The following is a 56,026-nucleotide window of genomic DNA, read 5'->3' as shown; positions in this document are numbered from 1 at the left end:
TCCCTGCCGAAGAGCAGGGCACCAAGGCTCGGCTGCGCCCGGAAAGTTTTGCCGACCACTACAGCCAGGCCCGGCAGTTCTTCGTCAGCCAGACACCGCCGGAGCAACGTCACATCGCAGCCGCCCTCACCTTCGAGCTCAGCAAGGTCGAAACACCGGCGATTCGAGAGCGAATGGTGTCGCACCTCCTGAACATAGACGAGACGCTCGCGACGACCGTAGCACAAAAGCTCGGCCTGCAGTCCATGCCGAAGCCGGCCGATGCGGCTGTTGCGACGCGCCAGGATCTCGACCCCTCGCCCGCGCTTAGCATCGTCGAGAACGGGCCGAAGCGTTTTGAGGGTCGCAAGCTCGGCATCCTCGTCACCGATGGCGTCGACGCCAAGCTGCTGAACGGGCTGATCAAGGCGGTTAACAAGGAAAAAGCCGTTTGCGAACTGATCGCGCCCAAGGTCGGCGGCGTCACCGCTTCGGACGGATCGTTGGTCAAAGCCCATCATATGGTTGACGGCGGACCGTCGGTCCTTTTCGACGCGGTCGCATTGTTGACCTCTGCCGAGGCCATCGACGACTTGGTGACAGAGGCGGCCGCGCGCGACTTCGTGGCGGACGCCTTCCAGCACTGCAAATTCATCGGTTACGACCAGTCGGCGATGCCGTTGCTGGCCAAGGCCGGGATCGCCGATGCGCTTGATGAGGGGATACTTGCCCTTCCAGGCGAGGGTGGACTTTCCCGTTTCGTCTCGGAACTGGGAAGGTTGCGCGTATGGAGCCGAGAGCCATCGGTAAAATTCGGCAAGGCATCGCCTCCCACCAAGTAACCCCGTGAGGAGCCTCGCCGCTGGCGAGAGAGACGGCGCCCCTCCCGGCTTCTGAATTTCAGATAGGGGCGCCAACGTAATGACGTGATGCTCAGAAACATCTCTATCTCCTTTTGCAGACGTTCAAGGGCCGAGCCAGGCAACCATGAACGCCCGCGATCTGGATGAGCCGCGTGGCCGGAAGCAATTGGACCGTGCGTGGAACCTTTCCCCGTCTTCGTCGTTTGCTCTCGCCGGCTTTTTGGGGAAAAGACATGAACGGGGACGAGGTATCGGCGCTGGCTGGAGATGACCGGTATAAAGTGTTGGTCGATGCGATTACCGACTATGCCATCTATATGCTGGACACGCAGGGTAACATTGTTAGCTGGAATGCCGGAGCGAGCCGTTTCAAGGGATATGAGGCTGCCGAAGTTCTCGGAACGCATTTTTCCCGTTTCTATCGTGTGGCCGACCGCGACAAGGGCCTGCCCTGTGTTGCCCTGACGCACGCTGCCGAGAAGGGCCGCTTCGAGGGCGAAGGTTGGCGGGTGCGCAAGGACGGATCTGAATTCTGGGCACACGTCATCATCGATCCCATACGGGACAATGCCGGCAGCTTAATCGGCTTTGCCAAAATCACGCGCGACCTTACCGAGAGGCGGCTGGCGGAGCAACAGCTTCGCCAATCGGAGCAGCAGTTCCGCCTTCTTGTGCAGGGCGTCACGGATTACGCGATCTACATGATGGATATCGACGGCCGGGTTTCGAGCTGGAATGCCGGCGCCACGCGCATCAAGGGCTATCGCGCCGACGAGATCATCGGGCAGCATTTCTCCCACTTCTTTCCAGAGCAGGACAGGCTTGCCGGGGTTCCGGACCGTGCGCTGGAAATCGCCCGGCAAGAGGGCCGCTACGAGTCGGAAGGCTGGCGGTTGCGGAAGGACGGCACGCATTTCTGGGCGAATGCCATCATCGACGCGATCCGCGACGACGACGGGATGTTGATCGGCTTTGCCAAGATTACGCGTGACATAACGGAAAAGCGTGACGCACAGGCAGCGCTCGAACTGGCCCGGGAGGAACTCTTCCAGGCGCAGAAGATGGAAGCCCTTGGCCAGCTAACCGGCGGTGTCGCGCACGACTTCAACAATCTCCTCATGGCCGTGCAGGCGAGCCTCGACCTTCTGAAGCGCCGCATCTCCCCGACGGCCGAGGCGCAATCCCTGATCGACAACGCCCTGGAGGCGACGCGACGTGGTGCCTCTCTGACCCAACGACTTCTCGCCTTCTCTCGCCGACAGGAGTTGGATTTCAAGCCTGTCGATCTCTGGAGCCTCATCCGCGGCATGACGGATATGCTACAACGGTCTATCGGCCCATTGGTATTGGTCGAAACACACTTGCCACTGAATTTGCCTTCGGTCCGTACGGACCCCAACCAGATGGTGAATGCGCTGCTCAATCTGGCTATAAATGCGCGGGACGCGATGCCGGATGGCGGCCGTCTTCTGATTGGCGCGCGGCTGGAGGCCGAGGCGGCCGCAACACATCCCGACCTGCAGAAAGGCGCCTATCTTTGCCTCTATATCCAAGATGAGGGACACGGCATGGATTCCGACACGCTCAGGAATGCAGTGTCACCCTTTTTCACGACCAAGGGCATCGGCAAGGGCACGGGGCTCGGCCTTTCCATGGTGCAGGGCCTAATGGCGCAATCCGGCGGAAAACTCGTACTCAAGTCCAAGCCGACCGCAGGCACCACCGCGGAACTATGGCTTCCGGTCGTTGAAGCTGGCGTCAAAGCCAATGGATGGGCACAGAAGGACGAGCCAAGCGTGCCTCGTCTGCCGGAGAGAGTTCAACCGCTCTGCGTTCTCGCCGTCGACGACGATCCCCTCGTGCTGATGAACACCGTCATGATGCTGGAAGACATGGGCCACACCGTCTGCGAGGCCGGCTCCGGCACGAAAGCGCTGGCGTTCCTCGCCGAGCGGCCTATCGATCTCGTCGTCACCGATCAGGCCATGCCACAGATGACCGGTTCCCAGCTTGCCGAAATCGTGCGCGAACGCTGGCCGGGCATACCCATCGTCATCGCCACGGGATACTCGGAACTGCCACCGGAGGCGCGGGCTGATCTGCTTCGCCTGTCGAAGCCGTTCAGTGAACGCCAGCTCCAGGACATCATACGCAGAGCCATGTCCGGAGAGACGCCGCTGCTCCGCCCTGAATACGATCGATGACCGGCCTGTCCCGCTTGACGAAAAGCAGGGACATGTTTCAACCTTCCCGTTAAAATCGTTCGACGCACTCGGGGGACATTAGTGCTGCGCGGGCTGAACATTGATTTCACGCTGGCAAGAGCGGCTGCGATGATCATCCTTGCGATGTTCGTCTCGCTTCTCCTCATGCTCGGCCTATGGGTCACCACGAGCTACCGGGATGCGGTCCGTCGCACCGAGGAGCGGGCCATAGCCGCCTCCAAGATTGTCGCCAGCAACGTGTCCCTGCTCAATTCGCTCGCTCGCCAGGCCCTTCAGCGCATCGACGAGACGCTCGGAGAGAATATCGTGCCGCCCGCCTCCGCGAAGGTGCGTAACATCAACGAGGCGGTCGCGGACTTGCCCGGCCAGGTCAAGGCCTATGTCGTGGATGAATCGGGGCTGACGCTTTATTCAACCGATCCGATGGTGAAGCCTATCAGCATTGTCGACCGGCCGTATTTTTCGGAACTGGCAAAGGGCGCCAGGCAGCATGTTTCGAGCCTTCTGATCAGCCGCCTGAATGGCGAGCAGATCTTTGCCTTCAGCCGCAGGCTGGAACGGAACGGCCGTTTCGCCGGGGCCGCCGTCGTTTCCTTCGAGGTCAAGGTTCTCGCTGATGTCTGGGAGGCCGTCGATCTCGGCCCGAACTCCACCGTCAGCTTCGCCCGTGCCGACGGCCAGCTCGTCGCGCGCTATCCGCTGGCCGACGGGCCGCTCGACATGAGCAAATACGTGCTGTTCACGGAGTACATACCCAAGGCGGACGCCGGCACCTACGAAGCCATATCGCCTCTCGACAGCGCCCACCGCATCGTCGCCTATCGGACCGTCGGAGGGACCGGGCTGATCGCGCTCGCCTCGGCGGATTACGATTTCGGCATCCAGCGGTTCTGGCGCGATGTGACGGTAGCGATCTCGGTACTGATCCTGGCGAGCGTCAGCCTTCTTGCCGCCGGTCAGTGGATTCGTTACCTTCGGCAACGCGAGGCCGCGCAGGCTCAGCTGCTCCGCAATGCCCTTGCGGACAACCAGCTGCTGCTTCGCGAAATCCATCACCGCGTCAAGAACAACCTGCAAGCCGTCCAGAGCATCATCCAGATGCAACGACTGGCCCCGGAGATCCAGCAATCGCTGACTAACCGCATCTCCTCCATGGTCGCCGTGCATGAGCAGATCTACCGGCGCGACGAATTTTCCCGCCTTTGCGCGCGAGACCTGATGACATCGGTGGCGGAGAAGCTGATCTTCGCGTATGGCGCGCCGGTGACCGTAGACTACGATATCGACGACCTTGCGGTTTCGACCGACAATGCCACCCCACTTGCTCTGCTGACCAGCGAGCTTCTCACCAACATCCTGAAATACGCCTTTCCGGACGGCCGCGCGGGTCGAATCTCCATCGCGCTTAAAGGCGCTGGAGAGCGGCGTGCCCGGCTGGTCGTGCATGACGATGGCATCGGCTTTGATCCGCAGGCTATAAAACAGGGAATGGGCAGCCGTCTGATCCGAGGCGTCGTCAGCCAGCTGAACGGCACTCACAGCTTTGACGGGAGCAATGGAACAACCTTCACCGCCGATCTGGAGATCGTCGAGCCGTAAACGCCGCCGCAGGTCAGATCGGTCTGCTCAGGGAGGGAGACCCCTTCACGGCGAAACGCCAGGGGCGTTCGGCGGCCTTGCTGATCCCGATGCGGACACCGCTTGCCAAAACGGGCGCGACGGATGGCGGGTATAAGCAAAATGGAGCCTCGAGAACCGAGAGCCCGTTCATTCCCCCGGTGACGCCGAGCGCCTTGCACAGATTGCCCGGACCGGCACAAAGCTTGCGCGCTTCGGTTACGCCGCGCCGCACTGTCATCGTCTCAAGCCCGTGCGTCGGCTCCAAAGCGCGGATGAGCACCGCACTGCCCTGCTCACAGACGATGTTGAAGCACCAGTGCAAGCGCCATAGGAGCGATAGACATAGGCGCGGCCTGGCGCCCCGAACATCGCCGCCTTCGCCGCCGTCTGTCCGCGGAAACTGTGGGACGCTTCGTCGTCTTGGCGGTAGGCCTCCGTTTCCACGACGAGACCGCCCACCCCATCGATCAGCAAGCAGGCTCCCAGGAGATCGACCGCGACGGCAAGCACGTCACGTGCGAAAAAACGTTCATCCATCGTCAACCCGCCGTCCGATTCTGTGACCGCGCATCCTCAGCGCGGTTTCGACGGTGGAACCCGAGGCCGTGTTGTCGAAAACACACCAGCTTCCGGCAGCGAGACATGTGCCGAAACCCGCGATCTCCGCCTCGCTGTAGCTGGAGTAGTAGATTTTCGGTGCGCCATGCAATCGGACATAGTCTGCCACTCCGGCACAAGATGCTCCAAATCACCTGCGCTCATCCGACTTAGGCGGTTGAGCAGGGGAAATTCGAGGCAGCCTCCGCTGTCGAGAATCTCCCCATCATCGATGATCCTGAAATCAAGGCAAGGAGCCAGCCCCGTCACCTTGAACGGCGCCGAGAACTTCCTAGCTTTTCGGAGAACAGCCACCGGGGGCGGGAATGGGCACGTCTTTCTCGAAAAGCGCATTCAAGCCGGATGAGCTCGGCACTCTAAAGCAGATATTCGATGAACTGACATCGCAGGCGTAATTCGATCCGTCGCTGAGGCTAAGGAGAGCTTCGCGAAATATCTACTCGAGACATTTCCGGCCGGCGCGTTCGATGCACGCGAGCACCGCTCGATGGTCGAGGCGTCCGCCCGAATGTTCTACACCAAAAAAGGTGCTGTATAGAACGGCACGCGCCTTCGGAGGAAAATCGTTTCATCCGAAGGCGCGTCGTTAACGGCAACACGCTAGCGACCTATCGCCTCGCAGTTTGCCCGTCGCGATATTCGTCATCCAAGGCCTCCTCCATCCAGGTCACTGCGCTGCCGTTGAGCGCCTCTGCCACTGCGAAATGCGTCACCGCTTCGGTCTCGCTGGCCCCGTGCAAGTGACCCAGATGCGGCGGGATTCAGATGATATCGCCGAAACCGACCTCTTCGATTGGCCCGTCCTCCTTCTGAACCCGGTGGCCGGGGGGATGGATATGCCAGGCCGTGCGGGCACCCGTGGTCGCACCACCGATAAGCGCTGGTGCATCCGCCTGGTAGAGCGTGGCGACGTTGACCTGGAGCCATGAATCTCATGACCGCGCGTAACGCAGGCCAAAACCCTTGCAACAGATGCACGCGCGGAAGACCAATCGATCGCACTCATCAACTTTCATCAGCCGGAACGCTCAGAAGGTCTGCGCGACAGGATGGCCGAGCGCCATGGCCCCCGCATACTGCGCCTGCGGTCCGGTCTGGAGCGGATGAAAGCGGGCGCCTTGTACATCGCGAAAGCAGCGCTCGAGCCCATTGCGCCTGTAGAACCCCGCACCGCCACTTAGTTCCAATGCTAGCTCGACGGCGCGTATCGCGTTGTCGGCGACCAAGGAGCGGCCAATCATCACCTCGTTGACCGTCTCAGCCGAAGGGGCATTCAGCTCCACGGTGTCCAGCATCCATCGGTGCGCCAGGCGTGCGGCGCGAAGTGACGTCTCCATTCGACCGGCCAGGTCGAGGCTGTGTGGCGTCGGCGTCTTGCGTTTCGCCAGATCCACCGCAAGATCGCGAGCATGCTCTGCGACGCCAAGATAAACGGCATAGATCAGCGGGAATGCAATCGTCGCAATGATCTGGAACAGCGGATGCCACTCTCCAGCTTTGCGCGAAAAGCTGACGCCCGTCTCGGGAATGAAGAGGTTGTCGATGACCACGTCATTCGAGCCGGTAGCGCGCATTCCGAGCACTTTCCACGTTTGCTCGATACGCACTTCCGGAGCCTTCATCGGGGCCGCGAAGTGGATTACCTCATTTTTCCCTTCAACCAATGCGCCGGTCATCAAAAGATCGCCTACCTCGGCTCCGGAGGTGAAGACCTTGCGGGCCGATATGCGATAGCCGCCAGCAACCCTGGTCGCATTACCGCTCCCGCCGATCCAGTCGGAGCCGCCGCTCGAGAGTAGTATCAGTCGCTCAGCTGCGACCCGCCTCAAAAGGGGCTCCGCCGCGGCTGCTTTCTGGTGGCGCCAACGCCAGGCCGGAATGGCAACTTGATGGGTATGCATCGAAAACGCGAGAGCGGTGGAGGCGCACGACTTGGCAAGCGTACGCAGCATGTTGGCGAGCTCGGATATTTCGGCGCCTCTGCCCCCTAGCTCGCGGGGAACACCGGCTTCCACGAGGCCTGCTTCCTTCAGAAGGGCGTAATTTTCGATGACGAAGCGGTCATCCTCGTCAAATTCGGCGGCGCTGGCGGCGAGCCTGGATGAAAGGCCGTGCGCGGTCGCTACGACGCCTCCTGCCTCATTGGTTGTATCGGCCGACAGTGAACCTGCCGGAGTGCTTGGCATGGCATTCGGTGACATGGGGTTTCCTCCTATAGTCGGGAGGATAAGATCGCCGGTGAAGGCGCGTCATTCTAGTTCAGCATCTGTACTGCCGCTATTTCCGGCGGCGTGGATGTGCTACGATACGTCGAGTGGCCGGGTTTGCGAGGTGGCCAGTGGAAGAGCGCGGAAGTTACGGCCAATTCTGTCCCGTATCAATGGCATCGGAAATACTGTGCAGTCGCTGGACCACATTAGTGGTACGCGAACTTCTATGCGGCAGCACACGGTTCAACGATTTGAGGCGCGGACTACCCAAGATGTCCCCGGCGCTGCTCTCCAAGCGCCTAAAAGAGTTACAGGCCGCCGGTGTTGTTGTCGCCTTGCCAAGGGCCACAGGTACAGTTGAGTATCGGCTCTCGGAGGCCGGCGAAGAATTGCGCCCTCTGATCATGGGGCTCGGCACGTGGGCGCAGCGCTGGATGGAATCGCGCATTACACTGAAAAACCTCGACCCGTCTCTGCTCATGTGGGACATGCGTCGCAGTCTCAATCTAAAGCTGCTGCCCGCGCGGCGGTGTACGATACAGTTTCTGTACTCCGAACTTCCTCCCTCACAAAAGAGCTGGTGGCTCGTGACCGAAAGAGGAACAGTTGACCTGTGCAACTTCGATCCTGGCCATGAGCTGGATCTTCTCGTGATGAGTTCGCTCCGCTCCATGACAGCAATCTGGATGGGATTGACAACGATCAAGCAGGAAGCCGACAGCGGTCAGTTGACGATCGAAGGTGACCCCGGGCTCGCGCGATCAATGCAGCAATGGCTTGGGCTGAGCCCATTCGCTTCCCTGCCTCGGCGAGTACAATAGCGCGTCACGTGGCGGGCGTTGTCTAAGCATAAGCCAAGCTAGACCACGTGTCCCGACAGGAACGCACCCTTGCCGGTCTGAAAAAGCGGGCCATATCGCTTCAGAAGATCCAAGCGGAGCCGAAGCAATTTCCCGTCGCGCCCTACCCATTCTGGTGATGCCGTTGAGCGGCTGTACCGGCGTCCAGTCGGCGCTCGATCCCGCAGGCGAGGAAGCGGCCGCGATCTACCGTCTCCTCCTTGTCATGGTGGTGGGCGGGACGTTGATCTGGTGTGCCGTCGTGGGGTTGCTTCTTCACGCGTCGCAAAGACGGAATGCACCCTGGAGCGAGAGGACGGCCGGGCGCCTGATTGTCTGGGGCGGCGTTGCCTTTCCGCTCGTCGTGTTGCTGGCGCTTCTCGCCTATGCGGTCTGGCTCATGCCCAGCATTCGGCCATGGCTTGCACGCCACGCACCGGCGCCAGAGACGATTGAGGTGACTGGCGAACAGTTCTGGTGGCGCATCCGCTATCCGGCCAGGGACGGCCTGCCCGCGTTCGAGACGGCGAACGAGCTGCGTCTTCTGGTGGGCGAGCGCGTTGCCTTCTCGCTGAAGGCGGCGGACGTTATCCATTCCTTCTGGATCCCGGTACTCGGCGGCAAGATGGATATGATTCCCGGTCGCACCAATACACTCTCGCTGTCGCCGACGAAGACAGGCATCTTTCGCGCGCCCTGCACCGAGTTCTGCGGCACGTCGCACACGCTGATGGCATTCTCCGTCATTGTCATGGAGCCCGCGGACTATATTGCGTGGCGGCGCGCGCAGGCGGCAGGCGACGTTCCTGGCGGCGGCGAGGGCGAGCAGCTCTTCGCCCGGCACGGCTGCGCGGGTTGTCATGGCGTGCGCGGCGTGACGGGGCCGGCAACGCTCGGCCCGGACCTCACCTTCTTCGGACAGCGCCAGACGGTCGGCGCCGGCACACTTGCCAACACGAAGGAAAACGTCGCTCGTTTCATCCGCGATCCGGCCGCATGGAAACCGGGTGCAAAAATGCCGGCCTTCGACATGCTTCCAAGCAAGGACATAGCCGCTATCTCAGACTATCTTGTGGGGCTCAAATGACCGGCACTGTCGAAACGGAGCTTTCGGCGGACGCGCGCAAGGCGCAGGAGGCCGAGCTGCGCGAGGTATGGCGCACACCATCCGGCTGGTGCTACTGGACCTCCGTCAACAATACCGAGATTGGCCTGTGGTATGGCGCGGCGGCGTTCATTTTCATGCTATTTGCCGGTGTTTTGGCCCTGCTCGTGCGCGTCCAGCTCGCCGTGCCGGGAAACGATTTTCTCTCCGCCGACATGTTCAACCAGGCCTTCACCCTGCACGGCACGGTGATGATGTTCCTCTTCGCCGTACCGATCTTCGAGGCGGTGGCGATCTTCCTTCTGCCCTCCATGCTCGGCGCGCGGGAACTGCCCTTCCCCCGGCTTTCAGCCTTCGGCTTCTGGAGTTTCGCGCTCGGCGGCGTCTTCGTCTGCGGCTCGATCTTTTTTGGCGCGGCGCCGAACACCGGGTGGTTCATGTATCCGCCGCTCGCCACCGACAAGGAATATTCCGGCATCGGCGCGGATATCTGGCTGCTCGGTCTCTCCTTCATCGAGGTCGCGTCGATCGCCGCCGCGGTGGAGCTGATCGTCGGTATCATGAAGTGCCGCGCTCCCGGCATGCGTATCAATATGATGCCGCTCTTCGCCTGGTATCTGCTGATCGTCGCCGGCATGATCCTCTTCGCCTTCCCGCCGCTGATTGCCGGCGACATCCTGTTCGAGATGGAACGGATGTTCGACTGGCCGTTCTTCGACGCGGCGCGCGGCGGCGATCCTCTGCTCTGGCAGCACCTCTTCTGGATCTTCGGCCACCCGGAAGTCTACATCATCTTCCTGCCGGCCATCGCGCTTATGGCGATGATCGTGCCGACCTTTTCGCAGCGTCCCATCGTCGGTTACTCCTGGATCGTGCTGGCTGCTGTCGGGACAGGTTTCCTGAGTTTCGGCCTGTGGGTCCACCACATGTTCACCACAGGCCTGCCGCAGATCTCGCTCGCCTTCTTCTCCGCCGCCTCCGAGGCGGTCGCGATCCCGACCGGCGTGCAGATCTTCGTCTTCATCGCCACTATGCTCGCCGGCCGCGTCATCTTTTCCGTTCCGATGCTGTTTGGCGCAGGCGGGCTCGCAATCTTCATCATCGGCGGGCTGACCGGCGTGATGGTGGCGCTGGTGCCCTTCGACTGGCAGGCGCACGACACCTATTTCATCGTCGCTCACCTGCATTATGTGCTGATCGGCGGCATGCTCTTTCCGATCGTCGCCGGCATCTACTACTATTACCCGCTGCTGGATGCGCGAAAACTCTCCGACAGGCTTGGAAAGATCGCCTTCTGGCTGATGTTCGTCGGCTTCAACGTCGCCTTTTTCCCCATGCATCTCGCGGGCCTGCGCGGCATGCCGCGGCGCGTCTTCACCTATCCCGCCGATATCGGCTGGGACTGGTTCAACCTGATCTCCACCATCGGCGCCTTCATCTTCGCCTCCGGCGTCGCCCTCGTGGTAATCGACGTGCTGCGCCCAAAGCACCGCCAGCCGAAGGGCGAGCAGAACCCCTGGAATTCCGGCACGCTGGAATGGATCAGCGAGCCGGAGGAAAAGTGGGGCGTGCGCTCCATCCCCATCATCAGGAGCCGCTACCCCATCTGGGACCAGCGCGGCCTGATCGAGGACATCAAAGCCGGCCGCTTCTACCTCCCCGATGCCAAGGACGGTGCACGCGAAACGCTGGTCACGTCCGTGCTCGATGCCGAGCCCATTCAATGTTTGCGCGTCGGCGGCACCTCGCTCCTCACCATCCTCGCCGCCTTCTCGCTCGGCGGCGTCTTCATCGCGCTGACCTTCCATTGGTGGATCACGACGATCGTCTGCGCATCGGCTACACTTGCCGCAATCGTGGCCTGGCTCTGGACCGGAACCGCTGTGATCCCACGCGAGGAGATGCGTGATGTGGGTCTCGGCAAGACCCTGCCGCTCTATACATCCGGACCGGGATCGGTTGGGTGGTGGGCGATGTTCATCACCATGGCCGGCGACGGTACGGCCTATGCCAGCCTGATGTTCGGCTACTTCTTCTACTGGACGATCCACGAGGATTTCACCGCGGGCCATGCCGGCCCTGGCGTGCTCTGGCCGTTTACCGCCGCCGGCCTCTTCACGCTCGCCTGGGCTGCCATGCTTGTCGCGCAATGGGTCAATGAGGCCGACTGGCGCGGCCTCACCCGTCTCGCGCTCGCCGTTGCCGTGCTCCTGACGCTCGCCGCCTGTTGCGCGGGGCTTGCCGGGCCCTATCTCACCGGCATGGACCCGACCGTGCATGTTTATCCGGCGATCGTCTGGGTGGTCGCCCTCTGGACCGTCGTACATGGCGGCGTCGGCATCATCATGCAGCTCTACTGCCTCGCCAGGAACCTTGCCGGGCGGATGAGCGCGCGCCACGACATGGATCTTCGCAATGTCGTGCTCTACTGGCATTTCCTCGTCATCACGGCGATCACGTCCTTCGGCGTGCTCGGCCTCTTTCCGGGATTGAGGTGACACAATGCGCCTCATCCCCAAGGACGTCGAAAGCCTCTGGACGCTTTTCACCGCACCGACCATCTGGGCGCTGCATTTCCTCGTCTGTTATGTCACGGCCGCCGTCTTCTGTGCCAAGGCGGGTGCGCCCCCCTTTTCCTTCGAGGCGATGCGGTTGGCCCTCTGTGCTGTCACACTGGTTGCCCTGTCGGGCATCGTGCTCTCGGCCTATCTCGCCTGGCGGCAATGGGGCTTCGGCTCGGGCGACCCGCCGCATGACGAGCCGACCCGCAAAGACCGCCTGCTTTTCCAGGGCTTCGCGACCCTGCTTCTCGCCGGCCTCAGCTTCGTGGCCGTGATCTTCGTCGCCGTGCCCCTTGCCTTCATAGAGGCGTGCCAGCCATGACATATATCGCACGCCTCCTGGGACTCGTGCTGCTCTCCGTGATGGTTGCGCTATTTTTTGCCAGCTTCGGTAGCGGCTCGTTTACGGCCCACATGGTGATCCACATGGGGATCGTCGCAGTGGCCGCGCCGCTCATCGCTTACGGCTTTCGTGACACGCGGTTCGATCCACTTCCGGGAATGCTCAGGGTGAGCCCCATGCTCGCGTCGTTCATCGAGCTCGTTGTCGTCTGGTTCTGGCATTTTCCCACTTTCCGGACGAGCGCCGATGCCAGCCTCATCCTGTCCCTTGTCGAACAGGCAAGCTTTCTGGTGGCCGGCGTCCTACTCTGGCATGCCTGTTTTCGACCGAAAGACGGGCGCCTTGCCGGCACGGCCGGGCTGTTGTTCACCTCCTTGCACATGACCCTACTCGGGGTGCTGCTCGCACTCGCTCCGCGTCCGCTTTATGGCGATGGCGATATCACCTGTTTCGGCATTCCATTGTCTGCTGCCGCCGACCAGCAGATCGGCGGCGTCGTTATGCTGATGGTCGGGGCGCTGGCCTACCTCCTGGGCGGCATCCTGCTTCTTGCCGGCGTCTTGCGAGATGGCGAGACGCTGCGGGAGAGACCACGATGGTGATCAGGTGGAGACATGTCGTCGGCGTCCTAGTTGCCTGCATATTGGGGGCGTTCCTCGTCACCTGGTCCGGACTGATCAGCATCAAGGCGAGCACAGGCCATTGGAGGATCACGGACATCGTCCTGCACTGGGTGATGCGATCGTCGGTCCGCTCCGCCGCGATCGGCACGAAGGTTCCAGCCTTCACGAAGGGCATGTTGCCGATGGCGGCCGGGCACTTCGAAGCCGGGTGCGCTGTCTGCCACGGCTCGCCCGCCATGCCGAGGCCGGATAGCGTCGCCAAAATGCTGCCACCACCGCCCGATCTCAAGGACAAGATCGTAACCTGGAGCGACGCGGAGCTGTTCCTGATCGTCCAGCATGGCGTTCGCTATACGGGCATGCCCGCCTGGCCAGTCGCAGATCGCGAAGATGAGGCGTGGGCGATGGTTGCTTTCCTGCGCCGGTATCCGGAGCTCGATGGCGATCAATACCGCGCACTAACGGGCTTCACCGCCATCGCGTCGCAGGGGATGGACCGGCTCATCGCGACCTGCAATGGCTGTCATGCACCAGACCGTCTCAGGCCCGAAAGCCTCATTCCTCGGCTTGCGGGGCAGTCCTCCACCTACCTCGAACAGGCTCTCATCGCCTATGCCAACGAAACGCGCCGTAGCGGAGTCATGGCCGTAGCCATCGAGAAACTCACCGAGGCAGAGCTAAAGGACCTTGCCCATCATTTCGCGGGCGAAGGCGCCGATCCAATGCCCCTATTGGCTGGCGATCTATTCGAGCGGGGCCAGACGCTCGCATTAAAAGGCGATCCGAGCCGTGGTGTTCCCGCATGCCTGTCCTGTCACGACAAAGCCGAAGCAAACCCCAGCTACCCCCGCCTGTCCGGCCAACCCGCCGCCTATCTCGCAAACCAGCTTCGGCTCTTCGTCGAGAAAAAGCGCGGCGGGGGACCGTTCAAAGAAGTGATGACCCGCGCCGCCGCCAAGCTGGAAGCGAACGACATCTCGGCGTTGGCCGCCTACTTCTCTGCTCGCGATATTGCGGATCAAAACGCGCCGAATTGATCGGAACATCGCACGCGGGAGCCTGTTTATCGATGCGGGAAGCCTTGGAGAGGCTGTGTTCGCGCGCACCCCCGTCGCCCTCTATGCGCAGCACCCTGTCCGGGAGGTGCCACTCTTGGCATCAAAACGAAACGAAAGTGGGTTTGAGGAGACTTCGAATGGATACGCTCGTTCGGCATCGTCGTGTTTCGGTCGGAGGGACCGACACTTTCTATCGCGAGACTGGCCCACGGGATGCCCCGGTCATCCTGCTGCCACACGGCTATCCCTGCTCCTCCTATGAGTTCCGCAATCTCATGCCTTGCCTTGCGGATCGCTGGCGTCTGGTCGCGCCGGATTTCCCGGGCGCAGGCTACAGCGCAACCCCTGACGATTTCGACTATAGCTTCGATGGATATGCTGCCTTCCTGGAGACCTTCGTCGGAACCCTCGGGATCGACCGTTTCGTGCTCTACCTTCACGATTTCGGATCGCCAATCGGGGCACGGCTGGCGATCCGGCAACCGGACCGCATCGTTGCTCTCATCATCCAGAATGGAGACATTCCATATGAGGACGCGCTGGGTCCGAAATATGCGGATATCGAGAAGACATGGACGCTTCCGACTGCCGAGATGAAGAAGGCCCTGGCGGGGGCGGTGACGGAAGAGGCGTTCAGGGAGGAGTTCCTCAACGACCTGAAACCGGAGTTGGCAGCAGCGATCCCGCCTGATCTGTGGAAGCTCCATTGGTCGCTGGTCACGCCAAGACGCAAGGAAATCGCCATCGACCTGATCGCGTGGCTAAAGCAGAACCGGGCCTGGTTTCCGGACCATCGCAAATACCTGCGCGAACACCAGCCACCGACACTCATCGTATGGGGTCGCAACGATCACTATATGCCGGAACGCTCGGCGCGTGCCTATCTGCGAGATCTTCCGGAGGCTGAACTGCATCTTCTCGATGGTGGACACTGGCTGCTCGAAACCCACCTCGAGGATGTGGTTCATCTTGCCCGCGACTTTCTCGGAAGGGTTCATCCCGGTTGATCGCCCGTATGATCGATGAACGAACGTTTTAGTCCGGCAGTCGGTTTGGTGGAGCACCTTGCTCTCTACAATTTTCGTAACGTGCTCAACAGCACAAGTCCCTCCGCGTACTTCGCGCCATCCTCCCCCAGCATCTGAACCTGTGCGACGTTGTCCTCGAGATCGGCCGGTTTGACAGGCCGAGCCAAGGTGTTTTGCAGCCGCACGGCGAACGAAATCCTCCCAGGCCTCTTCGTCGCGGCGTGACATCGCATTGACGGCCGCTAGGATCTCGGGAGAGAAGCCCTCCTCCCCGTAGACGGTCGAGGGTCCATCCACTCCCCTTGGCCCTCGCTCCAGCCGACTACTGACCGTCCTCTGGTGAAACCGCCGGTGAAATGTCGGTTTGAGAGTCGCTTCGTTCCTCGGCGCCATCCCCCGTCGAACCGTGATCCTCGTTTATCACGGCAGAGGTCGCTACCCGGTCGCTCGGTATTGGCTGCGCTGTCACTGACCCATCGGCCGCGGCGACGCGCCAGACGGTGTTTCCGGCATCGTCCGCGATCAACAACGCCCCCGTGCCATCGATTCCAAGTCCGACCGGACGCCCATGGACCTGGTCGTTTTCAAGAAAACCGGTAACAACATCCTGTGCCTTGCCAGAAGGTTTTCCATCGACAAACGGCACATAGATGACCTTGTAGCCGTTGAAAGCATTGCGGTTCCAGCTACCGCGGTTTCCGACAAAAGCTCCGTTGCGAAACACCTCGGGCAAAGCAGAGTCCTTGGTGAAGGCAAGACCAAGGGCCGCGACGTGGCTCGACAGCGCATAGTCGGGCGAGATCGCCTTTTCGACGAGATCAGGGCGTTCCGGACGGACCCGCGGATCGACGTGCTGGCCGTAATAGCTCCAGGGCCACCCGTAAAAGCCGCCTTCCTTCACGGAAGTCATGTAATCCGGAACGAGATTCGGGCCGAGCTCGTCACGTTCGTTCACCACAGTCCAGAGTGCGCCCGTCTGGGGATGGAAGTTGAGCCCGTTGGGATTGCGAATACCCGACGCAAAAACCTTTGCGGCACCCGTCTGGCGATCGACCTGCCAGATTGCAGCACGCCCCTTCTCCGCCTCGATCCCCCTCTCGCCGGCATTGGAGTTGGATCCGACCGAAGCGTACAGGAAGCGTCCGTCGGGGCTGAGGGCGAGATCCTTGGTCCAATGGTGGTTGATGGGCCCGCCAGGCAACGGCGTGAGGATCCGGGCCTGCGCTGTGATGGCGCCACTGCCAAGCTTGTAGGGATAGGCGAGTATCGCATCGGCAGCAGCGACGTAGAGGGTGTCCTCGTACCAGGCGACACCGAACGGCGAATTCAGGCCGGCCAGAAGGTCGACGCGCTCGTCAACCGTGCCGTTCCGATCGCTGTCCCGCAGAAGGGTGATGCGGTTTGTTTCACCGCCACCGCCCGCATCACCTGCGGCCATGGACATGATCCAGCCGCGGATGATGTCCTTCGGTCGTTCGAGCGGTTTGCCGGCGGGCGCCTTCGATTGAACCACAAGGATGTCACCATTTGGAAGCGTATGAACGGTGCGCGGATTGGCAAGATCTTTCGCATAGACGGTGATCGTCAATCCATCCGGAACTTTCGGAAGTTGGCCATCCTTCCAGCCGACGACCGGCGCGACGTTGAGGTCCGGGAGGAGACTTTGCGAGGGCTCCGGCAGAACCGGATCGGGTCCAATTTGCTGCGCCGTTTCGAACTCACCTTCACTACCGCTGCAGCCGACGAGAACAACACCGGCGAAGAAGGTCACAAGTGAGAAGGTCACAAGTGAAATGCGGGCCTTAGACATTTGCACCTCCTCTGCGACCGGCAAGACCTGCAACGGCCATGACGAGCACTGTGGCGATGGAAACCGTGAGCCCATAAGGCATGACCGCCGTCCAGCCGTCTGCAGTGTGGATAAAACTGTTGAGGACCGCGAGCGCAAACGCAGTGCCCTGACCCAGCAACCCGAACCAAGTTGGGCCGTACCATCGCGCAACGAGCGCGATGAGCGCGACGATGATGGCGACCGCGCCGAACACGAGACCGGCAAGGAGCAGCCATTCCGAGAAGTGAAGCCAGATCAGGTTGGTCGTTTGCCAAAACGCAACATCCGTCAAGAGGGCCAGAAAGAAGCAGGCAATCGGGAACGACGAGAAGAAGCGATAGACAGCGTAGGATAGAGGATGGGAGACCAGCATGGTGTAAAGAGTCATTGCGTCAGCCTGCCATTTCAGGGTGAAGATGTGGAAATACGCACGTGGGCAGAGAATGTTCCCAGCCTCCTCTGAGCTAGAATTGACGCGAACAAAATCGAACTCGCGAGCGTCTACGAAACTCAGGCTGTTCAACCCTCTTGTTGCGCACTGCGAAAGACCTATATTGCAGCGCAACAACAGGAGACGCGCATGACGATAAATGTTTCAAATCCGATTGCCGAGTTACGGAAGTCGACCGGCTACAGCGTGGAACAGCTTTCGCTCGTGTCCGGGCTAACCGAATTGGAAATCACGAAACTGGAGACTGGCGCGCTCGTGGATCCCGCGAAGTTAGCCAGGCTGATGTCTGCAGCAGGAATTCGGAGAGCATAGGGTCTGAGGACTGCGTACTTGCCAAGGCTGGTCCGTACCATATTTCATCTCGGAAGAGCTTCGAGACAGGGTTGGTTAAAATAGGGATTGGCAATGAAGATCTTCACCTCGATCAAGGAAAAGCTTTTCGGCAAGGCGCTGGAGACGCCCGCGCTTGAAACAGCGACAACGAACACGATTCTTCCGGGCGATGTCGAAACGGCGCAGACAGACACAGCATCAACGCCAAGCATCGAGAGCGAAGTCGCAGCAACACTCGGCGGAGCTAACGCTGAACCCGCATCCATGCGGCGGCCTGACCCCGTTGACGTTGCTGTCATTCTTGATGAGGCAGCGAAACAGAATGGCCAGAAGCTCAACTGGCGCCACTCGATCGTGGACATGATGAAGGCGCTTGGCATGGACGCAAGCCTGCAGGAACGTCAGGAACTTGCCGAGGAATTGGGCTATACCGGCGACAAGAACGACTCCGCCCGCATGAATATCTGGCTGCACAAAGCCCTCTTGAAGGAGCTCGCTGCCAATGGCGGCAAAGTTCCCCCTGAGCTGCTGGATTGAGCATCGGGCCGCCACATCACCAGTCGCCTGTTAGACGGTAGAGCGGCTCGCTACTCCTGCTCGACAGGCTGACCGCTCTTCGCATCAATGTTGATCTCGACGCGGGCCTTGTCCTTCGTTCGGTACTCGATTTCGTAATACCCGCGGTCGTTCCACGACATCTCGTGAAGTCGGGTAAAATCTGGGCGCCCTTCGACCGCAGAAAGTATCTCGGACGGTTTCCTACCGTCTTCCGGACGAATCTTTGCATCCTCGGCCACCGCAGGCAGAGCCGACAATGCGAAAACTGTAAACAGCGCGACGAGTCTCTTGGACATTTCTACCTCCATCACATCGGTCAAGCGGTGAACGGCGCGCATTATTTTTAGTTCCGAAGCGAGAACCGCGCGCAATCATATGGCGCGCACCGGCGCCCATATTTCTACGGAATGTTCCCCAGCCCCCGCATACCGCTCGCCTGCATCTCCCGTAAACCGCGTGCCATCCGCGTCTGGAAAAGGCTCCTTGTGACTGGGGACAAACGAAATTTTACCTGGAAAGAATGTCCGGGACCTCAGCTGGCAATGTGCCACTAAAGACCTCCGCCAAGTGGTCAATAAATACCCCGACTTTACGTGGGATGCGACTTCGCTGAGCATGGAAGGCGAAGATCGGCTGCTCGATGGGTTCGTAGTCCGGCAGGAGCCGCACAAGGCGGTTTTCTGATATATCCCGGGCGACCATGAAATCTCCCATGAGGGAATAGCCCCCTCCCGCTAGGCAAGCATTTCCAACCGCGCGCGGCGAGTTCATGGTCAGATGCTGCGGCACTTCGAAATCAGTGATGTTTCCTTGATGCAAAAATCATCTGTGAACGCGTCCCCATTCCCCGCTGAGCTGTGTAACGGATGGGCACGTTCTTATCTCGTCCAAGGTTCTGGGTGTTCCATATTGCTCGCAAAACTGAGGAGTAGCGACGAACACGATCCTCTGTGTGAAAATCCCTTGCGCAATCAGGGATTAATCGTTCAACGGCCTTACCCGGATGGCGACATCGAAACACTCTCCAATGAGATCGACCAACCGATGCCAAGTTCAATTGAGACGTCGAGCTGCGGGAACCGTCTCGCGAACTTGGGAACCGCTGGAGCCAAGCACTCATTGCCAAAGGCAGTTACGCATGAGAGGTGGAGCCGACCGTGAGGTGTTTCGTGGCGTTCGTGCACTGAGCTCCGCATTACATCAAGCTCCTACAGAAAGCTGGCGCTCTTCTGCCGAACTCCGCCCCAACTGCGTTTTTTTTGCACACGACACTCAACCGGAAAGTACCAAGGCGGCAGTTCATTGAGCCAGTTCCGCTTGTGGCCGTTGACGATGGTGGTCAACGACGCAAACTCATCAACGCGATTAGTCCCGGACCATCTCTCGGCAAACACAATGGGCGAAGGCCTGGCCTCCGCCCAGGACAGCAGCTTGAACTTGTTGACGGCGAGACGTTAGCGCACTTTTACTTTTCGCTGCGGCCCGCGCGATCAGCACTTAGCCATCCGCGCTTGGCACATTCCTCCATGGCGGCCGCCATCGCCTCGGTGCGGCTTGCGAATGGTCCCTCTAGAGTCACCAGATCGCGATCAAACATCACTGCGACGGACTTCGTAACTACGTCGAAAATAATCTGCGGTGCCAGAGGCATGGCGTTGTCCTTGCAAGTTGAGTTTTGCGTGAACGCCAAAACTCATGGTTTGTTCAGAGCAACCTTGTAAGAGGTCAGCGCGCTGTCAGGTGTCACCTTGGTTACTGGCACGTGTACGCTCCAGGGGATGCACTCCACGATGGGGCGAGCCGCGAAACTGCAGGAGATGGAATAGCGGGCGGCCATCGGAACAAGAGGCAAAAACCGTCGGTTAATAGGTCCGGCAATTGCTGTGGATCCACGCTTGTTCCCGACCCCGTGGTTGGTCTTTCGGCGTGTTGTTTGACCCCACCATCGGCGCCGGCAGCTGACCACAGTCACATCGGAGAAACAACAAATTGCTCAGCATGTTAATCTAACAAGGCAGGGGTAATTCTTCTGCGCCGAAGGGGGTCAACCCTCGACGCTTAATCACAAGTGGGCGTGTCACGCTGCTCAGCCCGGCTCGCACTAGGGCCGTAATGGTGTGGTCCTCAAACGGCCAGACCGCTCGATCGCGGCTTTTCTTGTCTTCGCAACAGTGCTGAGCCTACCTCATCGATCTCTCCTTCAGCGAACTCAAGCGTTTCTGTGACGTCGCCACCCGTTTCGAAAAGCACAGCGAAAACTACCTTGCTTTCGTCAAACTCGCTTCAGCCAAAATCTGGATGCGCTTTACGAGCCGGAAAGCTAAAAAGGCCCCTCGAACGCTCGGAGAGGCGTTCAGGCAGAGGAGCACGACCATGATCAAGATGAGCGTCTACTATCCGGCCGATGGCGGTTCGAAGTTCGATCACGACTACTACCGCATCAGCCATATGCCACTGATCCAAGAACGGCTCGGCGATGCCTGCCTGCGCTACGAGATCGATAAGGGCCTTGCGGGGCGCGAACCTGGAAGCGCGCCGGAGTTCGTCGCCGTGTGCCACGTCTACTCGCCGACCCTGGCGGCATTCCAGGAGGCGTTGGGCCCCCACCGCGCGGAGATCTCCGCGGACGTCGCCAACTACACGGACATCGCCCCCATCGTGCAGATCAGCGAAGTCGTTGAAGGGTAGAGGCATTGGCGCAGGCGAAGCGGAGAACCTTCCGGGATCGCGTAGTGCAAGCCCATCTGATCCATGGTGACGTAGCCGGTGCCGAACCGGTCGACGATCGGTAACGTGTCGTTACCGTCGACGCGAAAACGACCCTGCTGCCGTGAAACTCGCTTCAGCCAAATCTGAACGCTCCTTATGAGTCGGCGACCCCGACGACAAATAGCAGAATCTGAAGTGCATCGATTCACTGTTCTTTTCCAGCTATACTGAGGCCAATCCCGGTCAGTGGAACTCGTCGCGCAGTCGATAATAAGCGACCTTCTTGGGGACCAGCTAACTGATGCCGTAACTGTCCTGAAAGGATCGGACCCACTCGTCGCCTAATTCTTCAGCGATATCTCGTGTAGCGGTGATGTCAGGTTACCTTGAGCAAGTCCATTATCTGCGTGCTGGTTGGCTTATACCGCTATCCCGGTGACTGCCTTCCAATGTGCCATCGCTCCGAGACGATGGAGATAGGCGGCGATGGCTGAGTGTTTGGAGCGAGCGGGGACGAAGAGATTTCGGACTGCCGAAAAGACGCTTACGAAACGTCGCAGCGTGCCTGGGGAGCGAAACCGTTGCATCATACGCTCCCGTTTGCGCCGCGGTAGGTGCGAGTTTGGCGCGGTTGTTTAAGCCTTTGTGTGATCTATGATCACTGCAGGCATGATCTGACGCCGTGTTGCGGCGGGTCTGATCGATCTCGTCGAGAACGTATCCGTCCTGATCCACGGCGCTTCAGAGCCAGTGTCTCCGTCCGCCTATGATCATGACCACTCAGGCCGGATGCCAAATATCATCCGGGTTTCACGGCTTCCGACGCAAGCGCGGCATAGTCCAAGCCGGGGCCTGCGCTGGCATCGGTCGCTCTTTGAGCTTCACGCTATGCCGACGTTCATCCCCTGAGCGCCAGACGAAAACGTTGTCGCGCCACGCGCGGTTAACTGATTTAGGTACCGAGGAAATCCGCCATTTCGGCATTAAAAAAGGTTTTGGTCCGCGGGCCTGCGAGGATCGGGTCGATCCGGCGTACACATTCCTGATAGTGCGGGGTCTTGCGGTGCTCATCGACGGCTTCCGGCGAGGTGAACACTTCGTAGATCGTGAAGCTGTTTTCGTCTTCGGGATTGCGAAGCACGTCGAAGCGCACATTGCCCGGCTCCTGCCGGGTGCCCTCGTAATTGATGCGGAACGCCTCGAGGAACTCCGCGGCATGGCCCGGCTTGACGTTGATGCTGACCATCTGGATGAGCATGTCTTATTCCCTGCTATATGTTGAAGTCCTGGATGAAAGGGTCAAAGGCCCGGCGCTTTCCACATGGCGGTGGTGACGCCCTCGTCGACGAGCTGGCGCTGCAGCGCGTAGGCCCGTGCCCAGCGCTCGCCTGCCTCGTCATAGATGGCCTTGTGCCTGAAATCCGGCTCGAAGTGCCTGTCCTAGCGCACCCAGCCGTCCGCCACCTCGACGAAATTTTGGCGCAAGCCGATGCCGATGGCCGCGGCGGCCGCGCAGCCGAGCGCCGTCGCTTCCTTCACGACGGGGGTGACGACCGGAAGGCCGGTGGCGCTCGACAGGATCTGCGACCAATGGGCGGATTTCGATGCGCCGGCGGCAAAGACAATCTTGTCCGGCGTTTTGCCCGACAGCTTGAAGATGGCCGCGAGATTGCGCGCCGCGACGATTGCCGCGTTCTCCTGCAGTGCGCGGAAGATTGCCGTCTTGCCGGATTTTTCCGGATCGATAGACAGGTTCAGCAGCGAGGGGGCCGCGTGGTACCAGTTGCCGTATTGCATGACGTCGGAAAAGACCGGGATGATGCCGTGCGCGCCGACGGGCACGTTCGCCGCCTTTTCCTCCAGCAGCCGGTAGGCATCGCCGCCGGGCCCGGCCGCCGCCACTTCCTCGGCGCCGAAACTGTCACGGAACCAGCGCATGACGATGCCGACGAAGAAGCTGATCGCCTCGGCCTGGTTGAGGCCGGTCACGACATGCGGATTGATGCGCAGGTCCATGGACGGGTCGGAGACATCAGGGCCGACATTCACCACCTGTTGCCAGAAGGTGCCGCCGAGCACGGCGCAGTCGCCGTCGTGTACGACGCCGATGGCCGCAGCGCCGCTCTGGCAGTCACCGCCGCCCATGACGACGGGCGTGCCCGGGGCAAGGCCGGTCTCGTTCGCGGCCTTTTCCGTGACGCGGCCGATGACCGTACCGGGCTCGACGCTTTCGGGGAAGATATCGTCGCGCATACCGGCCCTGGCCATCGCTTCCGGCAGCCAGTCGCGTTTCACAAGGCTGTAGAGGCCGGTCGTTCCGGCGTTGGACGGATCGCTGGCGATGACGCCGGACAGGCGCGCCAGGACCCAGTCGGACAGCATGCTGATCCTGTCGATGCGGGCATAGACGTCTGGCAGGTTGCGCTTCAGCCAGAAGAGTCGGGGCAGCGCGCCGAGCGCGAAAGTCTGGCCGGTTTCGGCGTAGAGGTCACGCTCAAGGCCCGGAAACTCGCGCTTGAGGTCACGCACTTCACTGACGGCGCGGCTGTCGACATTCGCGCAGGCCCAGATTTCCCGCCCGCTTCTATCATAGGCCACGAAAGCCTCGCGCATGCTGGTGGCACTAACGGCTCGGATGTCGGCAGCCGCAATACCGGCCTCGGCGATGGCCTGGCGGATGGCGCGCGACAGCAGCGCCCAGTTGCCCTCCACGTCGAAATCCATCGAGCCGGGGAATCTGGGATCGGTCTTGTGCCACCATTCGTGCTGTGCGCTGGCGATCTGATTGCCGTTTTCATCGAAGATCACGGCCCGGCCGCTGCCAGTGCCGGCGTCGACCGCCAGCAGATATGTCGTCGTCATGGACTCAGTCCTTGATATCGATGAGGCCGGCGGCCGTCGTTTCGTCCGTGATGAGGATTCCGACGAACTTTCCGCGCAGCGCCGCGTGGATGGCTCCGACCTTGTGGATGCCGCCCGCCGCCGCCACGACCTTTTCGGCGCGCGACAAGGCCGCGAGCTTTACGCCGATCACCCGGTCGTGCAACGGCAGGTCGAGCGGTTCGCCGCGTTCGTTGTAGAACTGGCAGAGGATATCGCCGACCGCGCCCTTGCGGCGCAGCGGCTCCACCTCGTCCGGGCTGACATAGCCGGAGCGCACGACGGTGGAGGCGGCGGAAAGCTCGCCGATGCCTACGAGCTGGTAGGTGGCGTTGAGCGCCATGTCGAGGAGGTTGGCGACGGCCGGCTCCGAGGACAGGTTGCGTGCAACGTCCGGATCGCGCACGACGAGCGGCGCGGGCACTAGGTGCACGCCACTGCCCCAGTTGGCCGTGCGCATGCCGTCGACATAGGTGCCGACGCCGCCGGTGAGGCTGACGAGGCCAATATTGCGCTCGTTGGCGAGATGGCCGAGCCTCTGGATGGTGTTGGATACCGTGGCGCCCCAGCCGACAGCCAGAAGGTCGTCGGTCTGCAGCCGCTGCATGAGGAACTGCGCGGCCGCCTGCCCGAGCCGGTCGCTGGGGTCCTGATCGGGAAGCTGCGGCACGACATAGGCCTCGAGCAGCCCGTAGCGCTCCTTGATCTGCCGCTCCAGCGCAAGGCAGCCCTGGTAGCGCGAATTGATGCGCACCTGGATGATCCCGGAGCGACGGCCGCTTTCCAACAGGCGCGAGACCTTGATGCGCGACATGTTAAGCTTTTCGCCGATCTCGTTCTGCGTCAGCCCGTCGTTGTAGTAATACCAGGCGATGCGGGTGAGGATCTCCTCGTCCGTATCGGCGTAGCTCCATTCCCCGTTATCCGACGCCATGCAAGCGGCCCTTTCGGTCGATTTACGATCATCTGAATAACAAAAAAACTTTTGATACGTCAACGTATCCGCGCGCCAAAATATTCTTTGCCATCGCAATTCCTTGATTTCGGCTGATAATTCATATTTTGCAGCGGAATATCGGCTTCGCGTGGCCTATCTGCGCGATTTGAGCATATTGACGACCCTGCACCACTATGATCATATGATTGACAAGAATTACATATGAACAGGTGCAGAATGACGGATAGCCCGGCGACCGGGAGGGTCGCGAAGCTGACGGACATCTGGAAGTCCTACGGCGCGGTTCCGGTGCTGAAGGGCGTCTCGCTCGCCCTGCGGGCCGGAGAGGTGCATGCGCTTCTCGGTGGCAACGGCGCCGGCAAGTCGAGCCTTATGAAGATTATGTCGGGCATCATCCCGGCCAATTCCGGCGCGATCGAGATCAACGGCCGGGGGCTTGCCCATGCCTCGCCGGCCCATGCCCAGGAGCTCGGCCTCTACCTCGTGCCGCAGGAAGCCCATATCCTGCCCAACCAGAGCGTTCTCGAAAACATCTGCCTCGGCCTCGCCGCATCGCCCAAGGCACTGCGCCCGCGCGTGGAGCAGCTCGTCACCGAGCTCTCGGTCTCGCTCGACCTCGACGCCCAGGCTGCCGCCCTCGAAATCGCCGAGCGGCAGATCGTCGAGATCCTGCGCGGCCTCGTGCGCGATGCGCGCGTGCTGATCCTCGACGAACCCACCTCCGCCCTCACCCCCTTCGAGACGAGCGCGCTTTTCCAGCGCGTGCGCAAATTGCAGGCGCAGGGCGTCGGCATCTTCTTCATCTCGCACAAGCTGCGCGAGATCCGCGAGATCTGCGGCACGATCAGCGTGCTGCGCGACGGCGTCATCGTGCTCTCGGGCCCGCTCGACGACTACAGCGACGCCGAGATCATCGACGCGATGAGCCGCGTGCAGATCACGGAGGCTTCGGGCAAGGACCGCACCGGCCGCAAGGTCTCGCAGATCGGCCAACCGCGCCTCAGCGTGCGCGGTCTCAGCGGCGAGGGTTTCCGTAATATCAGCCTCGACGTGCGGGCCGGTGAAATCCTCGGCCTTGCCGGCGTCGTCGGCGCGGGGCGCACGGAATTCGCCGAAACGCTCTTTGGCCTGCGCCCCCAGGCGGCGGGCAGCGTCGTCTTCGACGGCATGGAATTGAAGAAGCGCTCGCCGCGCATTTGCATCGACCGCGGCCTCGTCTACCTGCCGGAAGATCGCCAGCAGCATGGCCTCTTCCTCGAAGCACCACTCTTCTGGAACGTCTCCTCCTATCTCGTACACCGCCTGCCCTTCTTCCTGCGCCCCGGCGCGGAACGGAAGGCTTTCGACGAATTCCGCGCCAGCATGGGCATCAAATGCACCGGCCCTGGCCAGGAGGCGCGCGGCCTTTCGGGCGGCAACCAGCAGAAGGTTCTACTGGCCAAGTGCCTGTCCGCCCGGCCGAAAGTGCTAATCCTCGACGAGCCGACGCGCGGCGTCGACATGGCGGCCCGCAACGACATCTACGATCTCATCCGCGAGCTCGCCGCCGATGGCGTCGCCATCGTCCTCATCTCCTCGGATTTCGACGAGATATTACAACTCGCCGACCGCGTCGAGGTCATGGCTTTCGGCCAGTCCGGCGGGGAGCTGACGGACAATATCTCGGTGGACACTATCGCCCGCCTCGCCTTCGGCGCCGCGGAGGCCCGCCATGCTTGACCTTTTCGCGCGCAACCGCGTCGCGACGCTCATCGTCGTGCTCGCCGTCGCCTATGCCGCCATCGGCGCGGCCGCGCCCGGCTACCTCTCCCGTACGACGGCCTCGGTTGTCGTCTCCAACAGCCTCGTGCTGATGCTGATCTCGCTCGGCACGATGATCGTCATCCTGACGCGAAACATCGACGTCTCCAGCGGCTCGGTGCTCGGCCTCAGCGCCGCTGTGCTCGGCCTGTCGCTCAATGCCGGCGTCGGCCTGCCGCTCGCCATCGTCTTCTGCCTTGCGACGGGGGCCGCCGCCGGCGCCTTCAACGGGCTGATGGTCGCCTATCTCGGCATCCCTTCCATCGTCGCCACGCTGGGCACGCTCGGCCTCTATCGCGGCACCATGCTCGTGCTGACCGGCGGACGCTGGATCGAGGACCTGCCGCAGGGCCTGAAGGCGCTCGCCGCCAATCTCGGCCCCGGCTTCTCGGCGCTGACCGTCGTCGTGCTGGCGCTCGTCGTCGTCGCCTGGCTCGTGCTTCGCAAGACACGCTTCGGCCGCTATTTCTACGCCGTCGGCGACAACCGCGCCGCCGCGCACCATCTCGGCGTACCAGTGAAACGCGTGCAGTTCACCGCCTTCGTCGCGACAGGCCTGTGCGCCGCGCTCGCCGGCCTCGTCTTCGCCGCGCAGATCGGCTTCATCCCCAACCAGGCCGGCAACGGCATCGAGCTGAAGGCCATCGCCGTCAACGTGCTGGGCGGGGTGAGCCTGCTTGGCGGTACCGGCTCGGTCGCGGGCGTCTTTTCCGCCGTCATCTTCATCACCTCCATCGACAGCGCGCTCGTCTTCCTGAAGATCCCCGCCTACTGGAACGACTTCATCGCCGGCGCGATCCTGCTCTCGGTCCTGCTGCTCGACGGGCGCATCCGCCAGATCATCGACCGCCGCATCCGCGCCCGCCGTTATGCGCTGCACGAACGCGGCCCCGCCCAATCCGCTGAAACGACAACGGCGCGCACCGTGGAGGCCGGCCGATGAAGAAACTCATCTTCCGCTGGGAAACCGCGCTCCTTGCCATGCTGGTCGCCGAACTCGTCATCTTCGGCATCATCAATCCACGCTTTCTCAATGTCGCGAACCTGATCTACGGCACCTCGGACTTCGTGCAGATCGGCATCGTCGCCCTGTCGCTGACCCTCGTCATCATCGCCGGCGGCATCGACGTCTCCTTCGCCTCGGTGATCGGCCTTGCCGCCATCGTCTTCGGCGTCGCCACCTTCTACGGCGTACCGCTGCCACTTTCGATTGCGCTGGCGCTCGTCTCCGGCGCGCTCTGCGGTCTCCTCAACGCCACCGTCATCCACCTGTCGAAGATCCAGCCGCTCGTCGTCACACTCGGCAGCCTCTATCTCTTCCAGGGCACGGCGACGGTCGCCTCCGGCCTCGTCGGCGCGGGCGGCTACGAGGGGATCGGCAATTTCCCGGAAGCCTTCAACGCCTTCGGCTATGCGGAAGTCCTCGGCCTGCCGGCCCCGCTCGCGCTGTTTCTCGCGCTCGCCTTCGTGCTGGTCGTGCTCCTGCACTTCACCCGCTTCGGCCGCGCCGTGTTCCTCTCGGGCCAGTCGGAAAGCGCGGCGCGCTTTGCCGGCATCCCGGTCGGCCGCGTGCAGACCATCACCTATGTCATCACGGGCGTTTCGGCTGCCATCGCCGGCCTCGTCATGTCGGCCTATTTCGGCTCCGCGCGCGTCGACCTCGGTTCGGCGACGCTGCTGCCCGCCGTCACGGCGGCCGTGCTCGGCGGCGCCTCCATCTATGGCGGCCAGGGATCCATCCTCGGCACCCTGATCGCCACATTCGTCATCGGCTACCTGCAGCAGGGCCTGCAGGCGGCCGGCGTCCCCAGCCAGATTTCCAGCGCACTTTCGGGAGGGTTGCTGGTTGTCGCGGTGGCACTGCGCCATGGAAGCGCAATGCTGGCCGATTTCATCGCCGTCGCCCGGCAAAAAAGACAGACCCGGGCGGCAGTCACTTCAGGAGGAGAATGAGAATGATCAAGTCCATTGTGAAATCCGGCGCCATCGCCGCAGCACTTCTTGCCAGCACCATGCTCGCCGCCGGCACGGCGCGCGCCGAAAACCAGATCGCCTTCATCCCCAAGCTGGTGGGCGTCGGTTTCTTCACCTCCGGCGGCGCCGGCGCGACGAAGGCCGGCGAAGAGCTCGGTGCAAAGGTCACCTATGACGGCCCGACGGAACCCAGCGTTTCCGGTCAGGTGCAGTTCATCAACAACTTCGTCAACCAGGGTTACAACGCGCTCGTCGTCTCTTCGGTCTCTCCGGACGGCCTCTGCCCGGCCCTCAAGCGCGCCATGGAGCGCGGCGTGCTCGTCATGACCTGGGACAGTGACGTCAATCCGGATTGCCGCAGCTATTACATCAACCAGGGCACGCCCGAGCAGCTCGGGGGCCTGCTGGTCGACATGGCCGCTGAAGGCGTGACGAAGGAGAAGGCCAAGGTCGCCTTCTTCTATTCCAGCCCGACCGTGACCGACCAGAACGCCTGGGCGGAAGCCGCCAAGGCGAGGATCGCGAAGGAACATCCCGGCTGGGAGATCGTCACCACCCAGTACGGCTACAACGACGCGCAGAAGTCGCTGCAGACCGCCGAAAGCATCCTTCAGACCTATCCGGACCTCGACGCGATCATCGCGCCCGACGCCAACGCGCTGCCGGCCGCCGCGCAGGCAGCGGAGAACCTGAAGCGCGCCGAAGGCGTCACCATCGTCGGCTTCTCCACGCCAAACGTCATGCGCCCCTATATCGAGCGCGGCACGATCCAGCGCTTCGGCCTGTGGGACGTCACGCAGCAGGGCAAGATCTCGGTCTATGTTGCCGATCACGTGCTGAAGAACGGTCCGATGAAGGTCGGCGACAAGCTGGAAATTCCGGGCGTCGGCACCGTCGAAGTCTCGGCCAACAAGGTGCAGGGCTACGACTACGAAGGCGACGGCAACGGTATCATCCTGCTGCCGGAGCGCACCGTCTTCACCAAGGACAACATCGCCAACTTCGACTTCTGATCACACATGGACGGCGGGCGGCTCCGGCTGCCCGCCGAACTTTCTTCAAGGACAGGACGACACGCATGAAAAGCCGTTGGAACGACGAGGATGCAGCCCGTTATGTTGAGGCCGCGCGCGCGGCGGGACAAAGCGAGGCCCTCGGCCTTCGCATCTACACCTCCCGCATCATCGGTGGCGATCCCGACCTCGTGCTGCATGGCGGCGGCAATACGTCCGTCAAGGTGACGTCCGCTGGCGGCGAAACGCTCATGCACATCAAGGGCAGCGGCTGGGATCTCGACACGATCGAAGCACCGGGCCTGCCGGCGGTGCGTCTCGAACCGCTCCTGGAAACCCGCAACGGCCCCAAGCTGTCGGATCCCGACATGGTATCGCTGCTGCGGGCCAGCCTGATCGATGCGGATGCGCCCAATCCTTCCGTCGAGGCGCTGCTGCACGCCTTTCTGCCCTTCGCCTTCGTCGACCATACCCATGCAACGGCGATCCTGGCGCTGGCCGACCAGCCGGACATGCGCGAGACGGTGCGGCGCATCTATGGCGAGCGGCTCGCCTATGTGCCCTATGTCATGCCGGGCTTCGACCTTTCCATCGTCGCAGATCGCATCTACCGCGAGCATCCGGGCTGCGAGGGTCTCTGGCTGGAGAACCATGGCCTCTTCAGCTTCGCCGATAATGCCCGGACTTCCTATGAATTGATGGTTGAATTCGTCACTATGGCCGAGAAGGAACTTGCGCGTGCCGGTGTGATGCTCTCCGGCCCGCAGCCGAGCGACGGCGAAGAGGATCCCGCGTTGAGGGCGAGGCTGGAAAAGGCCCTTGCTCGCGGGGGCTCACCCTTCGGCGAGGGCGTCTTTCTCGACTACCGCTCCACCGTCGCGATCCGCGAGCACACATCGATTGAGGACGTGGAGGCTATTGGCCTGCGCGGAACCATCACGCCGGACCATGTCATCCGCATCAAACCTTGGCCGATGATTGTCGCCCCTGACGCGAGCGAGGACGCTATCAATACTTCGCTTGACGCTTATGCCGAGCGCTACCGGGCCTATTTCGCACGCAACGCAACTCGCACCAGCGAGCCCAAACATATGTTGGACGCCTATCCTCGTGTGGTGTTGGTGCGTGGAAAAGGCATGTACGCCCTCGGCGCCAACGCTAGGGCCGCAAAGATCGGCGGTGACCTTTGCGAGCAGGCAGCGCGCGCAATCAACGCCGCCGAAGCCTATGGGCGCTTCAAACCCGTCGGCGAGGCCGACCTGTTCGACATGGAGTACTGGTCTTTGGAGCAGGCAAAACTGCAGGTCGCGAGCAAGTAACGCCGACGCGCACCATATCTCATGTCGTGCTTGGTGGTTCGAAAGGTGGAAAACCTCCTCTCTCCTTGGCGCCTTGAACGGACTCGAACCGCGTACCATTCTGTATCCATCGACCCGCCGGCAGCACCAGAGAGCGTCGTATCGACGCATCAGTGCGTGCAGGCAACTGACGCAGAAGCGCCGTGCCGTCTCGCCCTGGCGATACGGAGGCCTTCCATGCCATCTATGTCCGCCAGGGCGGTCCCCTGCTGGCGCGCGTGCAGGTCCTGCTGGATTTTCTCACCGCACGCGCTTGCGTGAACTAGAGGCTCGCACGAACTGGAAACACCGCCAAGACAAAGTGGTCATGCGCGTCGCTACTTCCGTAAGATTGGAGGGAAAACCAGCGGGTGGATTGACGTGCTAGCTGCTTCTTCCGGTGAAAAAATATCCAGTGATGGCGGCGGGCACTAGGCCTTTAAAGAGAGTTCATTTCTGAGCCACTCGAAATAGTCGCTGATATTAGCCTCATCCCTTTTGCAATACGACCATTTCAGGTGCTTCCGCACTGTCAGGAAGCCCGCCTGCCTCAGAATATCCAGATGTCGGCTGGCCGTGGGTTGCGACACTGCCAGCGCATCGGCGATCAGCGTCATGCACACACCGAACTCTTCCGGGTCAGCTGACCACTGGTGGCCAAAGTGTTCGGCGGGATCGATGAGCAGCTTGAGAACTTTCAAGCGCTGCTCGCTCGCCATCGCCTTCATTTGGGTTGATCTCTCCATGGCCTTCAATCATATTGTCACTTAGCGAACGTGCTATATGGAACTATCGTCATGCTGAACGTTCCCTATACAACGACTATCGAAGGAAATGCCATTCGATGGGGTAGGGTGGGGAATGGCCCGCCTCTGGTGGCGATACATGGAACACCTTTCTCATCACAGGTCTGGCGCAGGATCGTGCCGCAGTTAACCGACTGGAGGACCGTCTATTATTTCGATCTCATTGGCTACGGACTATCCGAGATGCGGGACGGCCAGGACGTGTCTTTGGCGGTGCACAACAAGGTGCTGGCACGCCTTTTCGCGGAGTGGGGCCTGGACCGTCCAGACGTGTTGGCGCACGACTTTGGCGGCGCCACAGCGCTGCGCGGATACTATTTGAACGGCCTGCGTTACCGCTCGCTCACAATATTCGATGCCGTTGCCTTGGCGCCCTGGGGATCGGCCTTCGTCCAGCACGTCCGAAAGCACGAGACCGCCTTTTCGGGAATGCCGGACTACATGCACCGGGCGCTGCTGCGGGCCTATCTGCAGACGGCAGCCTATAATCCCCTATCCGAGCAAGCGTTGGAGATTTACATCGCGCCCTGGCTTGGGCCGGTGGGTCAGCCGGCATTCTACAGGCAGATAGCGCAGATGGACCAGCGGTTCACCGATGAAGTCGAAGTCCTGTATGACCGGCTGGATTGCCCTGTCACCGTGCTTTGGGGACGGGAAGATGGTTGGATTCCCTGCGAGAGGGGCGAGGCCCTTGCAGCGATGATATCAGATCGCCCATTGGTCTCTGTTCCCCAAGCTGGACATCTGCTTCAGGAGGATCGCCCGGAAGCCTTGGTGGCGGAGATCTTGAAAAACCTCTGCTGAAGCAGGCTAACGATAAAGCCGATGGTGATGTCAACCGCGTAATGTTCACACGCTCACCGCGAGAACTCGTGCATCACCTCGAAACCGAACCGACGATCCGCGATCTGAAGCTTAACGTCAATGCAAACTCCTACTCTATATTGAGACCGTCGACGCCGAGCGAGCGAGCGGGCTGGTACAAGTGCGCCGAGCCTCTCCTGCCTAGCCTGCCCAGCAGGGCTCACAGCGCTGCGCAGGACGACAGCCGGGAGTACGAGGCGCCGTTGAGAGCTTGTGTCAGCAGTTCGCCCGATCTGCGAGCGGCATCTTTCTCCAATTCTTATCTCCTCTTCCCCCCTCATTGAATTCCGCGAATTCTGACGCTATATTGCGTCATAATCCATGGTGCATCGAACGGAGGTTTTTGAGATGGACCTCGCCCAATATGCCGATGGCGGGCTTTTCTCGCCGCGTAAGATCGCCAGTGCCCTGCGCACCACGAGCGAAGAGATCGCTCGGACCGCAGGGCTCGGGAAGGACGCGATCCAGCGGCAGGATCGCATTCGCTCGGACAAGACGCAGCGGCGTCTTCGGGAAATGACCGAGATCGTCAATAAGGTCGAGCCTCGGTTTGGCTCCGCCCTGATGGCCTATGCCTGGTATCGCTCCGAACCGTTGCCCGGCTTTTCAGGCTTCACGGCGATGCAGCTCGTACGCGACGGCCGTGCCGACGAGGTTCTCGACTATATCGACGCCATCGATGCCGGCGTTCACGCCTGACGGTGCCGACGGAGCTTCGAGGAACACTCTACCGGGCGCTCAACCCGATCTATGCGCGCGAGCCGATGTCGGGACGCGGCGCCGAACTCTATGGAGGTCGGTTCAACCGAAAGGGGACGCCGGCACTCTATACGTCGCTGTCAATCGTCACGGCGTTGCGTGAAGCCAATCAGGCCGGCTCCCTGCAACCCACGACGCTCGTCTCCTATGGTGCGGTCTTCGAACGCATATTCGATACGCGGGACGATATCGCCCTGCGCGCTGAAGGCATGGACGATGCGGATTTGGCGGATCGCACTTGGCGCGATCAGATGAAAACGGCCGGAGAGGCGAAGACGCAAGCCTTCGCCGGTCGGCTTGCCGCTGCCGGCTATCATGGATTGATCGTGAGGAGCTTTGCACCCGGCGCGGCCCGAGACGATGCCAATTTAGTCCTTTGGACGTGGAGCGATGCGGCGCCTTGCCGGCTGACGCTAATCGACGACGAAGGTCGCCTGTCGCGATAAGATCGGTGTCGACCGACCACTACATATCGACACGAAGCTGGCCAGTTGGAGACCGCCGCTCATTTGGTTTTTCACCTATCGTCATTCAAGAAATCTTGTTTCTTAGCTGTTGATTTACGCTGAGAGCTGATGGAGTGGATGCCCCATCCCGACGGCATCGCAATGTGCCAGAGTGATGTTCGCCAGAACGTCACTTAGAGGAGAGAGCATCCATGAAGGAAGTTAGCATCGTCGGCCTGGACCTTGCAAAGCGGGTGTTTCAGGTTCATGCCGCGGGAAGCGATGGAAGTGTGGTCTTGCGCAGGAAACTGTCTTGCAGCCAACTGGTCACCTTCTTTACGGAACTGCCCAAATGCACGGTCGCGATGGAGGCCTGTGCCACAGCGCATTACTGGGCGCGTGAGATCGGCAAACTTGGCCACGATGTTCGCTTAATCCCGCCGGCTTACGTGAAGCCTTTTGTCAAACGGCAGAAGAATGATGCGGCCGACGCAGAAGCGATCGTTGAAGCAGAGACCCGGCCGTCAATGCGGTTTGTGGTTCCGAAGACTAAATCCCAACAGGCCTGCTCCATGCTATTCCGGACGCGAGACTTGTTCGTCCGTCAGCGAACGCAGCTTATCAATGCCCTTAGAGCACATCTGGCCGAGCATGGTGTCATTGCACCTCAAGGCATCGCGAATCTGGCCTTGCTGGCGGAGATTATTGAAGATAGCGAGGCCGGCCTCGAGCTCATCGTTGTAGAGACCGGCCGACTGTATCTGGATCAAATAGACGCGCTCTCCTCTCGGATCGCATCCCTGGAAAAGGCGCTCAGATCGGAAGCGAAGCGTTCGAAGAGCACCGCTCGCCTCCTGTCCATGCCCGGCATGGGACCGATTACCGCAATGGCAGTCGAGGCTTTCGCGCCCACCATGGTGACCTTCCGAAGGGGGCGAGATTTTGCGGCCTGGCTCGGCTTGGTGCCAAAACAGCATTCGAGCGGAGGGAAGCAGGTTCTCGGCCGAACATCGAAGATGGGACAACGCGACATCCGCAGGCTTCTTGTCATTAGCGCGATGACCGTCATTCGATGGGCATGCCGGAAAGCCCCACCCGAGAACTCGTGGCTGGCACGGATACTGGCGCGCAAACCTCGCATGCTCGTCGCGATCGCCCTCGCCGACAAAATGGCTCGATCCATCTGGGCAATGATCACCAGGAACGAAGATTATAAGGATTCCGTTCTGCCTGCAGTGTAGCAAGTGCTGAGCTAAAGTCAGGACGGATCGTCGGCGTGACAGCGGCGGTATCGCCAGCTTGGCTACGCTGACGTGACTGTTTCCGCTCGCTACGACCAACCCGAACGCTCGCGGCGGAAACCTTTGCTGGCGGCTAGCAAGCCGCGTGTATAATCCTGCGTCACTTTGCCGGCGGCGAGGTCGGCGGACGCGAGTTCTTCCACAGGGCGACCGTTCTGCATGACCATCAACCGATCGCACAAATGGGTGACGACGGCTAGATCATGACTGACCATCACGAAGGTGAGTTGCCGCGCGGCACGCAACTGCTCGAGCAGGTTCAGCACCTCAGCCTGAACGGATGCATCGAGCGCCGATGTCGGCTCGTCGAGCAACAGGATGGACGGCTCGAGGATCAACGCGCGCGCGATCGCCACGCGCTGGCGCTGGCCACCGGACAGTTGGTGCGAATAGCGGAAGCGGAAGCTTGACCCGAGCCCGACCTCGTCGAGCGCGTGCACGATACGGCCTTCGGTATCGTCGAAGCCATGGATGGCAAGGGGCTCAAGGAGCAGTCGATCGACCGTCTGGCGCGGATGGAGTGAACCATAGGGGTCCTGGAACACCATTTGGACCTTGCGGTAGGAGGCTTTGTCGCGCCGTTTTCCGAGTATCATACCGTCGACTGCAATCGCGCCTGTAGAAACCGGAGTAACGCCAGCCACGGCACGCAAAAGCGTGGACTTGCCGGAGCCGGATTCGCCGACAAGACCGAAGGACTCGCCAGGCGCCACCGAAAGGCTGACATCTTCGAGCGCCACGAAATCGTCGAAAGCGACGCCGAGGCCTTCTATGGCGAGAGCCGGTGTCATGTCTTCCACTCCGGCTTCCGGTCGAGCACCGGCAACGGGTGCCGCTCAGTGCCGATCTCGGGCATGCAGTTTAGCAGGCCACGGGTGTAGGGATGCTGTGCGTCCGAGAGCCTCGCCGCTGGCAGTTCCTCCACGATGCGGCCGGCATACATGACGATGACCCGGTCGCAGAACGAGGAGACGAGTCGCAGGTCGTGCGAGATGAAGATCAGCCCCATGCCGCGCTCGGCGACAAGATGATTGAGGATGCCGAGAACGTCGAGCTGCACGGTAACATCGAGCGCCGAGGTCGGTTCGTCGGCAATCAAAAGTTCCGGGCCGGCAATCAGCATCATGGCGATCATCGCGCGCTGGCCCATGCCGCCGGAAACCTCGTGAGGATAGAGGCCGAAGACGCGTTCGGGATCGCGGATCTGCACGGCGGCCAACATGTCGAGCGCGCGCCTCTTCGCCTCTGCTCTGCCAACAGGCTCGTGCGTGCGCAGCGTCTCGACGATTTGCCGGCCGATGGTCATAACCGGGTTAAGCGAATATTTCGGATCCTGCAGGACCATCGCGATGCGTTTTCCCCGCAGCGCGCGTCGCTCTGCCTTCGAGGCCTTGAGGAGATCAGTGCCGTTGAAATCAAGCTTGCCGGCCGCGATCACGCCGTGTTCGGCGGTCAGCCCCATGATAGCGCGGCCGGTCTGGGACTTGCCGGAACCGCTCTCACCGACAATGCCGAGCCGCTCGCGGCCAAGTGTGAAGGAGACGCCGCGCACGGCTTCGATGACGCCGGTGCGCGTTGGGAAAGACACGCGAAGGTCCTCGACATCAAGCAGCGCCCTCATTGGCCGCTCCCACGCGGATCGAGCGCATCTCGAAGGCCGTCACCCAGCAGGTTGAAGCCGAGACTGACGATGAGGATCGCGAAGCCCGGAGCCGCGGCTACCCACCATTGATCGAGGATGAAGCGCCGGCCGGAAGCGATCATCGCGCCCCACTCGGGCAGCGGCGGCTGTGCGCCGAGGCCAAGAAAGCCAAGGCCGGCTGCCGTCAAGATGATACCCGCCATGTCGAGCGTCACACGCACGATGAGGGAGGAGATGCAGAGCGGCATGATATGGCGCAGCACGATGCGCCAGGGCGAGGCTCCCATCAGTTGCACTGCCAGGATATAGTCGGAATTGCGTACCGTCAGCGTCTCGGCGCGCGCGATGCGCGCATAGGGCGGCCAGGAGGTGATGGCGATGGCGATGATGGCGTTGCCGATGCCTGGCCCGAGAGCAGCGACGAAGGCGAGCGCCAGCACGAGTTTCGGGAAGGCGAGGAAGATATCGGTGATGCGCATCAGTACCGCATCCACCCAGCCACCCGCATAACCGGCGACCGTGCCGACGAGAAGGCCGATGGGTGCGGCAATGACCGCAACCAGCAGCACAACCTGCAAGGTCAGCCGTGAGCCGTAGATGAGGCGCGACAGGATATCGCGGCCTTGATCATCCGTGCCAAGCCAATGCCCCGGCCCTGGCGACAGCAGGCGCGCCTTGGCAAGATCGCCGATATAAGGCGAATGGGGTGCCAGCAACGGGGCAAAAGCGGCGAGGACGACGAGGCCGAGAATGATGACAAGGCCGATGACGGCGAGACGGTTGGCGGTAAACCGCCGCCAGGCGACATAGGCACGGCCGAGCCGGGCCTGCATGCGCGATTGCGGCCTGTCGGTCAGGAGCCATTCGCGGCGGGTCATGGTGACGTCCCTCATCGTGTCCTCGTTCGGGGATCGAGCATGCGGTAGAGCACGTCGGAGAGAAGATTGATGGCGATGAAGACGGAACCGATGACGATGGTGCCGCCGAGCACCGCGTTCATGTCGGCGTTTTGTAGGGAATTGGTAATGTAGAGACCAAGCCCCGGCCAGGCAAAAACGGTCTCCGTCAGCACCGAGCCTTCGAGCAGGCCGGCATAGGAGAGCGCGATCACAGTGATGAGCGGCACCGCGGCATTGCGCAATGCATGACCCCAAATGATGCGCGCCTCTGACAGGCCTTTGGCGCGCGCTGCGACGATGTATTCCTGGCCAAGCTCGTTCAGCATGAAAGAGCGTGTCATGCGGCTGATGTAGGCCATGGAGAAATAGCCGAGCAGCGAGGCGGGCAGGATGATGTGCGAGAGGATGTCGCGGAATGCTGCCCAGTCGCGATTGATGATTGCATCCAACAGGAAGAAGCCAGTAACCGGCGTGAACGTGTACTCGAACACGACATCGATGCGGCCGGGGCCAGAGACCCACCCGAGGCGTGCATAGAAAACGAGCAAGGCGAGCAGGCCGAGCCAGAAGATCGGCACCGAATAGCCGACGAGGCCGACGATGCGCACCACCTGGTCGCTCATGCTGCCGCGCCTGACGGCCGCGAGCACACCAAGCGGAATACCGAGAAGCGCGCCGATGATCGTCCCGACGGTGGCCAGCTCCATCGTCGCGGGGAAGACGCGGCGAATGTCGGTCATTACAGGGTTTGTCGTCAGCACCGATGTGCCGAAATCACCGCTGAGCACGCCTTTCATATAGAGCCAGAACTGCTGGTAATAGGGCAGGTTCAACCCCATTTCCAGCCGCACGCGCTCCACCACATGGGCAGGCGCCCGATCGCCGACGATCGCCAGAACCGGATCGATCGGCACGACGCGGCCGATGAAGAAGGTGACGGCGAGCAGGCCGAGATAGGTGGTGGCAACGACCACGAGGAAGCCCGCCACCGATTTCAACCGCCCATAGGCGCGCCGTCTGGCGCGCCCTGCCGGCTTGCGCGTTTCCATCATGCTCAAGGAAGACTATTCCTTGGAGACGGGTGCGAGCGGGTTGGAATCGAAGCTCGGGCCGAGCGTGTAGCCCTTGACATTGCCACGAACGCCCGCGACCTCGATCTGCTGGAAGATCATGACGAAGGGGCTGGTCTCCAGTGCCTGCTGCTGCAGCTTTTCATACATCGCCGCACGCTTGGCGTTGTCACGCTCCAGGAGGGCAGCCTTGGACTCGGCCGTAAGTTCCGGAATATCCCAGGCATTGCGCCAAGCGAGCGTCTTGACGGAGGCATCGTCTCCATTATCGGGATTGGAGGTGAAGGCCTCGCCGTTCGAGTTCGGGTCCCAGTAGTCCATGCCCCACTGGCCAATATAGAGATCGTGGTTGCGGGCACGGTACTTGGTCAGCGTCTGCTTGCCGTCGCCGGGAATGATCTCGATTTTCACGCCGGCTTGGCCGGCGGTTTGCTGGAAGGATTCGGCGATGCCCGTTACCGGCTGCGTGTTGCGCACGTCGAAGGTCACGGAAAAGCCATCCTTCAGACCTGCTTTCTCAAGCAATTCCTTGGCCTTCGCCACGTCCAACTTGTAGGGGCTTGCCTCCAGCGCGCCGAGCACGCCCTTGGCCTGATAGGTCTGGCGGATCTCGCCGATGCCCTTGATCAGGGTCGAGCCGATCGCGTCGTAGTCGACGAGATACTTGAAGGCCTCACGCACCTCGGGCTTGGCGAGATTCTCGTTCTTTTGGTTGAGGCTGATGTAATAGACTGTGCCCTTCGGCGCGCTTGTCGTCGTCAAATCCGCATTCTTCGAAACGGCGTCGAGATCGCCCGGCTCCAGGTTGCGGGCGACATCGACGTCGCCGGCTTCCAGCATCAGGCGCTGCGTCGCACTTTCCTTGACGTGACGGTAGATGACACGGGCGAGCGCCGGCTTTTCGCCGTAGTAATTATCGTTACGCTCGAGAACGAGGATTTCGTTGGCGCGCCAATCGCGGATCTTGAACGGGCCGGAGCCGGCATAGTTGGTCTTCAGCCAGCCATAGCCAAAATCGGTGTCGTATTTGTAATCATCGCTCGGCGTCTTGGCTTCGGCGTGCTCCATCACCAGCTTCTTGTCGAGCACGGCGCCGACGGTGGCGGTGAGGCAGTTCAGCACGAAGCTCGGCGCATAGGCCTTATCGACGGTGAAGACGAAAGTGCTTTCGTCAACGGCCTTGGCCTTTTCAGCGACATTTTCGCCGGTCAGGCCGAACTGGGTGAGTATGAAGGCGGGGCTCTTGTCGAGCTTGACGACGCGCTCAAAGGACCAGGCGACATCCTCCGCCGTCACGGGGTTGCCGGAGGCGAACTTGATGCCGGGCTTCAGCTTGAACGTGTAGGTGAGGCCGTCGTCAGACACGGTCCAACTGTCGGCAACGCCACCCTTGACTTTGGTCGTGTCGGCGATGTCGAGGCGAACAAGCATGTCATAGGCATTGCCGATGAACTCGGCCGGCGATAGCTCGAATGATTCGGCGGGGTCGAGCGTAATCGTATCGTCGATTGCCCAAGCCTGCACGAGCGTATCGGCCGGGGTTTCCGCAAAGGCTGGCGTCATGCCACCCGAAATAAGTAGCAGCGATAAAGCTGCACCGGCAAGCAGCGGGCGTATATGGTTCGTAAGCGTTTCCCTGTTCATTCCCGTTCCCCATGTCAAATGATTGTTCTTTCGTATCCGACGGCCGGACGCCATTTTGGTAAGTAAATCATACTATTGTCCAGCGTGACAATCCCCAGATCGTGTTTGGCTATCAGGCAAAAGTGCGAACGCCATCGCCAAGCCCATCCATCCCAAGGCAATGCCGGTTATCCTGACAACCGGGGAGGAACGCTACGTGTGGATGCACGCGCCCTAAGAAGAGGCGAAGGCGCTGCAACAGCCCCTGCCCGATGACGGAACATTCTCGGGTTGACCACAGTTGGTCAAGCTGAAAGGAATTCAACATGACCGATGATCCGAAAGACCCGAAAAGGCCCCAGGAAATCCCGCCTGGTGAGACACCGGACTCTTTGCCGGATATCCCTGAGCGTCCGATTGAAGAGCCCGAACCGGATGCAGTTCCGGAGGAGGCTCCTGACGTCACACCCCTCCCGGGCGAGGATGTTCCAACGAAGATGGGCGGATAGGTCGGAACACCTCAGCAATTGTGCACAAATTTTATCGATCTGACACGGAACCAGCTCGCCTAACCGGCATTTATGGGCCCGAGAAGATTGGGAAAATGAAATGCTTTCTGTAATTTGGGACAACGCGCTCGCCATCCTCCTCCCAGGCATGCCGCGCGCAATGGAGATCAAGGACCCGCGGAACGCTATGTTCGTCCTGGCCGAGAAGTGGCCGGTCACCTATGGGCGCGCATTTCAACGAGCGCTCGCGTTTTGCGCCAAGGCAATTGAGGGCAAATGCTCGCCATCCAAGGCAAGATTGGCGTTCCTCGCCGCGGCGCGAGAAGCAAACGTCGTGGTGGTTCGCTAGGGTTTGTCACCGTCACCTCTTTCCCTACATGTCTAAGAGTGCGGAACGAATCCATCGTTCTCGGTGTTTCCCCGGACGAAAATGTTGGTTCTCCGCCCTGCTACCGAAGCAGAAAACCTTTTTGAGCCGCTGCAGGAGACGCTTTATGAACGGCAGAATCCCGCCACGGCAACACCCAACCATCGACCCCTATTTTACGTTTGAATGCGAGCGGGCCATTGACGGCGCAGTGCGCGAACTGGTCGATAAGGCCATCACCGCCGGTTGGCCTCCCGAGGCGGCATTTAAGGCGATCAAGCGCGTCACCGAACGTCAGGCACTGGCTTACCAAGAGGATCCCGATCCAGCAGTCAACCAGGTGGAGGTTCGCATACGCACGGGGTTCTCGCTGGCGCCGTTCTGATCCGCGGAGCCCGTGCTGACGCATTCGGGACCGGCCTCATGCGCCGGCTTTGTCCTTCGGCGTCTTCGAAATTGACAGCAGAGCGAGGGCAGCTAGCATGGAAGCCACGAAACCGAGGTTGCCAGAGCCGATCCATTCAATCCCAAGTCCGCCGATCGAACCGGAGAGCGCGATGGCAAGGCAGAGGATGTCTTTCGGCGCCTTGTTTGACCGCACCATCGGCGCCGACAGCTGATCCCAGTCACATCGGAGAAACCACAAATTGCTCAGCATGTTAATCTAACAAGGCCGGGGTCATTCTTCCGCGCCGAAAGGGGTCAAACCTGGACGCTTAATCACAGCGAGGCGTTTGCGCCGCGTTGCGTGCTGCCAGCACGAAATCAACTGTATTGCCAACCGTCGACAGATCGGTAACCGGCCTTTCGGGGAACGTAATCCAGAATTCGTCTTCGATCAGCATCATGATCTGGGTAACTTCGAGGGAATCGGCTCCAAGGTCTGCCGTAAAGGACGCATCATTCTCGATTTCATCTTTCGGGACGTTCAACTGGGCGGAGACAATTTCCTTTACCCGGAAGGCAATATCGGGTCTGCCAACATTGGTGGTCATGTTGATTTCCTTAGTCGGTAAGGGGCATGGCGCGCTCGTTCAGCACGGCGCGCTTTCCCGGTGGGGTTAGCAAATAGGTCGGGTCGACCTCCCTGGAGCCCCTCCTTCATCGTCCCAAACATCGATGCCGGCATTGCGATCGCGGTGCAATGAGGTTTTGGAAAGCGGATAGTTCTCGGCGCCAATTGTCGCGGCCTTGATGAGCCGAATCAATTTTCGCGCTTCTTCGTGCTGGGCGCCAATGCCACCGACAAGTTTCTCGGTTTCGTAGTTCGCATCCTGCAGGACCGCTCGAAGGACCGTCCTCTGTGGTATCTGACTCTTCCTCGCGCCGGTGAACAGCAGGATCACCATATCGTGCCCTCCGTCAACACATAGAGTGTTGCAAGAAGACAGGCAGCCGCAAACGCATGCCCCGCCATAGTGGTGACTAGATATCGGTCGTTGAGGCGGTCGAACAGGGAAGACATATCGTCCTCCTCTCGTTTTGGGGCCAGGGTAGCCAACCCTCAAACAGCAGCGCCCGTAAAGTTGGCTGCCGAAGAAACAACCCTGCGCGCCTTCTGCGGTTTTAGCAAGCTCTCAAGTGTGTTGGTTTCGAGGCGCATTGGTTGCGGCTGATCCGAGCGAGCTTATCGTCAAGCCCCAATGTTGTTGCGCATCCAATCGCTCACCGTGTAATGCATTTTCAAAGTTGCCCAATCGCTTGAGGGCTTGATCTCACAAATGAAAAGCCCGTTATTATCGCGAACCACCGTCCTGAGGATTTCCCTGACGCGAAGCGCATCACTGTTCAACCTGCCGAACCAGAGAGTGGGTAGTGGGCGGACACAATTCCATTCCCGCATTTGTTCACCGAATGCGTCGTTTTCGTCGTTCTGACTGTCGTAGCAAATTACGTAGGTAGGCATCCTGCTCTCCTATTCGGTATTTATCTCAGATGGTGTGCGCCAATGACCAAACAGCCATCGGTCAGCCGGATTAGACTTTCGGGGCGGTCTTCAGGTGTTTGGGGGGAGCACTACGCACCCAATCCCGTCCGCAGCTTCGGGAAATCCACTTCAAACCTCAGTTTGAACAGAATGCTGCCAGTCGCGTCGGTCACTGCCATCATCCACTCGTTGCCAAGCCAAACGTTCATGTCGGCGTCAGCAAGCATCTCACCAGCGCCGCGAAGTGCTTCAACCCGAGCTTGAGTTTCGTTGGCAAGAAAGAGACCCTTGTCGTCGATCGCTGCTCGGCCGTCCAATACGTGGAAGAAATATCTAGGCATAGCGCTACTCCATAGGCGGGAGTGCGAAAAGCCTCTCTGTCTCAGCGTGCCAAGGGATAGCTGATGATGGCTAACCTTACCCCTATTGCGCCATACTAGGAAACGAATTCGCGGCGACTTCAGCCGCCGCGTTATCTATCTTCGTTGGAGGGTAGAAGTGGTGACGCCAAACTGCCGCCTGTCTACTCCGTGGGCGCGTCGGTAGCCCGTAGGGCCGAAACACCCTACGGCCAACATTCATATGGGAGTCAGCCCGGGCAGCTCGCTGACATATCGACTTAGGTCCGGCTTCTCACGTAGCCTTAGTCACCACTCCTGCCGAGCCCAGGCGGGCCGTCCAACCTCCCGGCGGTTGCAGCCAATGCACGGATCGCATCTATGGCCGTCGCCAAGCCTTGCATGAGGAGGGCGGTGTCACGGTCTTCGCTGGATTTGTCGATTTCCATTGCCCGCCGCCGCAAGTCGCTGCTCTCGGTATTGAGGCGAGCGATAAGGTCGTTATCCATTGCATTCTCCTTAAACCCGTTTTTGTCGAGCATATGGAGAACGTATCGATAGCCGCGGCGTTCCCTTGCGTCATGAGGACTTGCACTCAGCGCCAATCCGCGGACGAGGCAAGGGCTTCACTTGAGATATCGCACACTCAGAATTATCAGAGGCATCGCGAAAACGCAGAAAGACACACCCCCAAGGGCCTGATGCCCCAGCACCCCGAGCACCCCACCCAGCGCAAAGAAGACAATAGTGGCGAGGTGGAGCTTCAACCGCTGCACAATCGCCAATTTGTCAGTGTTGGAACTTGCCCCAAGAAGTATGGCCAGTCCGACGCCCAGATCGGTAGCTACGCCGGAGACATGGGTCGTTCTAACCCGGCTACCAGAAATCCGGGTTGAGGCCGCATTCTGTATACCCATGGTAAAGCTCAGTAGGCCGACAATCAGCACTCCGTTCGGCGCCCTTGGGCCAAGAGCCACAACAAGGCCAACGAGTATCAGAAGGGCGGCTTCAAGGATCAACGTCAGTGCATAGACGTTACTGCGTCGCCGTCGTCTGCCGAACTCGATGAACAGTGAGGCGGCAAAGGCACCCAAGATGAACATCACAATGATCGCCAGGAAGCCTAGCGCCAAGTCGAACTGGAAGACGGCGAAGTGGTCGGAAGCCATAGAGACGTTGCCGGTCATGTTGGCTGAGAAGTAGTGGTAGGCTAGGAACCCAGCACTGTTCACGCCGCCGGCCACGAAGGCTAGCGACGATGCCAGCATGAGATCGGTTCGTGGGGTCCGGTAGTCGCCTTCATGAATTAGCATGTTTGGTCACGGTGCGATCGTTGGGACGGCAGAATGCAACTTCAGGCCCAGTGTGTCGAGCCAGGCAGGAGAACTCCAGCCGTTGGCTTCTCATCTGCTTCTCTCTGTATCCTCGGAGGAGGGTAGAGGCAGGGGCTTGAGAAGCCTCGCTTGGAATCGCCAAATCTACAAATTACATGCAGGTTCCCGACTTGTCTTCGAACAGCCCAAGCTCGGAAAATTGCCGTCCAGCTTTCCAAGGCCAGAACCAATCGTGAAGCCGATCACGTTCTGTTGCGTGCGATCGACGGCAAATGCGACAAGGTCAACGCTAGCTGGCGTCCGATTGTGGAACCGGCTTCGGACAATTCCGGAGGTGCGGCATGACAGAATTCGTCAGCCTGGCCATCGGCAACGCCGCCCTCGCATTAAAGGCCGCCGCAACTGGTACGTCCCCAGATGCGGCGGCCCCACTCCTTGTCCACTCGCACCCTTTGCAAGAGGCGCGAGCAGGTGACGAACTATCCGCTGCGGACCGAGCCGGCTTTCACAAAAGTGCCGATCTATCGAAATTTCGCCACGAACTATGCGTGCCGCCCTCGGGAAAAGAGGCCGCAATCGCAGCCTCTTTAGTTCGCTACAGAGTTTACGCAGACAAACGACCGCCGCCGGAACGCGAACGGATCATCCAAGGCTGGACGCCCGGAGATTTCACCAGGATACCCTTCTTCTCCCCAAAGGAGCGGATGGCATCCCGTCCGATTTTCACCGGCTTGTGGCCGTCGAAGGCCATGTAGCAGGTCTTCAAGGTGGCATCGTGTACTATGTCACGATCCCTTTCAGGCCAATCTTCCAGAAAGTCGATGGCGTCTTCCAAGCACGTTATCTCTCGGATCAGTTCCCTGCGTTCCTTCAGATAGACGGGCTTATCAAATACCTTCGAGTTCATCTCTACCTCACTGAAAACGTTGGTGATCAACAAGGAAGGCGCTGCGCTTCAGCGCCCGCCGAAGATTTATTTTCTCTTGTTTTGAGTTTCAAGGGGGTGCCTCTGCACATGCCGCAAAATTCTTGGGTGACTGCCGAATGACGATTGTCTTTCGGCGTCTTGTTTGACCCCACCATCGGCGCCGACAGCGGACCCCAGTCACATCGGAGAAACCACAAATTGCTCAGCATGTTAATCTAACAAGGCCGGGGTCATTCTTCCGCGCCGAAAGGGGTCAAACCTCGACGCTTAATCACACCGCATGAAACAGCGTGGCCGGTCTCCACGGTCGGATGAAGATGTCGGCTTCTTTCGCCGCTCTTATGAACGTCTTGCGCGCAGCCGCGGAGTCTTCTTTACCCTCCAATACCGCCAGACACGTTCTCCGCGCTTCCTCCCGCGCCTTCCTGGTTCTACCGGCCACCTCTCCATCAAAGCTCTCGCTGCTTCAGCAGTACTGGTCACGGTCCGGTATCTTCCGAGCTTGTTGGTTTCGAACGTGATAAGGCTTCTCCCAAACTCCCTGATCCAGGGATGCCTGATTCCTCGCCGGTTGCGGCGGCAGCGTCGATGTTGATTTCAGTCGGGGCGGTATTCCCATCGCCGAAAAGAGGCATAATCAAGATCGAGCCGAGGATCACGATGAACATCGACAGTAGGCATAGGCCGATAATGTTGATCCGAAGGCGCATTTTCTACCTGAAAACAAAAGGCCCCGCGCTGAGGCGGGGCAAGAGACTGAACTAAAAGTGGCACTAGTGGAACGCGGTTTTCGCCCCTTTGTTCCGAGCTCCCATGTGAAATCTCTAGAGCGAACCATCCTGCCACAGCATTAAGCCGTCCCTGCATTGTCTTGCATCTCCACCAGTTCTGCAAGGTCGACGAGCAGTCCCTGAACGTCGGGCCCGATGCGAGAGTTATTGGCCTCGATTGTCATCCGGATATTGGCAGCATAGTGGGCCGGATCCAGGGCGCCAGCTTCCTGAAGGGTTTTTACCAGGACGACGAGCGCATTGGTGTGCGCTGCATGGACCGCTGAGATGGCCTTGATTATCTCGTCAGACTTCTTGGTCATTCAATGCCCTACCAGAATAGCAGAGTGCCTGATTCACTCCATTTCCGGAAGCTTGTCGGCCTGAAACGGGATGGTCGACATACCAAGTTAGTGGATAGACACTCCTGCCTCACCCGCCAACTCGATAATTACCTGCCGAGCCGCGGTCGGCAAGACGAAAAAGAAGGTCGCTTCGGAGGGGGATCGAAGCGACCTTCTGTTGCGGCGGGTTGGGGAGCCTAGTGAGCGCGGAGGCACATCACTTGCCGCGCCTTTACAACCATATCGGCCGTCACTTGTTCCGCGCTCACCGCTCAGGAAACGGTGGATTTTGCTGCCTGTTGGAAACGCGCGTCACCATTTCATGTTCTCAAGACCCCGTGTCTGATTGGATTCGACAAGTCGCTAGATTGGCGTATGGTGTTTCTACCGGCTGCCATTTAAATGGGCGCGGCCATGGAGCTTAGCAACCTTCCCCATTACTTTGGAGGTTAAGCTATGTCTCGCCGTTCCGTGGCAATTTTTACTTCATATGACGAGTGGTCGGTCATGATCGTCGAGGCCGATGGCGAGTCTCTCCATTCATTTCGCTTCCAAAAACACGCGCAAACGTTTGCTGACGGCCAGCGGCTACGCATGGGCTTTCCATTGGCCGACTTCGCGGCATGCGGAAACGGGAACGCTGTAACGACTAGCCGATAAGTTCCAAGGTCCGTTGGGGGACCGGGCTCGGCTCGCAAATGGGCCGGGTCCGCACCGCGGCTCCGTGTGATCACACCGACATATTGATCGGCGTCTCTTCTCTCGCCCGGAACCCAACGAGCACTCTATCAGTTTTCACTGATAATCAAAATAAAGGAGGATGAGATGTTCCAGGCATCTCTCGGCGGTGGCTTCGGCGCGCAGGGCTATGGCCTACGTGCATCCATTGCCGCTGCAGTAGCTTACGACGATCTATGCTCCCAACACCGGATCGATATTCGATACGAGCCACAGGCCATCATTGTCCAAGGGCAACTTCCGCCGGCGGTCGTTCAGCGTGTGCGCAGGATCATTTTCGAGGTTGCTGGGTCTGTCCCTGTCTGGGATCGAACGTTCTGGCTGGGGTGATTGGTTTTAGCCTCTGATAAACACCCCGGCCTCTCTCGCGGCCTTCAGAAAAACTCTCTGCGCTGCGGCAGGCTCTGCGTTGCCTTCGAGTGTGTTTCGGCCCTTTAATTGCGGGACTTCGTCAAGTCTGTTTTGTCCGTGCTCGGATCATAGTCGTTTTCGAGCTCATGGCCTCATGATGATGTTCGGATCGGATGCCTCTACGTGTGAAGCGCTGTGCGGTCTAATCCGCCAGCAGCCGAAACAACGAGGTCACCGCAACCACCGTCCCGGCGGGACATCACAGATGCAAATCAACCCTGCGATTTTGGGTGGAGGTAAGCAGGGAATTAGGCCGGTTCCTTGCTCCACTGGAATGAGGTGCCGTCGATCCAGATGCGGTACAGGATGACCGCCAATTTTCGTGCGACTGCGACCTGTGTTTTTTTCGTTCCATTGCGTTTCGCCAGCCGCAGCCCCCACACTTTCAACGCGCACCAGCGCCGAGGCCGATCCTGAACGCATTCCCCAATGACCTTCACTGCTCCTACTGCAAAGCCGAACGGCGCGAGACTCGCATGCGGCAATCGATGGCCCATTGCTGATCCTCCGGTGAATCAGCAAAAACTTTCCTCAAGACAGCAGCAAATATTAGTCAGAGCCAATCCTCGACGCTTAATCACAGATATGTGCGCCTTCACGCGATATCGCTTGCCTCACCCGATCGAAACCATTGACGGATAGTTACACGATCCTAGTTAGATGGGTACTGACAGAGACGTTCAGGGTATCATGGTGAAAAGCAGCCTAGAAAACAAACGCATTCTCATCCTGGAGGACGACCCTCTCCTCGCTCTCGACCTCGAAGACTTCTTTACAGAACTCGGCGCTAGGGTGATCGGCCCTGTCTCCAGCGTCGAGCAGGCCCTCCAGGCGGTCTCCACGGGGATCGACGGGGCGGTACTCGACCTCAATCTGAGAGGCGTCTACTCCTACCCGGTCATCGAAGCACTCGCCGAGGCGGGTACACCGCTCGTCGTATGTTCCGGATACGCCGAACTGCCCGACACCCGGACGGAGCTGACTGATATCGTGCTGCTGCCGAAACCTTGCGACCTCAAGGTTTTGCAAGCTAGACTCGCTGAGCAGATTACCGCAGCGCCCCAGACGACTTCCTAGACGCGCAAGATCGAAGCCGGCGAAGTGCCAGGACAGGTTCGTTTAGGCCGACACCGCCCTTAGCGCTTCGCTCTCGGCGATCGGAAGGTCGATTTCGGCTCTGAACCCGTCCGGCAGGTAGTGGAGGCTTGCCTGCCCGCCCAGCTCATATTCGATATTGGCTTTGATGAGCCGGGTACCGAAGCCCTCGTCATCGGGCGCCTTGACGACCGGTCCGCCGCGCTCGGTCCAGTTTATCCGAACGGACCGCCCCGGACCCGTCTTGTTGACCACCCACGCAATGGAGACACGCCCCTGCTCGTTGGCCAGCGCCCCATATTTCGAGGCATTCGTCACCAGCTCGTTGAAGACCATGCCGATGGAGAGCGCGGTCCTGGGGTCCAACCGAACGAGATCGTGCCGCCCAATATCGAAGCGCGAGAGATCCTTGTTGTGTGGCCGAACCGCGCGCTGGAAAACGCTCAGAAGCTCCGTCTCGTCCCAATTGCCTTCGAATAGGAGCTCGTGGGCGTCTGCCAGCGCCGACACACGGGCGATGAGTTTCTCCTCGAATTCCGCGACTGACCGGCAACCGCGACCCGTCCGGCGGATTAGCGAAAGCACGACGGCGAGATTGTTTTTCACCCGGTGGCTGAGTTCCCGGACCAGCAGATCCTTCTGTTGCTCGATCCGCCTGCGCTCTGCCCGCTCGCGTGCTTCGTTCACCGCACGCGTCACGGCAGCCGGCAGACGCGCCAGGCGCTGCTTCAGAACATAGTCCGTCGCGCCCTTGCGGAAGGCTTCGATGGCAGCATCCTCGCCTAGAACACCTGAGACGAAAATGAAGGGCGCGTCCGGCGCTGAGGCGACCGCTAGGTCGAGCGCGGCCATGCCATCGAAATCGGGAAGCGAGAAGTCTGAAAGGATAATCTCGAACGTGTGTTGTGCCAGCGCGGCCTGATAAGCAGCACGCGTCGCGACGCGATTGACCTCAAAGGTTTCTTGCAGGTTCTCGAGCTGCGCTTCAATAAGTTCAGCGTCGATGGTGCTGTCTTCCAGCAGCAGGATACGCAGCATTCCGGCCATGTCAGTCGCCGCCCACCTGCCGCAGCTTCGGCGGCGGCTCGTTGAGAAGCGCCCAGAAGACGCCGAGGTCCTGGATCGCCTTGAAGAACTGGTTGAACTCGACCGGCTTGACGACGAATGCGTTGACCCCGAGCTGGTAGCTTTTCACCAGATCCTGTTCTTCGCGAGACGAGGTCAACATGACGACTGGAACGTGACGCAGGTTCTCATCGCGCTTTACTTTTTCGAGCACCTCCAGTCCGTCGACTTTCGGCAGCTTGAGATCGAGCAGGACGACTGCGGGATCACCTGGATCGCGGGCGGCATGGGAACCGCTGAGATAGAGAAAATCCAGCGCCTCGGCGCCGTCGCGGGCAACCACGATGTCATTGGCGATCTGACACTTCTCAAGCGCCGTCAGGGTCAGTTCGAGATCCCGGGGATTGTCTTCAACGAGCAAAATTGGCCTCAGTTCTGGCACGGATTACTCCTCAGGTAGCGCCGGTAAGGAAAAAGTGAAGCATGCGCCCTCGTCCACCGTGCCAATGGCGTCCACGCTGCCGCCATGCCGCTCGACGATGCGCCTGATGAGGGCAAGGCCGATACCCGTGCCCTCGAAATCCTCGCTTCGCTGCAGCCGCTGGAATACACCGAACAGCTTAGACTTGTAAGCCATGTCGAAGCCGACACCGTTATCCGCGATCCGGTACAAAATGCCTTGGTCGGTCAGAACGGCTGATATCTCGATATGCGCCTCTTCGCGCAGCCGCGTATATTTGACCGCGTTGTCGATAAGATTGTACCAAACCTGCCGAAGGAGGGTGGCGTCCCCCGTCGCAGCGGGCAGATCATCGACCTGCCAGACGATCGTGCGGCCCGCCGTCTCCTCTGCCAGTCCCCGCCGCACCTCGGCGACGAGCTTGTTCATGTCCACCTTGTCGGCGGACAGTGCCGCTCGACCGAGATGAGAGAACGTCAGGAGATCATCGACGAGGTCACCCGCGGCCAGCGCCGAATCCGAAATCATCTGGAGATAATGGCGCGAGCGCTCGCCGAGATTCTTCTCCCGCTCCGTCAGAAGCTGGGAGAAGCCGACGATATGGCGGAACGGCGCCCGCAGATCGTGAGAGATCGAATAGGAGAAGGCCTCCAGTTCCCTGTTGGACTTCTGTAGGTCGGCGGCAAGCCTGGCCAATTGCTCGGCCTTCTTCAGCACAATCTCCACGATCGAGGCGCGCAGGTCGCGCGCGGCGGCGATCTCTGCAGGGTGCCACGGTGCGCTCCTGCCGCGCACCATCTCGCGCCAGGCCTCGAAGGACTTGCGAGGATGGATCCGCCCGCTCTCCCGCACCACCTTGTGCGGATCCCCGCCCCAGGTGACCGTCTTGACCACTTCCTGGCGGAACCAAACAAGCCAGCTGTCTTCCACCTCGGAAATGCGCAAGGCGAGGACACCGCAGGTGCCGTCGTTGAAGCCGCCGTCGTGCGGGACCTCCGAGACGATAGAGTCCGTAATGTAGGAATCGGTGGCCGCGTCTTGCTGTGAAAGGCGGGCGACCAGGCTTCTTACCTGATGCTCTTCCGGAGCCTCGCCGACAGGCAGGTAGCTGTTCTGAGACAGGACCGCCGCCCCATCCGCTCGGGTGAGTTCCAGCAGCGCCCCCGGCGTGCCGGCCAGGCCTTCATCCCACCGATCGGCCTGAGCCATCGCGGCCAAAAGCTTGGTGTGCACGCGCGCGAGTTCGACGCCGAGTGCCGCTGTCTCGGCCCGGCTGTCGGCGCTGATCCGCATGGCCAGGCTCTGGACCACGAAATCGCAGGCTTCGCGGATGTCGCTCGTCACATGGTGGGCATTGCGGCTGTGGCAGGACAGAAGGCCCCAGAGTTTGCCGTCCACCATGACCGATATCGACATGGACGAGAGCGTGCCCATGTTGCGCATATATTCGAGATGGACCGGCGACACGCTGCGAAGCTGCGTGAACGTCATGTCGATGGCCCCTGCGTCGCACTCCTCCCCGAACGCTGTCAGCGGGACCGGCGTGTAATTTGCATCGGGGATCAGGCGTATGCGGTTCAACGTGTAGAGATTGCGTGCTTGCGCCGGAATATCCGCAGCGGGGAAACGCAGGTCGAGATAGGAGGGCAGGGTACCGTTGCCGGCTTCGGCCACGACATGTCCGTTCCAGTCGGTATCGAACCGGTAGACGAGTGCCCGGTCGAAGCCGGTCAGGTCAGCGATCAGGCGCGCGGTCGCGGAAAGCCCATCCGTAAGCTCTTCAGTGGCCGTCATTTGCTGTGCGAAGCCGGTCAGACGGGAAAGAAGCGCGTTGGGTAAAAAGGGCGCGCTGCGTTCGAACTCCACGATGGCGCGGCCCTGATGGGCATGTGCCGCCATGTCCACTTCCGGGTTCTGCAGCCTGGCGCGGTAGGCATGCGCGCCGCTGGCCCGCCAAGCGCGCAAAGCAGCCTCGACCGACGGGAACAGTTCGAGCGGCGTCCGGCCCGTGATTGCTTTAAAATTGGCCGATGCCCACAGGACATCGAGACCGGCGGGATCAAGAACGAGCAGAGATCCATGGGGCTGGATTGCGCCGGGAACATGGATCGGCTCGCGCGCGCAAAAATCCAGATCGCTTTGGCTCCCTGACATCGAATCCCCTCTCCCGCACGCCAATCCGGCCAAGCCTGCTGATGGTGGGGATCGTATAGACCGACCATCGCAGCGTTGAAAGACACCTACTATCTAAGAGCGGATCGCATTTTTTGTAGGTCTCTTTCGTGCCCGGAACCCGTTATCGCATCCGACGCACGGGACGTGTCTCGCGTCGCGAAGAGCCTTCTTTGCATTTTATTAAGATTGTTCGCAAAGACTTGTCTTGGGGACGGGCGAAATTCCAGGGGGTGCACGTTGTGCGGAGACCAACGAACTGGAGATACCGATGGCCGCATCGCAGTCCACCATTCTCGTCGTCGAGGACGAACCGCTCCTCCGCCTTATCCTGATCGAGGCGTTGCAGCATGAAGGCTACCGCGTGCTCGCGGCGTCCAATGTCCTGGAGGCCATCGGGTATATCGCAAGGCATGCGGAAATCGACGGCCTGGTGACGGATGTCGACCTGCCCGGTGGGCTGAGCGGCCTCGACCTACTGGAATTGCTCAGCAATTGCCGGCCGAACGCAGCCAGGATCGTCGTTTCAGGCAGGGGCGATCTGGAAGAGGCGGCATTCCCTTCGGCGGTCCGGATCTTCGCGAAGCCCTATAGCCTGGACGATGTGATCGCCGAACTCGATGATCAGATCACGGCGAAAAACGCCATCATGCCTACCCGGCACATGTACCCCTAGCATCGAGGCACAGCCGTCGGCCTGTCTGGGACAGCATTGCCCCTCTTATGTCCCTTCCCATTTTTTTAAAAATTTCACAGGGTTACCGCGCTTTCAAATTTTTCCGACCTCCCCATATAAGCTCGCGATACCTCGAGAAACGGCAAGATGACTTTTATTCCGAACGTAATCAGCGAGATGAACCAGCGCATCCGGGGGATCGACTGGAAGAAAACGCCCTTCGGTGCCGAAGCCGACTGGCCGCAGGAACTGCGGATGGCGTTGAGCCTGTGCCTCAATACGACGCTTCCGACGGCCCTTTACTGGGGCAACGATCTCCGTCTCCTCTACAACGACGCCTGGGCGCCGATTGCCGGGGAAAAACATCCCTGGGCGCTGGGGCGTCCGGCCCGTGAGGTATGGGCCGACATCTGGCACGTGATCGAGCCCCAGCTGCTCGCCGTGCTGCAGACCGGCCAGGGATTTTCGGTCACCGATCAAATGCTGCCCATGCAGCGCGGCGGCCGTACACAGCAGACCCATTGGGATTACAGCTTCGCGCCGATCTTCGGGCAGAACGGTAAGGTCCTCGGCATATTCAACCAGGGCAACGAGACAACAGCGCGCCTGTCGGCGGAACGGGCGCTGCGCGCCAGCGAGGAGCGACTGGAATATGCGCTGGGCGCATCGGATACGGTAGGCACCTGGGACTGGGATGTTCCCAACAATCGGGTCATTGCCGATGCGCGCTTCGCGAAGCTTTACGGCGTCCCGCGCGAAGAGGCGAGCGCCGGCGCATCAATCGCCAATTTCTTCAATGCCATTCACGCCGACGATCTTCCAAATGTCGAAAAAGCTATTGCGGCGGCCTTGAAGGACGGCAGCATCTTTTCTCAGGAATACCGCCTCGTCCAGGCGGACGGCGCACACAGATGGGTCATCGCGCAGGGTCGGCCGACGCTTGCGCCGGACGGAACAGCTCTGCGCTTCCCCGGCATCAGCTTCGATATAACCGACCGAAAAAATGCGGAAGCCGCGCTCCGCGACAGCGAGGAGCGCTTCCGGGCAATCACGAACTCCATCGACCAGATGATCTGGTCGACGACCCCAGACGGATATCACGACTACTACAACCAGCGCTGGTACGATTTCACCGGCGTGCCTTCAGGCTCAACCGATGGCGAGGGCTGGGCCGGAATGTTCCATCCGGAGGATCAGGACCGCGCCTGGACCGTCTGGCGGCATTGCCTGCAGACCGGAGAGCCCTACCACATCGAATATCGGCTCCGTCATCGAAGCGGAAAGTACCGCTGGGTGCTGGGCCGCGCGCAGCCTGTGCGCAATGAGGATGGTGCAATCACCCGCTGGTTCGGTACTTGCACTGATATCCAGGACATCATCGACGCACGTGAGGTTCTCGCCCGATCGCGGGAAGAACTTGAAAAGGAAGTGCAGGAGCGCACCGTCAAACTCTTGGAAGCCGAAGCCCAGTTGCGGCAGGCGCAAAAGATGGAGGCGGTCGGGCAACTCACCGGCGGCGTCGCGCACGACTTCAACAATATGCTTGCCGTCATTTTAGGCGCCATGAACCTTCTCGAAAGGCGCCTTGCGCGCGGCGAAACCGATCTTGCCCGTTATATCGACGCCGCCAAGGACGGCGCAAACCGGGCAGCCGCTCTCACCCAACGTCTGCTCGCCTTTTCCCGTCGCCAGCCACTCCAGCCCGAAATCATCGAACCGAACCGCATGGTCGCCGGCATGCGCGAGCTGCTGACGAGGGCGCTCGGCGAGCAGGTTCAGGTCGAGACCGTGCTGGCTGCGGGGGTATGGCGCATAAATGCCGATGTCAGCCAACTTGAGAACGCGGTCCTCAATCTTGCGGTCAACGGCCGAGATGCCATGCCGAACGGCGGCCGGCTCACCGTCGAAACGGCCAACACATACGTCTCCGAGGACTATGCCCAAGAACACACGATGTCGCCCGGCCAATATGTGATGATTGCGGTCACCGACACCGGCACGGGAATGAGCGGCGACACTCTCGCAAAGGCCTTCGATCCCTTCTTCACGACAAAGGAGGTCGGCAAGGGATCCGGGCTCGGCCTGAGCCAGGTTTTTGGCTTCGTGCGCCAGTCCGGCGGACACGTGAAGATCTATTCCGAACCAGGCCACGGAACCACCGTAAAACTGTACCTACCCCGTCACTACGGCGAGACGGAAGCCAGAGAGATATCGCCGCAGAATGCTGACCCTGCGCGCGGCGTCCGTGGCGAACTCGTATTAGTGGTGGAGGATGACGAGCGGGTGCGCAATTTCTCCGTCGAGGCGCTGCGCGAACTCGGTTATACGGTGGCGGAAGCCGCTAGCGGCGCGGCAGCGCTCGCCCTGTTGGGAGAAGGCCTGAAGCCCGCGCTCCTTTTTACGGATATTGTCATGCCTGAGATGACGGGCCGTGAACTCGCCACCCTGGCGTCGGAGAAACTGGGGGAACTGAAGGTCCTTTATACAACCGGCTACACGCGCAACGCCGTCGTTCACAACGGCATCCTGGACGCCGGAACCCATCTGCTTCAAAAACCCTTCAGTC

General features: G+C 60.5%; 57 protein-coding genes and 6 pseudogenes (1 of these 63 cut by a window edge). 29 read left to right on the top strand and 34 right to left on the bottom strand.

Going from position 1 to position 56,026, the window contains the following annotated elements; all coding sequences use genetic code 11:
* From katE to GR138_RS28810, 3 genes are all read left to right on the top strand, one after another.
* A protein-coding gene (katE, locus tag GR138_RS28820) for a catalase (protein ID WP_160862708.1) crosses the window boundary here: on the top strand, positions 1-821 show its end. The gene continues 1,327 nt to the left of window position 1, outside the view; the window shows 821 of its 2,148 coding nt (coding positions 1,328-2,148); the start codon falls outside the window, past its left edge; the stop codon is at positions 819-821.
* A 254-nt stretch (positions 822-1,075) separates the two neighbouring features.
* Positions 1,076-3,046 (top strand): hybrid sensor histidine kinase/response regulator, encoded by a 1,971-nt coding sequence (locus GR138_RS28815; protein WP_160862707.1) that lies wholly within the window; start codon positions 1,076-1,078, stop codon positions 3,044-3,046.
* Positions 3,047-3,175: 129 nt separating this feature from the next.
* Positions 3,176-4,666, top strand: coding sequence for a sensor histidine kinase (locus tag GR138_RS28810; RefSeq protein WP_160862706.1), 1,491 nt, complete (start codon positions 3,176-3,178; stop codon positions 4,664-4,666).
* Between the two features lie 13 nt (positions 4,667-4,679).
* On the opposite strand, the pseudogene GR138_RS31010 reads toward GR138_RS28810, so the two are convergent.
* A pseudogene (locus GR138_RS31010) lies at positions 4,680-5,224 on the bottom strand (DNA-3-methyladenine glycosylase).
* 1,109 nt (positions 5,225-6,333) lie between these two features.
* Positions 6,334-7,506, bottom strand: coding sequence for an acyl-CoA dehydrogenase family protein (locus GR138_RS28800; protein WP_246200813.1), 1,173 nt, complete (start codon positions 7,504-7,506; stop codon positions 6,334-6,336).
* Positions 7,507-7,643: 137 nt separating this feature from the next.
* Here GR138_RS28800 and GR138_RS28795 point away from each other — a divergent pair, with 137 nt between their 5' ends.
* The 7 genes from GR138_RS28795 (at position 7,644) to GR138_RS28765 (ending at position 15,051) form a co-directional block, all read left to right on the top strand.
* Positions 7,644-8,336: a winged helix-turn-helix transcriptional regulator gene (locus GR138_RS28795; protein WP_160862705.1), complete on the top strand. Its 693-nt coding sequence runs from the start codon at positions 7,644-7,646 to the stop codon at positions 8,334-8,336.
* 157 nt (positions 8,337-8,493) lie between these two features.
* Positions 8,494-9,441 carry a cytochrome c oxidase subunit II gene (locus tag GR138_RS28790; protein WP_420853733.1) on the top strand — a complete coding sequence of 316 codons (948 nt, stop codon included), beginning with the start codon at positions 8,494-8,496 and terminating at the stop codon, positions 9,439-9,441.
* Complete coding sequence (gene ctaD / locus GR138_RS28785; RefSeq protein WP_160862704.1) at positions 9,438-11,957, top strand: cytochrome c oxidase subunit I; 2,520 nt, start codon at positions 9,438-9,440, stop codon at positions 11,955-11,957. The genes GR138_RS28790 and ctaD overlap by 4 nt, the downstream gene beginning before the upstream one ends.
* A gap of 4 nt (positions 11,958-11,961) precedes the next feature.
* A complete protein-coding gene (locus GR138_RS28780) occupies positions 11,962-12,342 on the top strand; it encodes a hypothetical protein (protein ID WP_160862703.1) in 381 nt (126 codons plus the stop codon).
* The gene (locus GR138_RS28775) at positions 12,339-12,965 is read left to right on the top strand and encodes a cytochrome c oxidase assembly protein (RefSeq protein WP_202402905.1); all 627 of its coding nucleotides are present in this window, start codon (positions 12,339-12,341) and stop codon (positions 12,963-12,965) included. Before GR138_RS28780 ends, GR138_RS28775 begins: the two co-directional genes overlap by 4 nt.
* The gene (locus GR138_RS28770; RefSeq protein WP_160862701.1) at positions 12,959-14,023 is read left to right on the top strand and encodes a c-type cytochrome; all 1,065 of its coding nucleotides are present in this window, start codon (positions 12,959-12,961) and stop codon (positions 14,021-14,023) included. Before GR138_RS28775 ends, GR138_RS28770 begins: the two co-directional genes overlap by 7 nt.
* Positions 14,024-14,181: 158 nt before the next feature.
* A complete protein-coding gene (locus tag GR138_RS28765; RefSeq protein WP_160862700.1) occupies positions 14,182-15,051 on the top strand; it encodes an alpha/beta fold hydrolase in 870 nt (289 codons plus the stop codon).
* Between the two features lie 343 nt (positions 15,052-15,394).
* Here the strand turns inward: GR138_RS28765 and GR138_RS28760 are convergent, their stop codons facing one another.
* Entirely contained in the window at positions 15,395-16,882 is a 1,488-nt protein-coding gene (locus GR138_RS28760; RefSeq protein ID WP_160862699.1) for a PQQ-dependent sugar dehydrogenase, read from the bottom strand.
* Entirely contained in the window at positions 16,875-17,426 is a 552-nt protein-coding gene (locus GR138_RS28755; protein WP_246200809.1) for a DUF2231 domain-containing protein, read from the bottom strand. The genes GR138_RS28760 and GR138_RS28755 overlap by 8 nt, the downstream gene beginning before the upstream one ends.
* A gap of 57 nt (positions 17,427-17,483) precedes the next feature.
* On the opposite strand from GR138_RS28755, the gene GR138_RS28750 reads away from it, so the two are divergent.
* Both GR138_RS28750 and GR138_RS28745 read left to right on the top strand, forming a co-directional pair.
* On the top strand, positions 17,484-17,666 hold the full coding sequence (locus GR138_RS28750; RefSeq protein WP_160862698.1) for an XRE family transcriptional regulator: 183 nt from the start codon (positions 17,484-17,486) through the stop codon (positions 17,664-17,666).
* Positions 17,667-17,759: 93 nt separating this feature from the next.
* On the top strand, positions 17,760-18,224 hold the full coding sequence (locus GR138_RS28745; protein WP_160862697.1) for a DUF3597 domain-containing protein: 465 nt from the start codon (positions 17,760-17,762) through the stop codon (positions 18,222-18,224).
* 50 nt (positions 18,225-18,274) lie between these two features.
* Here the strand turns inward: GR138_RS28745 and GR138_RS28740 are convergent, their stop codons facing one another.
* From GR138_RS28740 to GR138_RS28725, 4 genes are all read right to left on the bottom strand, one after another.
* Positions 18,275-18,541, bottom strand: a complete 267-nt coding sequence (locus tag GR138_RS28740) for a PepSY domain-containing protein (RefSeq protein ID WP_160862696.1) — start codon at positions 18,539-18,541, stop codon at positions 18,275-18,277.
* 211 nt (positions 18,542-18,752) lie between these two features.
* Positions 18,753-19,034: a LysR substrate-binding domain-containing protein gene (locus GR138_RS31005; protein ID WP_420853735.1), complete on the bottom strand. Its 282-nt coding sequence runs from the start codon at positions 19,032-19,034 to the stop codon at positions 18,753-18,755.
* 206 nt (positions 19,035-19,240) lie between these two features.
* A complete protein-coding gene (locus tag GR138_RS31000) occupies positions 19,241-19,441 on the bottom strand; it encodes a LysR substrate-binding domain-containing protein (RefSeq protein ID WP_420853732.1) in 201 nt (66 codons plus the stop codon).
* A gap of 269 nt (positions 19,442-19,710) precedes the next feature.
* Positions 19,711-19,896, bottom strand: coding sequence for a hypothetical protein (locus GR138_RS28725; RefSeq protein WP_160862693.1), 186 nt, complete (start codon positions 19,894-19,896; stop codon positions 19,711-19,713).
* A gap of 722 nt (positions 19,897-20,618) precedes the next feature.
* On the opposite strand from GR138_RS28725, the gene GR138_RS28720 reads away from it, so the two are divergent.
* Positions 20,619-20,933, top strand: coding sequence for an EthD family reductase (locus GR138_RS28720; protein WP_160862692.1), 315 nt, complete (start codon positions 20,619-20,621; stop codon positions 20,931-20,933).
* 440 nt (positions 20,934-21,373) lie between these two features.
* Here GR138_RS28720 and GR138_RS30735 read toward each other — a convergent pair.
* From GR138_RS30735 to GR138_RS28705, 4 genes and pseudogenes are all read right to left on the bottom strand, one after another.
* Positions 21,374-21,755 (bottom strand): annotated as a pseudogene (locus GR138_RS30735) (IS6 family transposase); the annotation flags it as partial.
* Positions 21,756-21,906: 151 nt separating this feature from the next.
* A complete protein-coding gene (locus GR138_RS28715) occupies positions 21,907-22,212 on the bottom strand; it encodes an antibiotic biosynthesis monooxygenase (protein ID WP_160862691.1) in 306 nt (101 codons plus the stop codon).
* Positions 22,213-22,253: 41 nt separating this feature from the next.
* Positions 22,254-23,816: pseudogene (lsrK, locus tag GR138_RS28710) on the bottom strand (autoinducer-2 kinase).
* 4 nt (positions 23,817-23,820) lie between these two features.
* Positions 23,821-24,768 carry a sugar-binding transcriptional regulator gene (locus GR138_RS28705; protein WP_160862690.1) on the bottom strand — a complete coding sequence of 316 codons (948 nt, stop codon included), beginning with the start codon at positions 24,766-24,768 and terminating at the stop codon, positions 23,821-23,823.
* Positions 24,769-25,008: 240 nt separating this feature from the next.
* Here GR138_RS28705 and lsrA point away from each other — a divergent pair, with 240 nt between their 5' ends.
* From lsrA to GR138_RS28675, 6 genes are all read left to right on the top strand, one after another.
* Positions 25,009-26,511, top strand: coding sequence for an autoinducer 2 ABC transporter ATP-binding protein LsrA (lsrA, locus tag GR138_RS28700; protein ID WP_160862689.1), 1,503 nt, complete (start codon positions 25,009-25,011; stop codon positions 26,509-26,511).
* Positions 26,504-27,535: an ABC transporter permease subunit gene (locus GR138_RS28695; protein WP_160862688.1), complete on the top strand. Its 1,032-nt coding sequence runs from the start codon at positions 26,504-26,506 to the stop codon at positions 27,533-27,535. Before lsrA ends, GR138_RS28695 begins: the two co-directional genes overlap by 8 nt.
* Positions 27,532-28,545, top strand: coding sequence for an ABC transporter permease subunit (locus GR138_RS28690; protein ID WP_160862687.1), 1,014 nt, complete (start codon positions 27,532-27,534; stop codon positions 28,543-28,545). Before GR138_RS28695 ends, GR138_RS28690 begins: the two co-directional genes overlap by 4 nt.
* A 2-nt stretch (positions 28,546-28,547) precedes the next feature.
* Entirely contained in the window at positions 28,548-29,579 is a 1,032-nt protein-coding gene (lsrB, locus tag GR138_RS28685; RefSeq protein ID WP_160862686.1) for an autoinducer 2 ABC transporter substrate-binding protein LsrB, read from the top strand.
* Between the two features lie 65 nt (positions 29,580-29,644).
* The gene (locus GR138_RS28680; RefSeq protein WP_160862685.1) at positions 29,645-30,898 is read left to right on the top strand and encodes a class II aldolase; all 1,254 of its coding nucleotides are present in this window, start codon (positions 29,645-29,647) and stop codon (positions 30,896-30,898) included.
* Between the two features lie 182 nt (positions 30,899-31,080).
* On the top strand, positions 31,081-31,203 hold the full coding sequence (locus tag GR138_RS28675) for a hypothetical protein (RefSeq protein ID WP_420853731.1): 123 nt from the start codon (positions 31,081-31,083) through the stop codon (positions 31,201-31,203).
* A 144-nt stretch (positions 31,204-31,347) separates the two neighbouring features.
* Here the strand turns inward: GR138_RS28675 and GR138_RS28670 are convergent, their stop codons facing one another.
* Positions 31,348-31,644, bottom strand: a complete 297-nt coding sequence (locus GR138_RS28670) for an ArsR/SmtB family transcription factor (RefSeq protein WP_202402904.1) — start codon at positions 31,642-31,644, stop codon at positions 31,348-31,350.
* 69 nt (positions 31,645-31,713) lie between these two features.
* Between GR138_RS28670 and GR138_RS28665 the strand changes: the two genes are divergently transcribed.
* The 4 genes from GR138_RS28665 to GR138_RS28650 all read left to right on the top strand — a co-directional run bounded on the left by GR138_RS28665 (position 31,714) and on the right by GR138_RS28650 (position 35,032).
* Entirely contained in the window at positions 31,714-32,526 is an 813-nt protein-coding gene (locus tag GR138_RS28665; RefSeq protein WP_160862684.1) for an alpha/beta fold hydrolase, read from the top strand.
* Positions 32,527-32,934: 408 nt separating this feature from the next.
* A complete protein-coding gene (locus GR138_RS28660) occupies positions 32,935-33,285 on the top strand; it encodes an MbcA/ParS/Xre antitoxin family protein (protein ID WP_160862683.1) in 351 nt (116 codons plus the stop codon).
* Positions 33,286-33,350: 65 nt separating this feature from the next.
* The gene (locus GR138_RS28655; protein WP_246200815.1) at positions 33,351-33,791 is read left to right on the top strand and encodes an RES family NAD+ phosphorylase; all 441 of its coding nucleotides are present in this window, start codon (positions 33,351-33,353) and stop codon (positions 33,789-33,791) included.
* A 212-nt stretch (positions 33,792-34,003) separates the two neighbouring features.
* Complete coding sequence (locus GR138_RS28650; RefSeq protein ID WP_160862681.1) at positions 34,004-35,032, top strand: IS110 family RNA-guided transposase; 1,029 nt, start codon at positions 34,004-34,006, stop codon at positions 35,030-35,032.
* 89 nt (positions 35,033-35,121) lie between these two features.
* On the opposite strand, the gene GR138_RS28645 is transcribed toward GR138_RS28650, so the two are convergent.
* From GR138_RS28645 to GR138_RS28625, 5 genes are read right to left on the bottom strand one after another with little or no spacing between them, the layout of a single operon-like run.
* The gene (locus GR138_RS28645; protein ID WP_160862722.1) at positions 35,122-35,883 is read right to left on the bottom strand and encodes an ABC transporter ATP-binding protein; all 762 of its coding nucleotides are present in this window, start codon (positions 35,881-35,883) and stop codon (positions 35,122-35,124) included.
* Positions 35,880-36,713, bottom strand: coding sequence for an ABC transporter ATP-binding protein (locus tag GR138_RS28640; protein ID WP_160862680.1), 834 nt, complete (start codon positions 36,711-36,713; stop codon positions 35,880-35,882). Before GR138_RS28640 ends, GR138_RS28645 begins: the two co-directional genes overlap by 4 nt.
* Positions 36,710-37,627: a nickel transporter permease gene (gene nikC, locus GR138_RS28635; RefSeq protein WP_160862679.1), complete on the bottom strand. Its 918-nt coding sequence runs from the start codon at positions 37,625-37,627 to the stop codon at positions 36,710-36,712. The genes GR138_RS28640 and nikC overlap by 4 nt, the downstream gene beginning before the upstream one ends.
* Positions 37,624-38,685: an ABC transporter permease gene (locus tag GR138_RS28630; protein WP_420853734.1), complete on the bottom strand. Its 1,062-nt coding sequence runs from the start codon at positions 38,683-38,685 to the stop codon at positions 37,624-37,626. Before GR138_RS28630 ends, nikC begins: the two co-directional genes overlap by 4 nt.
* 12 nt (positions 38,686-38,697) lie before the next feature.
* Positions 38,698-40,347 carry an ABC transporter substrate-binding protein gene (locus tag GR138_RS28625; RefSeq protein ID WP_160862677.1) on the bottom strand — a complete coding sequence of 550 codons (1,650 nt, stop codon included), beginning with the start codon at positions 40,345-40,347 and terminating at the stop codon, positions 38,698-38,700.
* Positions 40,348-40,474: 127 nt separating this feature from the next.
* Between GR138_RS28625 and GR138_RS30730 the strand changes: the two are divergent.
* From GR138_RS30730 to GR138_RS28615, 3 genes and pseudogenes are all read left to right on the top strand, one after another.
* A pseudogene (locus tag GR138_RS30730) lies at positions 40,475-40,561 on the top strand (SOS response-associated peptidase); the annotation flags it as partial.
* Positions 40,562-40,935: 374 nt separating this feature from the next.
* A complete protein-coding gene (locus GR138_RS28620; protein WP_160862676.1) occupies positions 40,936-41,184 on the top strand; it encodes a DUF982 domain-containing protein in 249 nt (82 codons plus the stop codon).
* A gap of 145 nt (positions 41,185-41,329) precedes the next feature.
* Complete coding sequence (locus tag GR138_RS28615; RefSeq protein ID WP_160862675.1) at positions 41,330-41,587, top strand: hypothetical protein; 258 nt, start codon at positions 41,330-41,332, stop codon at positions 41,585-41,587.
* Positions 41,588-41,623: 36 nt separating this feature from the next.
* Here the strand turns inward: GR138_RS28615 and GR138_RS28610 are convergent, their stop codons facing one another.
* The 13 genes and pseudogenes from GR138_RS28610 to GR138_RS30725 form a co-directional block, all read right to left on the bottom strand.
* Positions 41,624-41,860, bottom strand: coding sequence for a hypothetical protein (locus GR138_RS28610; RefSeq protein WP_160862674.1), 237 nt, complete (start codon positions 41,858-41,860; stop codon positions 41,624-41,626).
* A 58-nt stretch (positions 41,861-41,918) separates the two neighbouring features.
* Positions 41,919-42,197, bottom strand: a complete 279-nt coding sequence (gene acpP, locus GR138_RS28605; RefSeq protein WP_160862673.1) for an acyl carrier protein — start codon at positions 42,195-42,197, stop codon at positions 41,919-41,921.
* Positions 42,198-42,263: 66 nt separating this feature from the next.
* Positions 42,264-42,551, bottom strand: a complete 288-nt coding sequence (locus tag GR138_RS28600; RefSeq protein WP_160862672.1) for a hypothetical protein — start codon at positions 42,549-42,551, stop codon at positions 42,264-42,266.
* Positions 42,545-42,667: a hypothetical protein gene (locus GR138_RS30870; protein WP_276508818.1), complete on the bottom strand. Its 123-nt coding sequence runs from the start codon at positions 42,665-42,667 to the stop codon at positions 42,545-42,547. The genes GR138_RS28600 and GR138_RS30870 overlap by 7 nt, the downstream gene beginning before the upstream one ends.
* A gap of 168 nt (positions 42,668-42,835) precedes the next feature.
* Positions 42,836-43,108, bottom strand: coding sequence for a hypothetical protein (locus GR138_RS28595; protein ID WP_160862671.1), 273 nt, complete (start codon positions 43,106-43,108; stop codon positions 42,836-42,838).
* A gap of 110 nt (positions 43,109-43,218) precedes the next feature.
* On the bottom strand, positions 43,219-43,470 hold the full coding sequence (locus GR138_RS28590) for a DUF6894 family protein (RefSeq protein ID WP_160862670.1): 252 nt from the start codon (positions 43,468-43,470) through the stop codon (positions 43,219-43,221).
* 302 nt (positions 43,471-43,772) lie between these two features.
* On the bottom strand, positions 43,773-43,976 hold the full coding sequence (locus GR138_RS28585; RefSeq protein ID WP_160862669.1) for a hypothetical protein: 204 nt from the start codon (positions 43,974-43,976) through the stop codon (positions 43,773-43,775).
* 117 nt (positions 43,977-44,093) lie between these two features.
* Complete coding sequence (locus GR138_RS28580) at positions 44,094-44,735, bottom strand: YoaK family protein (protein ID WP_160862668.1); 642 nt, start codon at positions 44,733-44,735, stop codon at positions 44,094-44,096.
* A gap of 670 nt (positions 44,736-45,405) precedes the next feature.
* Positions 45,406-45,708 (bottom strand): DUF982 domain-containing protein, encoded by a 303-nt coding sequence (locus tag GR138_RS28575; protein WP_160862667.1) that lies wholly within the window; start codon positions 45,706-45,708, stop codon positions 45,406-45,408.
* Between the two features lie 292 nt (positions 45,709-46,000).
* A pseudogene (locus tag GR138_RS28570) lies at positions 46,001-46,212 on the bottom strand (DUF982 domain-containing protein).
* Positions 46,209-46,397 carry a hypothetical protein gene (locus GR138_RS28565; RefSeq protein ID WP_160862666.1) on the bottom strand — a complete coding sequence of 63 codons (189 nt, stop codon included), beginning with the start codon at positions 46,395-46,397 and terminating at the stop codon, positions 46,209-46,211. Before GR138_RS28565 ends, GR138_RS28570 begins: the two are co-directional and overlap by 4 nt.
* A 182-nt stretch (positions 46,398-46,579) precedes the next feature.
* Entirely contained in the window at positions 46,580-46,822 is a 243-nt protein-coding gene (locus tag GR138_RS28560) for a hypothetical protein (RefSeq protein ID WP_160862665.1), read from the bottom strand.
* Between the two features lie 1,418 nt (positions 46,823-48,240).
* Positions 48,241-48,393: pseudogene (locus GR138_RS30725) on the bottom strand (IS110 family transposase); the annotation flags it as partial.
* Positions 48,394-48,652: 259 nt separating this feature from the next.
* Here GR138_RS30725 and GR138_RS28550 point away from each other — a divergent pair.
* Positions 48,653-49,069 (top strand): response regulator, encoded by a 417-nt coding sequence (locus GR138_RS28550; protein WP_202402903.1) that lies wholly within the window; start codon positions 48,653-48,655, stop codon positions 49,067-49,069.
* Between the two features lie 42 nt (positions 49,070-49,111).
* On the opposite strand, the gene GR138_RS28545 is transcribed toward GR138_RS28550, so the two are convergent.
* Genes GR138_RS28545 through GR138_RS28535 form a run of 3 tightly spaced genes read right to left on the bottom strand, consistent with a single transcriptional unit; the run spans position 49,112 to position 52,799 of the window.
* Positions 49,112-50,134 (bottom strand): HWE histidine kinase domain-containing protein, encoded by a 1,023-nt coding sequence (locus GR138_RS28545; RefSeq protein WP_202402902.1) that lies wholly within the window; start codon positions 50,132-50,134, stop codon positions 49,112-49,114.
* Between the two features lies 1 nt (position 50,135).
* Positions 50,136-50,594 (bottom strand): response regulator, encoded by a 459-nt coding sequence (locus GR138_RS28540; protein ID WP_160862663.1) that lies wholly within the window; start codon positions 50,592-50,594, stop codon positions 50,136-50,138.
* 3 nt (positions 50,595-50,597) lie between these two features.
* Positions 50,598-52,799: an ATP-binding protein gene (locus GR138_RS28535; RefSeq protein ID WP_246200808.1), complete on the bottom strand. Its 2,202-nt coding sequence runs from the start codon at positions 52,797-52,799 to the stop codon at positions 50,598-50,600.
* 256 nt (positions 52,800-53,055) lie between these two features.
* On the opposite strand from GR138_RS28535, the gene GR138_RS28530 reads away from it, so the two are divergent.
* The gene (locus GR138_RS28530) at positions 53,056-53,460 is read left to right on the top strand and encodes a response regulator (protein ID WP_160862662.1); all 405 of its coding nucleotides are present in this window, start codon (positions 53,056-53,058) and stop codon (positions 53,458-53,460) included.
* 147 nt (positions 53,461-53,607) lie between these two features.
* A partial coding sequence (locus GR138_RS28525) for a PAS domain-containing protein (RefSeq protein WP_160862661.1) occupies positions 53,608-56,026 on the top strand: 2,419 nt, incomplete at its 3' end.

This window comes from Shinella kummerowiae, from assembly GCF_009827055.1.
In the GTDB taxonomy this organism is placed as follows: Bacteria; Pseudomonadota; Alphaproteobacteria; order Rhizobiales; family Rhizobiaceae; genus Shinella; species Shinella kummerowiae.
The sequence above is the reverse complement of the archived record's forward strand: the minus strand, read 5'-3'. Positions and strand labels throughout refer to the sequence as shown.

Bases quoted from the DNA above. Each gene is read 5' to 3' on its own strand.
- GR138_RS28670 (WP_202402904.1), bottom strand. From the start codon at position 31,644: ATGAAGGCGATGGCGAGCGAGCAGCGCTTGAAAGTTCTCAAGCTGCTC.
- acpP (WP_160862673.1), bottom strand. From the start codon at position 42,197: ATGACCACCAATGTTGGCAGACCCGATATTGCCTTCCGGGTAAAGGAA.
- GR138_RS28580 (WP_160862668.1), bottom strand. From the start codon at position 44,735: ATGCTGGCATCGTCGCTAGCCTTCGTGGCCGGCGGCGTGAACAGTGCT.
- GR138_RS28615 (WP_160862675.1), top strand. From the start codon at position 41,330: ATGAACGGCAGAATCCCGCCACGGCAACACCCAACCATCGACCCCTAT.
- GR138_RS28595 (WP_160862671.1), bottom strand. From the start codon at position 43,108: ATGCCTACCTACGTAATTTGCTACGACAGTCAGAACGACGAAAACGAC.
- GR138_RS28810 (WP_160862706.1), top strand. From the start codon at position 3,176: ATGATCATCCTTGCGATGTTCGTCTCGCTTCTCCTCATGCTCGGCCTA.
- GR138_RS28600 (WP_160862672.1), bottom strand. From the start codon at position 42,551: ATGGTGATCCTGCTGTTCACCGGCGCGAGGAAGAGTCAGATACCACAG.
- GR138_RS28650 (WP_160862681.1), top strand. From the start codon at position 34,004: ATGAAGGAAGTTAGCATCGTCGGCCTGGACCTTGCAAAGCGGGTGTTT.
- lsrB (WP_160862686.1), top strand. From the start codon at position 28,548: ATGATCAAGTCCATTGTGAAATCCGGCGCCATCGCCGCAGCACTTCTT.
- GR138_RS28530 (WP_160862662.1), top strand. From the start codon at position 53,056: ATGGCCGCATCGCAGTCCACCATTCTCGTCGTCGAGGACGAACCGCTC.
- GR138_RS28765 (WP_160862700.1), top strand. From the start codon at position 14,182: ATGGATACGCTCGTTCGGCATCGTCGTGTTTCGGTCGGAGGGACCGAC.
- GR138_RS28760 (WP_160862699.1), bottom strand. From the start codon at position 16,882: ATGTCTAAGGCCCGCATTTCACTTGTGACCTTCTCACTTGTGACCTTC.
- GR138_RS28550 (WP_202402903.1), top strand. From the start codon at position 48,653: ATGGGTACTGACAGAGACGTTCAGGGTATCATGGTGAAAAGCAGCCTA.
- GR138_RS28610 (WP_160862674.1), bottom strand. From the start codon at position 41,860: ATGCTGAGCAATTTGTGGTTTCTCCGATGTGACTGGGATCAGCTGTCG.
- GR138_RS28545 (WP_202402902.1), bottom strand. From the start codon at position 50,134: ATGGCCGGAATGCTGCGTATCCTGCTGCTGGAAGACAGCACCATCGAC.
- GR138_RS28585 (WP_160862669.1), bottom strand. From the start codon at position 43,976: ATGGATAACGACCTTATCGCTCGCCTCAATACCGAGAGCAGCGACTTG.
- GR138_RS28660 (WP_160862683.1), top strand. From the start codon at position 32,935: ATGGACCTCGCCCAATATGCCGATGGCGGGCTTTTCTCGCCGCGTAAG.
- GR138_RS28715 (WP_160862691.1), bottom strand. From the start codon at position 22,212: ATGCTCATCCAGATGGTCAGCATCAACGTCAAGCCGGGCCATGCCGCG.
- GR138_RS28800 (WP_246200813.1), bottom strand. From the start codon at position 7,506: ATGTCACCGAATGCCATGCCAAGCACTCCGGCAGGTTCACTGTCGGCC.
- GR138_RS28750 (WP_160862698.1), top strand. From the start codon at position 17,484: ATGACGATAAATGTTTCAAATCCGATTGCCGAGTTACGGAAGTCGACC.
- GR138_RS28725 (WP_160862693.1), bottom strand. From the start codon at position 19,896: ATGCCTCTGGCACCGCAGATTATTTTCGACGTAGTTACGAAGTCCGTC.
- GR138_RS28640 (WP_160862680.1), bottom strand. From the start codon at position 36,713: ATGAGGGCGCTGCTTGATGTCGAGGACCTTCGCGTGTCTTTCCCAACG.
- GR138_RS28680 (WP_160862685.1), top strand. From the start codon at position 29,645: ATGAAAAGCCGTTGGAACGACGAGGATGCAGCCCGTTATGTTGAGGCC.
- GR138_RS28740 (WP_160862696.1), bottom strand. From the start codon at position 18,541: ATGTCCAAGAGACTCGTCGCGCTGTTTACAGTTTTCGCATTGTCGGCT.
- GR138_RS28575 (WP_160862667.1), bottom strand. From the start codon at position 45,708: ATGAACTCGAAGGTATTTGATAAGCCCGTCTATCTGAAGGAACGCAGG.
- GR138_RS28665 (WP_160862684.1), top strand. From the start codon at position 31,714: ATGCTGAACGTTCCCTATACAACGACTATCGAAGGAAATGCCATTCGA.
- GR138_RS28695 (WP_160862688.1), top strand. From the start codon at position 26,504: ATGCTTGACCTTTTCGCGCGCAACCGCGTCGCGACGCTCATCGTCGTG.
- GR138_RS28775 (WP_202402905.1), top strand. From the start codon at position 12,339: ATGACATATATCGCACGCCTCCTGGGACTCGTGCTGCTCTCCGTGATG.
- GR138_RS28620 (WP_160862676.1), top strand. From the start codon at position 40,936: ATGCTTTCTGTAATTTGGGACAACGCGCTCGCCATCCTCCTCCCAGGC.
- GR138_RS28645 (WP_160862722.1), bottom strand. From the start codon at position 35,883: ATGACACCGGCTCTCGCCATAGAAGGCCTCGGCGTCGCTTTCGACGAT.
- GR138_RS28625 (WP_160862677.1), bottom strand. From the start codon at position 40,347: ATGAACAGGGAAACGCTTACGAACCATATACGCCCGCTGCTTGCCGGT.
- GR138_RS28655 (WP_246200815.1), top strand. From the start codon at position 33,351: ATGTCGGGACGCGGCGCCGAACTCTATGGAGGTCGGTTCAACCGAAAG.
- GR138_RS28630 (WP_420853734.1), bottom strand. From the start codon at position 38,685: ATGATGGAAACGCGCAAGCCGGCAGGGCGCGCCAGACGGCGCGCCTAT.
- GR138_RS31000 (WP_420853732.1), bottom strand. From the start codon at position 19,441: ATGCGGAGCTCAGTGCACGAACGCCACGAAACACCTCACGGTCGGCTC.
- GR138_RS28720 (WP_160862692.1), top strand. From the start codon at position 20,619: ATGATCAAGATGAGCGTCTACTATCCGGCCGATGGCGGTTCGAAGTTC.
- GR138_RS28790 (WP_420853733.1), top strand. From the start codon at position 8,494: ATGCCGTTGAGCGGCTGTACCGGCGTCCAGTCGGCGCTCGATCCCGCA.
- GR138_RS28560 (WP_160862665.1), bottom strand. From the start codon at position 46,822: ATGACCAAGAAGTCTGACGAGATAATCAAGGCCATCTCAGCGGTCCAT.
- GR138_RS30870 (WP_276508818.1), bottom strand. From the start codon at position 42,667: ATGTCTTCCCTGTTCGACCGCCTCAACGACCGATATCTAGTCACCACT.
- GR138_RS28815 (WP_160862707.1), top strand. From the start codon at position 1,076: ATGAACGGGGACGAGGTATCGGCGCTGGCTGGAGATGACCGGTATAAA.
- GR138_RS28590 (WP_160862670.1), bottom strand. From the start codon at position 43,470: ATGCCTAGATATTTCTTCCACGTATTGGACGGCCGAGCAGCGATCGAC.
- GR138_RS28745 (WP_160862697.1), top strand. From the start codon at position 17,760: ATGAAGATCTTCACCTCGATCAAGGAAAAGCTTTTCGGCAAGGCGCTG.
- ctaD (WP_160862704.1), top strand. From the start codon at position 9,438: ATGACCGGCACTGTCGAAACGGAGCTTTCGGCGGACGCGCGCAAGGCG.
- GR138_RS28690 (WP_160862687.1), top strand. From the start codon at position 27,532: ATGAAGAAACTCATCTTCCGCTGGGAAACCGCGCTCCTTGCCATGCTG.
- nikC (WP_160862679.1), bottom strand. From the start codon at position 37,627: ATGAGGGACGTCACCATGACCCGCCGCGAATGGCTCCTGACCGACAGG.
- GR138_RS28705 (WP_160862690.1), bottom strand. From the start codon at position 24,768: ATGGCGTCGGATAACGGGGAATGGAGCTACGCCGATACGGACGAGGAG.
- GR138_RS28780 (WP_160862703.1), top strand. From the start codon at position 11,962: ATGCGCCTCATCCCCAAGGACGTCGAAAGCCTCTGGACGCTTTTCACC.
- GR138_RS28770 (WP_160862701.1), top strand. From the start codon at position 12,959: ATGGTGATCAGGTGGAGACATGTCGTCGGCGTCCTAGTTGCCTGCATA.
- lsrA (WP_160862689.1), top strand. From the start codon at position 25,009: ATGACGGATAGCCCGGCGACCGGGAGGGTCGCGAAGCTGACGGACATC.
- GR138_RS28565 (WP_160862666.1), bottom strand. From the start codon at position 46,397: ATGTTCATCGTGATCCTCGGCTCGATCTTGATTATGCCTCTTTTCGGC.